Annotated in this window: 39 protein-coding genes, 3 tRNA genes and 2 pseudogenes (2 of these 44 running past the window's edge); 25 read left to right on the top strand and 19 right to left on the bottom strand. The window is 74.3% G+C overall.

Annotated elements, in window-relative coordinates; genetic code table 11:
- The 3 genes and pseudogenes from OG689_RS26625 to OG689_RS26615 all read right to left on the bottom strand — a co-directional run.
- Positions 1–513, bottom strand: partial view of an LD-carboxypeptidase gene (locus OG689_RS26625; RefSeq protein ID WP_266323394.1) — the 5' portion only. Its footprint begins 510 nt before the window's first position; 513 of the gene's 1,023 nt are visible here — the first part of the coding sequence; the start codon lies at positions 511–513; its stop codon lies beyond the left edge, outside the window.
- Between the two features lie 55 nt (positions 514–568).
- Positions 569–1,609, bottom strand: coding sequence for a tryptophan--tRNA ligase (gene trpS, locus OG689_RS26620; RefSeq protein ID WP_266323393.1), 1,041 nt, complete (start codon positions 1,607–1,609; stop codon positions 569–571).
- A gap of 346 nt (positions 1,610–1,955) precedes the next feature.
- A pseudogene (locus OG689_RS26615) lies at positions 1,956–2,189 on the bottom strand (amino acid transporter); the annotation flags it as partial.
- Positions 2,190–2,447: 258 nt separating this feature from the next.
- Here OG689_RS26615 and OG689_RS26610 point away from each other — a divergent pair.
- Together OG689_RS26610 and OG689_RS26605 are read left to right on the top strand one after the other, a co-directional pair.
- Positions 2,448–3,539 carry an iron-siderophore ABC transporter substrate-binding protein gene (locus OG689_RS26610; protein ID WP_266323392.1) on the top strand — a complete coding sequence of 364 codons (1,092 nt, stop codon included), beginning with the start codon at positions 2,448–2,450 and terminating at the stop codon, positions 3,537–3,539.
- A 309-nt stretch (positions 3,540–3,848) separates the two neighbouring features.
- Positions 3,849–4,868 carry a hypothetical protein gene (locus OG689_RS26605; RefSeq protein WP_266323391.1) on the top strand — a complete coding sequence of 340 codons (1,020 nt, stop codon included), beginning with the start codon at positions 3,849–3,851 and terminating at the stop codon, positions 4,866–4,868.
- 123 nt (positions 4,869–4,991) lie between these two features.
- Here the strand turns inward: OG689_RS26605 and OG689_RS26600 are convergent, their stop codons facing one another.
- Positions 4,992–5,594, bottom strand: coding sequence for an NUDIX domain-containing protein (locus OG689_RS26600; RefSeq protein ID WP_266323390.1), 603 nt, complete (start codon positions 5,592–5,594; stop codon positions 4,992–4,994).
- 217 nt (positions 5,595–5,811) lie between these two features.
- On the opposite strand from OG689_RS26600, the gene OG689_RS26595 reads away from it, so the two are divergent.
- Complete coding sequence (locus OG689_RS26595; RefSeq protein WP_266323389.1) at positions 5,812–6,702, top strand: ATP-grasp domain-containing protein; 891 nt, start codon at positions 5,812–5,814, stop codon at positions 6,700–6,702.
- Between the two features lie 150 nt (positions 6,703–6,852).
- Here the strand turns inward: OG689_RS26595 and OG689_RS26590 are convergent, their stop codons facing one another.
- Both OG689_RS26590 and OG689_RS26585 read right to left on the bottom strand, forming a co-directional pair.
- On the bottom strand, positions 6,853–10,752 hold the full coding sequence (locus OG689_RS26590) for an ABC transporter transmembrane domain-containing protein (protein ID WP_266323388.1): 3,900 nt from the start codon (positions 10,750–10,752) through the stop codon (positions 6,853–6,855).
- A gap of 857 nt (positions 10,753–11,609) precedes the next feature.
- Complete coding sequence (locus OG689_RS26585; protein ID WP_266323387.1) at positions 11,610–12,275, bottom strand: TetR/AcrR family transcriptional regulator; 666 nt, start codon at positions 12,273–12,275, stop codon at positions 11,610–11,612.
- 131 nt (positions 12,276–12,406) lie between these two features.
- Between OG689_RS26585 and OG689_RS26580 the strand changes: the two genes are divergently transcribed.
- From OG689_RS26580 to OG689_RS26565, 4 genes are all read left to right on the top strand, one after another.
- Complete coding sequence (locus tag OG689_RS26580; RefSeq protein ID WP_266323386.1) at positions 12,407–14,188, top strand: carboxyl transferase domain-containing protein; 1,782 nt, start codon at positions 12,407–12,409, stop codon at positions 14,186–14,188.
- Positions 14,189–14,296: 108 nt separating this feature from the next.
- Positions 14,297–16,648 (top strand): biotin carboxylase N-terminal domain-containing protein, encoded by a 2,352-nt coding sequence (locus tag OG689_RS26575; protein WP_266323385.1) that lies wholly within the window; start codon positions 14,297–14,299, stop codon positions 16,646–16,648.
- Between the two features lie 26 nt (positions 16,649–16,674).
- Complete coding sequence (locus tag OG689_RS26570; protein WP_266327451.1) at positions 16,675–17,628, top strand: hydroxymethylglutaryl-CoA lyase; 954 nt, start codon at positions 16,675–16,677, stop codon at positions 17,626–17,628.
- A 149-nt stretch (positions 17,629–17,777) separates the two neighbouring features.
- Positions 17,778–18,968, top strand: a complete 1,191-nt coding sequence (locus tag OG689_RS26565) for an acyl-CoA dehydrogenase family protein (RefSeq protein ID WP_266323384.1) — start codon at positions 17,778–17,780, stop codon at positions 18,966–18,968.
- Between the two features lie 159 nt (positions 18,969–19,127).
- Here OG689_RS26565 and OG689_RS26560 read toward each other — a convergent pair whose 3' ends face one another.
- Entirely contained in the window at positions 19,128–19,589 is a 462-nt protein-coding gene (locus OG689_RS26560) for a universal stress protein (RefSeq protein WP_266327449.1), read from the bottom strand.
- A gap of 1,059 nt (positions 19,590–20,648) precedes the next feature.
- Between OG689_RS26560 and OG689_RS26555 the strand changes: the two genes are divergently transcribed.
- Positions 20,649–21,998 (top strand): HAD-IA family hydrolase, encoded by a 1,350-nt coding sequence (locus OG689_RS26555; RefSeq protein ID WP_266323383.1) that lies wholly within the window; start codon positions 20,649–20,651, stop codon positions 21,996–21,998.
- On the opposite strand, the gene OG689_RS26550 is transcribed toward OG689_RS26555, so the two are convergent.
- The gene (locus OG689_RS26550; RefSeq protein WP_266323382.1) at positions 21,974–22,891 is read right to left on the bottom strand and encodes a GNAT family N-acetyltransferase; all 918 of its coding nucleotides are present in this window, start codon (positions 22,889–22,891) and stop codon (positions 21,974–21,976) included. The two genes, OG689_RS26555 and OG689_RS26550, sit on opposite strands and share 25 nt — an antisense overlap.
- Positions 22,892–23,700: 809 nt before the next feature.
- Between OG689_RS26550 and OG689_RS26545 the strand changes: the two are divergent.
- From OG689_RS26545 to OG689_RS26530, 4 genes and pseudogenes are all read left to right on the top strand, one after another.
- Positions 23,701–24,699 (top strand): annotated as a pseudogene (locus OG689_RS26545) (helix-turn-helix domain-containing protein); the annotation flags it as partial.
- A gap of 1,010 nt (positions 24,700–25,709) precedes the next feature.
- Positions 25,710–26,312 (top strand): oligoribonuclease, encoded by a 603-nt coding sequence (gene orn, locus OG689_RS26540; protein WP_266323381.1) that lies wholly within the window; start codon positions 25,710–25,712, stop codon positions 26,310–26,312.
- 121 nt (positions 26,313–26,433) lie between these two features.
- A tRNA-His gene (locus OG689_RS26535) sits at positions 26,434–26,509 on the top strand.
- A 289-nt stretch (positions 26,510–26,798) separates the two neighbouring features.
- Positions 26,799–27,245, top strand: coding sequence for a DUF4442 domain-containing protein (locus tag OG689_RS26530; protein WP_266323380.1), 447 nt, complete (start codon positions 26,799–26,801; stop codon positions 27,243–27,245).
- A 363-nt stretch (positions 27,246–27,608) separates the two neighbouring features.
- Here OG689_RS26530 and OG689_RS26525 read toward each other — a convergent pair whose 3' ends face one another.
- Positions 27,609–28,676 (bottom strand): LacI family DNA-binding transcriptional regulator, encoded by a 1,068-nt coding sequence (locus OG689_RS26525; protein ID WP_079197576.1) that lies wholly within the window; start codon positions 28,674–28,676, stop codon positions 27,609–27,611.
- 502 nt (positions 28,677–29,178) lie between these two features.
- Between OG689_RS26525 and OG689_RS26520 the strand changes: the two genes are divergently transcribed.
- The gene (locus OG689_RS26520) at positions 29,179–30,639 is read left to right on the top strand and encodes a GH1 family beta-glucosidase (RefSeq protein WP_266323379.1); all 1,461 of its coding nucleotides are present in this window, start codon (positions 29,179–29,181) and stop codon (positions 30,637–30,639) included.
- 112 nt (positions 30,640–30,751) lie between these two features.
- Positions 30,752–31,693, top strand: coding sequence for a hypothetical protein (locus tag OG689_RS26515; protein WP_266323378.1), 942 nt, complete (start codon positions 30,752–30,754; stop codon positions 31,691–31,693).
- 76 nt (positions 31,694–31,769) lie between these two features.
- Here OG689_RS26515 and OG689_RS26510 read toward each other — a convergent pair whose 3' ends face one another.
- Together OG689_RS26510 and OG689_RS26505 are read right to left on the bottom strand one after the other, a co-directional pair.
- Positions 31,770–32,705 carry a fused MFS/spermidine synthase gene (locus OG689_RS26510; RefSeq protein WP_266323377.1) on the bottom strand — a complete coding sequence of 312 codons (936 nt, stop codon included), beginning with the start codon at positions 32,703–32,705 and terminating at the stop codon, positions 31,770–31,772.
- A gap of 240 nt (positions 32,706–32,945) precedes the next feature.
- Positions 32,946–33,437, bottom strand: a complete 492-nt coding sequence (locus OG689_RS26505) for a hypothetical protein (protein WP_266323376.1) — start codon at positions 33,435–33,437, stop codon at positions 32,946–32,948.
- Between the two features lie 612 nt (positions 33,438–34,049).
- Here OG689_RS26505 and OG689_RS26500 point away from each other — a divergent pair.
- Complete coding sequence (locus tag OG689_RS26500) at positions 34,050–35,498, top strand: tetratricopeptide repeat protein (RefSeq protein WP_266323375.1); 1,449 nt, start codon at positions 34,050–34,052, stop codon at positions 35,496–35,498.
- Between the two features lie 93 nt (positions 35,499–35,591).
- Here OG689_RS26500 and OG689_RS26495 read toward each other — a convergent pair whose 3' ends face one another.
- Positions 35,592–36,242: a histidine phosphatase family protein gene (locus OG689_RS26495; protein ID WP_266323374.1), complete on the bottom strand. Its 651-nt coding sequence runs from the start codon at positions 36,240–36,242 to the stop codon at positions 35,592–35,594.
- Positions 36,243–36,475: 233 nt separating this feature from the next.
- Between OG689_RS26495 and OG689_RS26490 the strand changes: the two genes are divergently transcribed.
- From OG689_RS26490 to OG689_RS26465, 6 genes are all read left to right on the top strand, one after another.
- Positions 36,476–37,669, top strand: coding sequence for a hypothetical protein (locus tag OG689_RS26490; protein WP_266323373.1), 1,194 nt, complete (start codon positions 36,476–36,478; stop codon positions 37,667–37,669).
- On the top strand, positions 37,666–39,348 hold the full coding sequence (locus tag OG689_RS26485) for a hypothetical protein (RefSeq protein WP_266323372.1): 1,683 nt from the start codon (positions 37,666–37,668) through the stop codon (positions 39,346–39,348). The genes OG689_RS26490 and OG689_RS26485 overlap by 4 nt, the downstream gene beginning before the upstream one ends.
- Before the next feature lie 62 nt (positions 39,349–39,410).
- Positions 39,411–40,724: an AAA family ATPase gene (locus tag OG689_RS26480; protein WP_266327447.1), complete on the top strand. Its 1,314-nt coding sequence runs from the start codon at positions 39,411–39,413 to the stop codon at positions 40,722–40,724.
- Between the two features lie 216 nt (positions 40,725–40,940).
- Positions 40,941–41,351: a hypothetical protein gene (locus OG689_RS26475; RefSeq protein ID WP_266323371.1), complete on the top strand. Its 411-nt coding sequence runs from the start codon at positions 40,941–40,943 to the stop codon at positions 41,349–41,351.
- A gap of 241 nt (positions 41,352–41,592) precedes the next feature.
- On the top strand, positions 41,593–42,243 hold the full coding sequence (locus OG689_RS26470; protein ID WP_266323370.1) for a bifunctional DNA primase/polymerase: 651 nt from the start codon (positions 41,593–41,595) through the stop codon (positions 42,241–42,243).
- 170 nt (positions 42,244–42,413) lie between these two features.
- Positions 42,414–42,487: transfer RNA gene (locus OG689_RS26465), tRNA-Lys, on the top strand.
- 83 nt (positions 42,488–42,570) lie between these two features.
- On the opposite strand, the gene OG689_RS26460 is transcribed toward OG689_RS26465, so the two are convergent.
- The 3 genes from OG689_RS26460 to OG689_RS26450 form a co-directional block, all read right to left on the bottom strand.
- On the bottom strand, positions 42,571–42,960 hold the full coding sequence (locus OG689_RS26460; protein ID WP_266323369.1) for a DUF3291 domain-containing protein: 390 nt from the start codon (positions 42,958–42,960) through the stop codon (positions 42,571–42,573).
- 254 nt (positions 42,961–43,214) lie between these two features.
- Positions 43,215–44,888, bottom strand: coding sequence for a glucose-6-phosphate isomerase (gene pgi, locus OG689_RS26455; protein ID WP_266323368.1), 1,674 nt, complete (start codon positions 44,886–44,888; stop codon positions 43,215–43,217).
- Positions 44,889–45,144: 256 nt separating this feature from the next.
- A complete protein-coding gene (locus tag OG689_RS26450) occupies positions 45,145–46,728 on the bottom strand; it encodes a Na+/H+ antiporter (protein WP_266323367.1) in 1,584 nt (527 codons plus the stop codon).
- A 187-nt stretch (positions 46,729–46,915) separates the two neighbouring features.
- Between OG689_RS26450 and OG689_RS26445 the strand changes: the two genes are divergently transcribed.
- Both OG689_RS26445 and OG689_RS26440 read left to right on the top strand, forming a co-directional pair.
- On the top strand, positions 46,916–47,824 hold the full coding sequence (locus OG689_RS26445) for an NADP-dependent oxidoreductase (RefSeq protein WP_266323366.1): 909 nt from the start codon (positions 46,916–46,918) through the stop codon (positions 47,822–47,824).
- Between the two features lie 69 nt (positions 47,825–47,893).
- Positions 47,894–47,967, top strand: a tRNA-Lys gene (locus OG689_RS26440).
- A gap of 148 nt (positions 47,968–48,115) precedes the next feature.
- On the opposite strand, the gene OG689_RS26435 is transcribed toward OG689_RS26440, so the two are convergent.
- Both OG689_RS26435 and OG689_RS26430 read right to left on the bottom strand, forming a co-directional pair.
- The gene (locus tag OG689_RS26435; protein WP_266323365.1) at positions 48,116–49,033 is read right to left on the bottom strand and encodes an NADP-dependent oxidoreductase; all 918 of its coding nucleotides are present in this window, start codon (positions 49,031–49,033) and stop codon (positions 48,116–48,118) included.
- A 115-nt stretch (positions 49,034–49,148) separates the two neighbouring features.
- Positions 49,149–50,918 (bottom strand): MFS transporter, encoded by a 1,770-nt coding sequence (locus OG689_RS26430; protein WP_266323364.1) that lies wholly within the window; start codon positions 50,916–50,918, stop codon positions 49,149–49,151.
- 196 nt (positions 50,919–51,114) lie between these two features.
- Between OG689_RS26430 and OG689_RS26425 the strand changes: the two genes are divergently transcribed.
- Positions 51,115–51,873, top strand: coding sequence for a TetR/AcrR family transcriptional regulator (locus OG689_RS26425; protein WP_266323363.1), 759 nt, complete (start codon positions 51,115–51,117; stop codon positions 51,871–51,873).
- A gap of 130 nt (positions 51,874–52,003) precedes the next feature.
- Here the strand turns inward: OG689_RS26425 and OG689_RS26420 are convergent, their stop codons facing one another.
- On the bottom strand, positions 52,004–53,692 hold the full coding sequence (locus OG689_RS26420) for a glycosyl hydrolase family 18 protein (RefSeq protein ID WP_266323362.1): 1,689 nt from the start codon (positions 53,690–53,692) through the stop codon (positions 52,004–52,006).
- Positions 53,693–54,067: 375 nt separating this feature from the next.
- Here OG689_RS26420 and OG689_RS26415 point away from each other — a divergent pair, with 375 nt between their 5' ends.
- On the top strand, positions 54,068–57,313 hold the full coding sequence (locus tag OG689_RS26415) for a S41 family peptidase (RefSeq protein WP_266323361.1): 3,246 nt from the start codon (positions 54,068–54,070) through the stop codon (positions 57,311–57,313).
- Positions 57,314–57,508: 195 nt separating this feature from the next.
- Here the strand turns inward: OG689_RS26415 and OG689_RS26410 are convergent, their stop codons facing one another.
- Positions 57,509–57,671, bottom strand: partial view of a hypothetical protein gene (locus OG689_RS26410; protein WP_266323360.1) — the 3' portion only. Its footprint extends 107 nt past the window's final position; 163 of the gene's 270 nt are visible here — the last part of the coding sequence; the start codon falls outside the window, past its right edge — the gene reads right to left on this strand; it ends in the stop codon at positions 57,509–57,511.

The following is a 57,671-nucleotide window of genomic DNA, read 5'->3' as shown; positions in this document are numbered from 1 at the left end:
GGTCTGGGCGGACGCCATCGGCCCGTACAGGGTGGCCACCCCGAGGCGCTGGGCGAAGGCCTCGTGCAGGGAGGTGACGTCGCTGTAGCCGACGAGCGCCTTGGGGGGCGCCGTCCGCAGGGCCTCCCAGTCGAGCAGGTCCACCATGCGGTGCACGCCGTACCCGCCGCGGGCGCAGACGACGGCGGCGATCGCGGGGTCCAGCCAGGCGGCCTGGAGGTCGGCGGCGCGGTCCGCGTCCCGGCCGGCCAGGTGCCCGAGGGCGGGGTGGGTGTCGAGGACGTGGGGTGCGACCTCGACCTCCAGCCCCCAGGAACGCAGGACGGCGCAGCCGGCGGTGAGCCGGGCCGGGTCGACCGGGCTGCTGGGTGCGATCACCGCGACGCGGTCCCCGGGGAGGAGGTGCGGCGGGCGGGTCAGCGCCCGCAGCCGTCCGGTCGAAGGGTGCGACGGGTACTGCGGTGGTGCGGGCCGGGCCGGTCCGGCGGCCTGCTCGGGCGGGTGCTGAGCCATCGCCTGGTCCTCCCCGTTGATGACGTTCGACTGACCAAGGTATGCCCGGCCTGGCTCAGACCGATCCCACCGCCCCCATCGCGGCCCGTACCTCGGCCAGGGTCGCGTCGGCGACGGCGTTGGCGCGTTCGGCGCCGTCGCGCAGGACCTGGCGGATGTGGCCCCGGTCGGCGGCGAGTTCCGCGCGGCGGGACCGGATCGGTCGCAGGTGCTCGTTGACCGCCTCGGTGACGGTGCGTTTGAGGGCGGCCGCGCCGCCGTCGCCGATCTCCCCGGCCAGCTGCTCGGGTGTGCGGTCCTGGCAGAGGGCGCCGAGCTGGAGCAGGGCGGCGACCCCCGGTCGCCCGGCCGGGTCGTGGGTGATCCGGCGCTCGGCGTCCGTCTTCGCCGCGCGGACCAGGCGGGCGGTCTCGTCCTCGCCGGCGGCGAGCGGGATGGCGTTGCCGCGGCTCTTGCTCATCTTGCCGCCGTCGGTGCCGGGCAGCAGTGGCGCGTCGGAGAGCAGGGCCTGCGGGCGGGGGAAGATGCCGGCGCCGTAGCGCTCGTTGAAGCGGCGGGCGACGGTGCGGGCGACCTCCAGGTGCGGCAGTTGGTCCTGGCCGACGGGTACCAGGTCGGCCTTGCAGAAGAGGATGTCGGCGGCCTGGTGCACGGGGTAGGTGAACATCAGCCCGCTGACGGTGGACTGCCGGGAGTGTGCGATCTCGTCCTTGACGGTGGGGTTGCGGCCGAGTTCGGCGACGCTCACCAGGCTGAGGAAGGGCAGCAGCAGCTGGTTGAGGGCCGGCACGGCGCTGTGGGCGAAGATCGTGGCGGATGCGGGGTCGAGGCCGGTGGCGAGGTAGTCGATCACCAGGTTCTCGCTGTGCTCGGCGAGCCGGTCGGCGATGTCGCGGTCGGTGATGACCTGGTAGTCCGCGACGACGACGAAGAGTTCGGCGCCCTGCCGCTGCAGTCGGACGCGGTTGCGCAGGGTGCCGAAGTAGTGGCCCAGGTGCAGGGGGCCGGTCGGGCGGTCGCCGGTGAGGACGCGGCGGCCGGCCGGGTGGTCCGGGTCGGTGAGGGCGGGCGCGGTCGGGGCGGTGGTGGTGCTCATGGGATCTCCTCCGGTGGTCGCCGCCGTCCGGGCGGGCGCTGCACACGGGAGGAAACGCGGCAGGGCCGTCCGGAACGGACGGCCCTGGTCATGTCTGGGGTGGCCGCCCTAGGACGGCCACCAGCTCAGGCATGCGAAGCGCTTCATGAGGTCGAGGATAGGGGACGGCGGGGCACGGCGCGGGTGAACCGGGGCGGTCAGTCCTCCACGACGAGCGTCGGGGGTCCTTCCGCAGCGTCCGGCCGCGGAAGAAATCGGGCTGGTACCCGCTGTACCAGACCATCAGCAGGGCGCCCAGCAGCAGGATGCCGACGCCGATGACGAAGACGGAGCCCATCCCCAGCACCGCGAAGGCGACGAGCAGCATCGGCAGGAAGCCGGCCAGCAACACCGCGGGCATCCGGACGCCGACGGCGGTGACGGTGGGGCCCATGGTCGCGGTGAGGCAGTAGACCGGGGCGACCGTGGAGTCGCCAGGGACGACGCTGCTCAGCAGCCCGACGGAGTTGCCGCGTAGGCCCTTGTCCCCGGCCGCGCCCTGGGCCGGACCCGGTCCGGGGAGGTCGCCGGTGGTGCCGATGACCGGGACGCCTGTCGGGAGGACGGGCGTCGTTGCCCGTCCGCTGCTTCCGTGCTCCGAGAGCTGTTGATCAACCACCTCGGCACCATAGGTACGCGTCCGGGTTCGGCTTGGGAGGATTCGCCCTCTGCGTACGAGGCCGCCGGTCAGCTCCTCCTCACTGTCGGATAGGTTTGCCTCACCTAATCAATCCTCCGGTGGAAGCCGGGCAACGCCCCCTGCCCGGTCGCCGCCGACCGTCGCACCAGGAGCGCTCGCGTGGCCCCCACCCCCGCCGACCGGACCATCTCCCCCACCTCCCGGCGGAGCTTCCTCGCCGCCGGCCTGACCGGCGGCGCCGTCCTCGGTCTCGGCGGACTGCTCGCCGCCTGCGGCAGCTCCAGCACCACGCCGGACGCGGCCGCCCCGGCCGGCGGATCCTCCCCGGACCAGAAGTCCGTCAAGCAGGGCGGCGACGACTACGCCACCGTGATCGAGCAGATGAAGGCCTTCGGCACCGACGCCGCCCCCGGCGTCTACCCACGCACCGTCAAGCACGCGCTCGGCGAGACCGTCGTCCCGGCCAAGCCGGTCCGGGTCGTCGTCCTGGACACCGGCGAACTCGACAACGTGGTCGCGCTCGGCATCCAGCCCGTCGGCGTGGTGTACACCGACGGCTCCAAGGCCATGCCGTCCTACCTCAAGGACAAGGTCGGCAGCCCGGCCAACGTCGGCACCATCAACAGCCTCAACCTGGAGGCCATCGCCGCGCTCAAGCCGGACCTCATTCTCGGCAGCCAGCTGCGCGCCCAGGACCAGTACGCCTCCCTGTCGAAGATCGCACCGACCGTCTTCTCGATCCGCCCCGGCTACCCCTGGAAGGAGAACTTCCTGCTGAACGCCAGCCCCTTCGGCCTCCAGGCGGAGGCCGAGGCGCTGCTCGCCGCCTACCGGGCCGCCGCCACCGCGGTCGGCGCCCGGCTCGGCGACAAGAAGCCCACGGTCAGCCCGCTGCGCTTCATGCCCGGTAAGACCCGGCTCTACGCCGGCCTCTCCTTCATCGGCACCATCCTCGCCGACATCCCGATCCCGCAGCCGAAGATCGAGCAGGTCAAGGAACTCGCGGTGGAGATCAGCCCCGAGCAGATCGACAAGGCCGACGCGGACTGGATCTTCTACGGCGTGTACGGCACGCCCAGTTCCACCAACCAGGACGCCGTCCTCGGCGGCGCGCTGTGGAAGACCCTCGGCGCCGTGAAGTCCGGTCAGGCCAGGCCGGTCCCGGACGAGACCTGGTTCCTGGGCCTGGGTGTGCTGGCCGCCGACGCCGTCCTGGCCGACCTCAAGGGCTACGTCGCGCCCGGCGCCTGAGGCCCCCGGTGGCCTCTCCCGGGAGGGGCCACCCAGGGAGGTACGGAGGACGATGCGGACGGGGCGGCCGGCCGACTCCGCGGGGTTGCGCCCGCCGGTCCTCTTGGAGCTTGATCCCGGGGTGCGGCAGGATCATCCGGACCGCACCTCGGAGGGCCCGCGCCGATGATCCCGCTCGACCAGACCGCAGCCGACCGTCCCCTGCCAGCGCCCGCCGCCCACGGACCGGGCGCCGAATGCTCTGTCGCCGCCGGGGCCACCGACCCGGCAGCCGGGCTCCGGCCCGCGGGAACTGCACCGGCCGACACGGTGCCGCAGCCCAGGCCGGCCGGCGGGGACAGGGACGGACACCCCGGAGGACGTCGGGACGGGCAGGCCACCGGACCCACCGGCGACCCTGGGGACGCCCCGGCCGACCGCGGCAGCGACGCGGCCCCAGGGGCCCCGGGGTCCCGAGATGCCACGGCCGCCAACCTGCGGACCGGGCTCGGCGCCCGGCTCCGGACGGCCTACGAGCAGGGCGCGACCCTCACCGACCTCGCGGCCGCCTGCCGCCGGACCGCGGCCGAGACCCGGACCCTGCTGCTGGCCGCCGGTGCCGACCTCTCCGGACAGGCGCGGCCGGCGGCGGCCGGAGCCACACCCGCGCGGCCCGACCGGCGACCCGTCCAGCGGTCGGGGCAGCGGTCCGAACAGCAGCCCGTCCAGCGGTCGGAGCAGTGGTCGGGTCGGCCCGAGGCAGCGCCCGCCGAGCGAACCGATCGGCCGGAGGCGGCCGGCCGCTCCGCGCGCGGAGCGCGGTCGGCGAACCGCCGGGCGCAGCCCGCCCTGCCGGCCGCGGCCTCCCCCAAGGTGGAACCGGCGCCCGCGAAGCGCCCCTCCCCCGCCCGCCGGCTGAGCCGGCTCCACCCGCGCCCGGCGGGCGACCCCGCCCCCGCGCCGCCGGCGGCGGAGCGCGGCGGGCTCCCGGCCGGCGGGCCGGAGCCGCTCTCCGAAACGCCGCTCGGCATCCTGATCGGCGGCACCCCCAACCTGCCCGAGCCCGAGAACCGTCCGCAGGAGCGCCGGTACGTCCTGGCCGAGGCCCGGATGATCCGGCCCGGTCGCGGCACCTGCCTGGTCGTCTTCCCCTCGTGGCGGCCCGCGATCGCCGTCTCCGTCCCGACCGAACAGCTGCTCGCCGCCACCGGCCTCGGGTACGGCCAACTGCCCTGCGCCGTCCTGTCGGTGTTCATCAACCCGGAGGCCCTGCACGACCGCGAGCTGGGGCTGCACGGCTGGCGTGTCCGAGCCCCCAGGCGGGGCGGCGCCCGGAGCCGGCGCGACTGAGCCGACGGGCGGCCGGGGGTCCGGGGGTCCGGTTGTCCGGGGGTCCGGTTGTCCGGAGGTCCGGGGGTGACGCGGCGGCCCTGAACCGGGCTCACGGTCCGGTCGGTTCAGGCGCCCGCCGGTTCAGGCGCCCGCGTTGTCACGGGAGTTGCCGGACTTCGTGCTCTTCTCGGCATCCGCCCCGCCGGTCCTGTCGGCGACGTGGCCGAGATCGACCGGCTCGACCGCCGGAAGCGGACCCGGCGTTCCGGCCCCGGGCCATCCGCTCGCCCGCACTCCGGTCAGCAGGGCGGGCAGTTGGGGCGGCCAGAGGGCGTCCGCCCGCTCGTCGGCGAGGTCGGCCGCGGTCCACCAGCGCCAGCCGAGAATGCCGTCGGTGGCGTGGACGGCGCTGACGTCGCCGACCGGTCCGCGTCGCGGACCCAAGGTCAGGAAGATGTGCTCGTGCTGGCGGACCGGGATGCCGTGCCAGGTGAAGTCGTGCTCCCAGGTGCAGAGCAGCGGGCCGGGGGCGAGATCCGTCCAGCCGGTCTCCTCCCAGAGCTCGCGGCGGGCGCCCTCCAAGGGGCTCTCGCCGGGCTCGATCCCGCCGCCGGGCGACGTCCAGTGCACGCCGACCTCGCTGTTGTCGGAGCGGAGCAGGAAGACCGAGCCGTCCTGGTCCATGACCACTGTTCGCGCTGCCTGCCGGGGAGTTCGCCTCCGGTCACGCCTCAGGATTCGCATCGGGTCACCCTCGCAGAGGTGCCCGGCGGCGGTCGAGCGGTTTCGGCCCCGGTCGCCGGCCCGGCGGGGTGCGTCCGGAAGGTCCACTCTCTCCGGGCACGGGCCGGTCCGCGCCGGCCGGCGTCCACCGGCCGCGGCACCCCGGTGGTCCGGCGGTCCCGGCGGGACCCGGCGGAAATCACCGCCGGGCCCGGACCCGGTCCGTACGCTGAACCCCATGGCCGTACCCGCGATCCTCTTTCCCGCCGACCCGCTCGCCCCACGGCGGCCGGACCCGCACTTCACCTGGGAGGCCCGGCTGCTCAGGGAGTTGGGCGGCGATCACGCGCTGGTGGACCACGACGCGCTGCTCGCCGGGGACGCCGAGGCGGCCGTCCGCCGGGTGCCGGCCGGGATCGGCCCGCTCTGGTACCGCGGCTGGATGATTCCGGGGGCGGGCTACGCCCGCTTCGCGGCCGCCCTCGATGCCCGCGGCGGCACGCTGCTCACCAGCCCCGCCGGATACACCTCCGCGCATGAACTCCCCGGCTGGTACCGGGTCTTCGAGGGAGCGACGCCGGCCAGTGTGTGGATCCCGGTGCCGTCGCCGGGCCGCGCGCCGCGGGCCGGGGAGCTGGCGGCGGCCGCCGCACGGCTCGGCGGGACGGGTGCGGCGATCGTCAAGGACTACGTCAAGTCCCGCAAGCACGAATGGGCGGAGGCCTGTTACGTCCCGGAGCTGGCCGACCTGGCCGCGCTGGAGCGGGTGGTGAACCGGTTCGTGGAGCTGCAGGACGACTTCCTGGCCGGCGGCGTGGTGCTGCGGCGCTTCGAGGACTTCGCCCGGACGGCGGACGGCCGGGCGGCGGAGGCCCGGGTGTGGTGGCTGGACGGCGAGCCGGTGCTGGTCGGCCCGCATCCGGACAGCCCCCGGCACGCCCCCGATCCGGACCTCACGGACGTCCGCCCGCTGGTCCGGGCCCTCGGCTGCCGCTTCGTCACCACCGACCTGGCCCAGCGGGCGGACGGCAGCGCGTGGCGGGTGGTGGAGGTCGGCGACGGCCAGGTCAGCGACCTGCCGTCGGGCGTGGACGCCGCCGCCCTGCTGTCCTCGCTGATCGCGGCCTGACCGGCGGCCGGTCGCCGGCTCCCCGCCGTGCCCGGGGCGGGGAGCCGCGATCGAGCACACGTGCAGGAGGGGCGCCGGGCCCGGCGCCTCCGGGAGCAGCAGGGCCCGACCCGTCCGGACCGACCCGTCCGGACCGGCTGCCAGCGGCCGTCAGCGGCCGCCGACCGGCTCCGGGGCCGGGTGCCCGTCGGCGACGAACGCCTGCCAGAGCGCCGTGTAGGTGCCGCCCTTGGCGAGCAGTTCCGCGTGGGTGCCGTCCTCGACGATCCGCCCGTGGTCGAGGACGATCACCCGGTCGGCCCGCTCGGCCGTGGTCAGCCGGTGGGCGATGACCAGGGTCGTCCGGCCACCGCTGAGCCGGTCGGCGGCGTGGTTGACGGCCGCCTCGGTGGCGAGGTCGAGAGCTGCAGTGGCCTCGTCGAGCAGCAGCACGTCCGGGTCGACCAGTTCGGCGCGGGCCAGGGCGATCAGCTGGCGCTGCCCGGCCGAGAGGTTCCGGCCGCGGCCGGAGACCTCGTGCTCGTAGCCGCCGCGCAGCCCGGTGATCATGTCGTGCGCGCCGACCGCCCGGGCTGCCGCCACCACCTCGGCGTCGGTCGCCGACGGCCGCCCGTACGCGATGGCCTCGCGCACCGTCCCCGCGAAGAGGTAGGCCTCCTGCGGGACGACACCCAGCCGGTGCCGGTACGCGGCGAGGTCGTACCGGGTGACGTCGACGCCGTCGACCCGGACGGTGCCGCTGGTCGCGTCGTAGAACCGGGCGACCAGCTTGACCAGGGTCGACTTGCCGGCCCCGGTCTCGCCGACCAGCGCCACCGTCTGCCCCGCCGGGATGTGCAGGGTGATGTCGGAGAGCACCTCCGGGTTGCCCGCGCCGCCCCCGTTGTAGGCGAAGCCCACCCCGTCGAAGTCGATCTCACCGCGCAGGTCGGTGACCGGCACGGGGTGCTCGGCGACCGCGGTGTTCGTGGGGGTGCGCAGCAGTTCGCGGATCCGGCCCAGGCCGACCGCCGCCTGCTGGTACCCGTCGAAGACCTGGGAGAGCTGGTTGACCGGCGCGAAGAACAGATCGATGTAGAGCAGGTAGGCGACCAGCGCACCGACCGTCAGGGTGCCGGCCTCGACCCGAGAGGCGCCGGCGATCAGCACCAGTGCGGCCGCCACGCTGGAGAGGAACTGGACGAACGGGAAGTACAGCGAGATGTAGAACTGGGCCCGCACCCGGGCGTCCCGGTAGGCGATGCCCCGGGCGACGAAGCGGGTGGTGTTGGTGTCCTGGCGGCGGAACGCCTGGACGATCCGCATGCCCGCGACGTTCTCCTGCAGATCGGCGTTGACCGTGCTGATCAGGTCGCGGGAGATCTCGTACTGGGCGGTCGACTTCCGGCGGAAGACCAGCGTCGCCACGATCAGGAACGGGAGCACCGCGAAGACCACCAGGGCCAGCCCGGCATCGATGATCAGGAGCGCGGCGAAGATCCCGAAGAAGGTGAGCAGGCTGACCACGGCGGTGACGACGCCGGTCTGCAGGAAGCTGGTCAGCGAGTCGAGATCGGTGGTCATCCGGGTCAGGATGCGGCCCGACAGCTCGCGCTCGTAGTAGTCCAGGCCGAGCCGGTTGAGATGCGCGAAGATCTTGATCCGCAAGGTGTAGAGCACCCGCTCGCCGGTGCGGCCGCTGACCCGGCTCTCACCGGCCTGGACCAGCCAGTCCAGGAGGACCACCAGCAGCGCGGCCAACGAGGCGACCGCGACGCCCGTCATCGCGGCCTTGCTGACACCGTCGTCGATGCCGTGCCGGATCAGGATCGGCAGCACCAGGCCCGCACCCGCGTCCAGTGCCACCAGCAGCAGGGCCAGGGTGAGCGGACGGCGGAAGGGCGCCAGCATCCGGCGGAGGCTGAAGTCCGGGTCGCCGGCCTCGGCCTCGGCGAGCGCGACGGCCGGGGTGTCGGTGGCGGGCGGCAGCTCGGCGACCTTGCTGAGCAGATCGGGGCTCGCCGTCCGGGCGGCCTTGGCGAGAGCCTTCGTGGGCGGCGTCCGGGTGAACGGTGACGTGCCGGGTGCTGTCCCGGTCGCGGACGAGCCGGCCGTGGACGCGTCGGTCGGTGGCTGCTCGGCGAGCGGGGAGCCGACGGGCGGGGCGACGGCGGACGGGGTGGCGGCGCCGTCCGGGGCGATGACCTCGCCGGCGGCGGGCGCCGGGGACCGGCCGGCCTCCGGGTCGGAGATCAGGGCCCGGTACTGGGGACATCGCCGGTCGAGTTCCTGGTGCGTACCGATGTCGACCAGTCGGCCCTGGTCGAGGACGGCGATCCGGTCCGCCAGCTGCAGCGTGGATCGGCGGTGCGCGATCAGCAGCGTCGTCCGGCCGGCCATCACCGAGCGCAGCGCGTCGTGGATCTCCGCCTCGATCTGCGGGTCGACCGCCGAGGTGGCGTCGTCCAGCAGCAGGATGCGCGGGTCGGTCAGGATGGCGCGGGCGAGCGCGATGCGCTGGCGCTGGCCCCCGGAGAGGGTCAGGCCCTGCTCGCCGACCTTGGTCTCGTAACCGGCGGGAAGCTCCCGGACGAACTCGTCCGCCTGGGCGATCCGCGCGGCGGCCTCGACCTGCTCGTCGGTCGCCTCCGGCCGCCCGTACGCGATGTTGGTCCGGACGCTCTCGGAGAACAGGAAGCTCTCCTCCGGCACGATGCCGACGGCCGCCCGCACGGAATCGAGCGTGAGGTCGCGCAGGTCGTGCCCGTACAGGCGCACCGATCCCGCCGACGGGTCGTAGAAGCGCGGGACGAGCTGCGCCACGGTGGACTTGCCGGACCCGGAGGAGCCGACCAGCGCCAGGGTCTCGCCGGGGGCGAGCCGCAGGCTGAGCCGGTGCAGGACCGGGGTCGGGTGCTCCGGGTCGTAGCGGAACTCGACCTGGTCGAACTCCAGGGCGAGCGTCGTGGGCTGCCCCGCCGCTCCGGTCGGGGCGGAGCCACGGGCGTCACGGGCGTGGTCACCGTCCCGGCCTGCCCGCTCGTCCGGGTCGGCGAGGTCGGCCCCGCCGCCGGCGGCCGGAGCGGCCGCACGGGTGAGATCCAGGGTGATCGCGTCGGGCCGCTCCTGGACCAGCGGGCGCTCGTCGATCAGCTGGAGCACCCGTTCGACGCCGGCCCGGGCCTGCTGGCCGACGGTGATGACCATGGTGAGCATCCGGACCGGGCCGGTCATCTGCGCGACATAGGTGGAGAAGGCCACGAAGGTGCCCAGCGAGACCTTGCCCTCCACCGCCAGCCAGCCGCCGAGGGCCAGCACGGCGACCTGCGCGAGCGCCGGAATGGCCTGCATCGCGGGGTTGTAGCGGCTGGTCAGCCGGATCGAGCGGAGCCGGGCCGCGAAGAGGTTGCGCGAGGCGGCCTCCAGCTTGCCGAGTTCCTGGGCCTCCTGCCCGAAGCCCTTCACCACCCGGACCCCGCCGACCGCCTCGTCGACCACGCCCGCGACGGCCGCGGCCTCCTGCTGCGCGGCCCAGGTCGCCGGGAACAGCCGCTTACGGCTGAGCACCGACATCCACCACAGGGCGGGGCCCATCACCAGCGCGATCAGGGTGAGCGGCAGCGAGAGCCAGAGCATCACCGCGAGCGACATCACGAACATGACGACGTAGCCGGTCATCATCGGCAGCATGGAGAGCAGGCCGTTGATCAACTGCAGGTCGGAGGTGGCCCGGCCGACCACCTGGCCGGTGTCCAGACGGTCCTGCCGGTGGCCGTCGAGCCGGCCGAGCGAGCGGAACAGGTCGCTGCGCAGGTCGTGCTGCACGTCGAGGGCGAGCTGGCCGCCGTAGTAGCGACGGATCTGGGTGCAGACGAAGACCAGCGCCGCCGCGCCCAGCAGCGCCGCGGCCCACGGGGCCAGCGAGCGGGTGTGGGCGGTGATCACGTCGTCGATGATCAGCTTGGTGATCAGCGGGACGAGGGCCGTGACGGCCATGCCGACGAGCGAGGCGCCGAAGGACAGCAGCACGCTGCGCCGGAATCGCCAGCAGTAGCCGACGAGTCGCCGCAACCAGCCCGGGCCGGCCTCCTCGGACGTCGCCGACTCCGGTCCGGCACCCTCGGGCCCGCGACTGCCGGGCTCGGTGGAAGCGGGCCCGGTCGGGCCTGAACCTGCGGATGCCGGGTCGGTCGAGGTCGGCGCCGGCAAAGCCGGGGCCGCGGACGTCCGGGCCGCCGAATCGGCGGCGCGGCCGCCTTGCCTGCTGCCGCCCCGGGGTAGCTCCGCCGTAGATCCGTGAGTGTCAGACATATTTAGGGATACTAACCATTCAGTCGCGTGGCCGTCCAAGCAGATTCGGCCGGTCCGGAGTCCCGGCAGGCCGACCAGGCCCGTCGGGCCGACGGACGCACCAACAGTCGCCGGGCGCCGCTGATTCCTTCACCGGGTTTCCCACCAGCCTGAACGATGCGCGCCGGGACGCACACCGGACCGACGGCCCCGACGTGGCCGCCCATGGTCCTAGGACTCCCGCCCGGGCCGACCCCACCCGAGCGGAGAAACGGCCCGACGCAACCCGGCGCCCGCCGGCTGCACGCCGACTGCCCACCGGCGCATCGCACATCCCACCGTACGCAGAGCGGTACCAGGTCATGGGAACGTCGGCGGCAGGCATGGATGCGATCGGCCGGCCGGAAGGCGCGACCGCGAGGACGCCCCTCCCTGCGGTCAGGGCGCGGCGAGCGCCGGCGGGGTGGGGGCACCGGTCGCCCGGCGGCCCAGCGACAGCGGGCCCCGGGGTGCGGCGGGAGCCCTGTGATTGAGGGCCGTACGGGCGACTGCGACCCGCCGGGGCACCGGTCGCCCGGGCGCCTCCTACCGCTCACACCTACCGCCGTTCCGGCGGATCGGCCGGGCTGCCCCGGGCCTCAGGCGCCGGACTTGCCCGCCGATCCGGCGGCGGCCGCGAAGGCCCCCTGGGCGAGGCTGTGCAGCAGTGCCGCCATGCTGTCGCGGGGCAGGCCCGCCCATTCGCCCTGGGCCACGTTCGGACCGAGGCTGTGCGGGGTGGAGTTGAGCAGCCCGAAGACCGCGTGCACGGCCGCCCGGGCCACCGGCTCCTCGGCGGGACCGGCCAGCGCCGGGAAGGCCCGCCGGACGGCATCCACCCAGAGTTCGAGGTAGCCGCGCTGCAGCCGCCGGACCCGGCGGCGGTCCTCCTCCTTGAGGTGCAGCAGTTCACGGTCGTGGAGCGTGATCAGGTCGCGATCGTCGAGCGCAAAGTCGACATGTCCACTGATCAGGGCATCCAGGGCATCCTGGGCCCCCTGGGCATCGCCACCCTCGCCCACGTGGTCCCCCGCCCGGCGGCGGCCCTCCTCCAGCAGCCGCTCACTGATGCCGACCAGCAGGTCCGCGAGCATCGCGTCCTTGCCCGGGAAGTGGCGGTAGAGACCGGGGCCGCTGATCCCGACCGCCTTGCCGATCTCGTCCACGCCCACCCCGAGGAATCCCCGGGCGGCGAACAGCCGTGCCGCTTCCTTGCGGATCTGGTCACGGCGTGGGAGCGCGGAGGTGGCTGGGACGTTCGACATGCTGCCCATCGTAGACAGTCGGGTTATCGAGCGTTAACCTGACTGCTGGAGTTAACGCTCATTAACTTGGGGGCGGCGCGGCTCACCCTGCCCGCCGCCCACCTGGTTCCGGGGGCAAGGGAGCTCTTGGGATGGTCTTCTCAACCGTCGGTGCATCGACCGGCGTATTCGGCAGCCCGAACGTCGGCCCGGCGCCGCGCCCATCCATGGCGCCGTCGGGCGGACCCGGCGGCGCAGGCAGTACGGGCGGTACCGGTGCCTTCGCCGGCACCGGTGGAGCGGGCGCAGCCGCGGCTCCGGCCCCCCGGCTCGCCAGCGCCGCCGACCCCGGCTCGGATGCCTTCCGGTCCAACGCCACCGCCCATCGGGCGCTGGTCGCCGAGCTGCGCGACAAGCTCGCCACCGCGGCGCTCGGCGGCGGGGCCAAGGCCCGCGCCCGCCACACCGCACGCGGCAAGCTGCTCCCCCGTGACCGGGTGGACACCCTGCTCGACCCGGGCTCGCCCTTCCTGGAGCTGGCCCCCCTGGCCGCCGACGGCATGTACGACGGGGCCGCGCCGGCCGCCGGCGTCATCGCGGGCATCGGCCGGGTCGCCGGGCGCGAGGTCGTCGTGGTGGCCAACGACGCCACCGTCAAGGGCGGCACGTACTACCCGATGACGGTGAAGAAGCACCTGCGGGCCCAGGAAGTGGCGCTGGAGAACCGGCTGCCCTGCATCTACCTGGTCGACTCCGGCGGGGCCTTCCTCCCCATGCAGGACGAGGTCTTCCCGGACCGGGACCACTTCGGCCGGATCTTCTACAACCAGGCGCGGCTCTCCGCCGCCGGGATCCCGCAGATCGCGGCCGTGCTCGGCTCGTGCACCGCCGGCGGCGCGTACGTCCCGGCGATGAGCGACCAGGCGGTGATCGTCCGCGAACAGGGCACCATCTTCCTGGGCGGCCCGCCGCTGGTGAAAGCGGCGACCGGCGAAGTGGTCACCGCCGAGGAACTGGGCGGCGGCGACCTGCACTCCCGCACCTCGGGCGTGACGGACCACCTGGCCGAGGACGACGCCCACGCGCTCTCCATCGTGCGGACCATCGTGGCCGGTCTCGGCCCCCGGGCGGCCCGGCCCTGGCCGCTCTCCCCCGCCGAACCGCCCGCGGTTGACCCGGCCGGACTCTACGGAGCCGTGCCGGTGGACCCGCGCACGCCGTACGACGTGCGCGAGGTGATCGCCCGGCTGGTCGACGGGAGCCGCTTCGCCGAGTTCAAGGCCGAGTACGGTGCCACCCTGGTGACCGGCTTCGCCCGGATCCACGGCCACCCGGTCGGCATCGTCGCCAACAACGGCGTGCTGTTCTCGGAGTCCGCCCTGAAGGGCGCCCACTTCATCGAACTGTGCGACCAGCGCGGCATCCCCCTCCTCTTCCTGCAGAACATCACCGGCTTCATGGTCGGCCGGCAGTACGAGGCCGGCGGCATCGCCAAGCACGGCGCCAAGATGGTCAACGCCGTCGCCTGCACCCGGGTACCCAAGCTCACCGTGGTGATCGGCGGCTCCTACGGCGCCGGCAACTACTCGATGTGCGGCCGGGCGTACTCACCCCGCTTCCTCTGGATGTGGCCCGGGGCCAAGATCTCGGTGATGGGCGGCGAGCAGGCCGCCTCGGTGCTGGCCACGGTGCGCCGCGACCAGGTGGAGGCGCAGGGCGGCGAGCCGTGGGCCGCCGAGGCCGAGGAGGAGTTCAAGCGGCCCGTTCGCGAGCAGTACGAGCGGCAGGGCAACGCGTACTACGCCACGGCCCGGCTCTGGGACGACGGGGTCATCGACCCGATGGACACCCGGACCGTGCTCGGCCTCGCACTGACCGCCTGCTCCAACGCGCCGCTGCCCGCCCCCGGACCGTACGGCGTCTTCCGGATGTGAGCCGGACCTGAGCCGGCCGGCGGTCGGCCCGCGCCCACCGGGCCGGCCCGCCCGTCCCGCTCCTCCACCCTCCTCGTACGGCCCCCTCGACCCGGAGGAACCCCTCCCATGTTCGACACAGTTCTGGTCGCCAACCGTGGCGAGATCGCCGTTCGGGTGATCCGCACCCTCAGGCGGCTCGGCGTACGCTCGGTCGCCGTGTTCAGCGATGCGGACGCCGACGCGCCGCACGTCCGCGAGGCCGATGTCGCCGTGCGGCTCGGGCCGCCCGACCGCAGCGACAGCTCGGCCGCCGAAACCTACCTGCGGACGGACCAGATCCTGGCGGCGGCCCGCCGCACCGGTGCCCAGGCCGTCCACCCCGGCTACGGCTTCCTCGCCGAGAACGCCTCCTTCGCCCGTGCCTGCGCCGACGCCGGCCTGGCCTTCATCGGCCCTCCTCCCACGGCCGTCGAGCTGATGGGGGACAAGATCAATGCCAAGGAGGCGGTCCGCACCGCCGGGGTGCCGGTGGTACCCGGCAGCCAGGACACCGCTCCCAGTGACGCCGAACTCACCGCTGCGGCGGACGCGATCGGCTACCCCGTGCTGCTGAAGCCCTCCGCCGGCGGTGGCGGCAAGGGCATGCGGCTGGTCCGGGACCCGGCCGACCTGCCGGCCGAGATCGAGGCCGCCCGCCGGGTGGCCCGCACCGCCTTCGGCGACGACACCCTGCTGCTGGAGCGCTGGATCGACCGGCCGCGACACATCGAGGTGCAGGTGCTGGCCGACGCCCACGGCCGCACCGTCCACCTCGGCGAGCGCGAGTGCAGCCTGCAGCGCCGCCACCAGAAGCTGATCGAAGAGGCACCCTCCGTCCTGCTCAACCCCGAGACGCGCGCCGCGATGGGCGCGGCAGCCGTCCGGGCCGCCGAGGCCTGCGGCTACACCGGGGCCGGCACCGTCGAATTCATCGTTCCCGGCCTCGACCCGACCGCCGACGAGCCGCCCGCCGGCGTCCTGGACTTCTTCTTCATGGAGATGAACACCCGGCTCCAGGTGGAACACCCCGTCACGGAACTGGCGATCGTCGTGGGCCGCGACAGCGCGGACCCGCGGCGGCTGGACCTGGTCGAGTGGCAACTGCGGATCGCCGCCGGCGAGAACCTCCCGTTCGACCAGTCGGACATCTCCTTCCTGGGCCACGCCATCGAGGCCCGAATCTGCGCGGAGGACCCGGAGCGGGACTTCCTGCCGACCGGCGGCCGCATCCTGCTCCTGGAGGAACCTCAGGGCGAGGGCATCCGGGTCGACTCGGGCGTCGCCCCGGGCACCGAGATCGCCAGCGCCTACGACCCCATGCTGGCCAAGGTGATCGCGTACGGACCCGACCGCCCGACCGCCCTGCGCCGGCTGCGCAGCGCGCTCGCGGACACCCGGATCCTCGGCGTGACCACCAACACCGGCTTCCTGCGACGACTTCTCGCACACCCCGATGTCGTCGCGGGCCGCCTCGACACCGGCCTGGTCGAACAGACGGCCCAGCAGAACCCCGTGCTGCTGGCCTCTCCGTACTCCCCGGCCGGTGCCGCGGCCGAACCCGCCGCTACCGACGGCGATCTGGCCCCGGGCGCCGCCTCAGCTGCAGTGCCCCCCTCCGGCACTGCACCCTCGACCGGCACGACCGGCGCCGATGCCGCCGCGGACCTCGGGACGGTCGCCCACCCGGGCGCCACGCCCTCCGTACCGCCGACGCACCTCCTCTACTACGCGGCCGCCCTGGCCCGGCAGTTGGAACTCACCCCGCCGACGTCCCACGACGGCTGGACCGACCCGTTCTCCCTTCCGTCCGGCTGGCGCCTCGGCGGCGAGACCGCCTGGACCACCCACCGGCTCCGGGTCCCCGGCCAGGACCCGGTGTCGGTGAGCGTACGACCTGTCACTGCCAGCAACGTAGCCGAGGCCACTGACAATCCTTCAGGCAGTACGCCTGACCTGCACATTCGTATCGGCGACGGGCCCGTCCAGCAGGTTCGGGCCACACAGTCCGGCCGGCGACTGCACCTCACGGTCGACGGCTTGCGGACGACGTTCGCACACGCCACCGACAATCCGTCGGGCCAGCCCGCCGCCGGACCGGTGACCTGGCTCGGAATCGACGGCGACGCCTGGGCCCTGCACCCGTACGACCCGGTGGGGGACCGGTCCGCCGCCGGCGGCGCCCACCACGGCGCGCTGACCGCCCCGATGCCCGGCACCGTCACGGTGGTCAAGACCTCGGCCGGCGAGCAGGTCCGCCGGGGCCAAGCCCTGCTCGTGCTGGAGGCGATGAAGATGGAACACGTGATCGCCGCACCGCACGACGGCACGGTGAGCGAACTGCGCGCCGTCGCCGGTGCGACGGTGGCGATGGAGGAACTCCTCGTCGTCGTCACCCCGGACGACGCCGCGGCGCCCGCCCCCGTCGGGGTGACCTCGTGACCGCCCCTGCGCGCGAGCCCGACGCACTGGACCTCGGCCTGCCCGCCCCGGTGCCGGACCCGGCCCTGCCCGCCGAGGTCCGCATCCACGAGGTGGGTCCGCGCGACGGACTGCAGAACGAGAACACGCTGGTCCCGGTCGAGGTGAAGGCCGAATTCATCGCCCGGCTGGCCGCGGCCGGCCTGCGGACCGTCGAGGCGACCAGCTTCGTCCACCCGAAATGGGTGCCGCAGCTCGCCGACGCGGAGGAGCTGGTGCCCCGGCTCGCCGACCTGCCGGCCCGTCACCCGGGCCTGCGGCTACCGGTCCTGGTCCCCAACGAGCGCGGTCTCGAACGCGCACTGGTCCACGGCGTCGGCGACATCGCGGTGTTCGCCAGCGCCACCGAGACCTTCGCCCGGCGCAACCTCAACCGGTCCGCCGACGAGGCGATGGCGATGTTCGAGCCGGTGGTCCGACGGGCCACCGAGGCCGGGCTGCGCGTACGCGGCTACCTGTCGATGTGCTTCGGCGACCCGTGGGAGGGGCCGGTCCCGCCCGAGCAGGTGATCGGCTTCGGGGTCCGCCTGCTGGAGATGGGCTGCGAGGAGCTGAGCCTCGGTGACACCATCGGCGTGGCCACCCCGGGCCAGGTCGGCGCCCTGCTGGACGGCTTCGCCCGGGCCGGCGTGCCGGCCGGCCGGCTCGCCGTGCACTTCCACGACACCTACGGCCAGGCGCTGAGCAACACGCTGGCCGCGCTGCGCGCTGGGATCACCACCGTGGACGCCTCGGCGGGCGGCCTCGGCGGCTGCCCCTACGCGAAGAGCGCCACCGGCAACCTCGCCACCGAGGACCTGGTCTGGATGCTCCACGGCCTCGGCATCCGGACCGGCGTCGACCTCCGCGCACTGGTCGAGGCCAGCGCCTGGATGGCCGACCGGCTCGGCCGCCCCAGCCCTTCCCGCGCCGTCCAGGCACTCGCCGGGGGCCGGGCCTGACCCCGGCCCGCCTCCGCCACCCCGGAGCCGGCCCGGTCCCACGACCGGCCGGCTCCCCGCCCGACCCGGTACGCCGGTCACATCATCGGCCGGCGCCGGCCATCCACTCACGCCCGCGGCCACCCCGGCCGGGCCCCAGGAGGATCACCATGCTCGATCACCGGCTGGATTCCGAGTACGAGGAACTGCGCCGCACCGTCGCCGAATTCGCCCAGGACGTGGTCGCCCCCAAGATCGGGGAGTTCTACGAGCAGGGCGAGTTCCCGTACGAGATCGTCAAGGAGATGGGCCGGCTCGGCCTGTTCGGCCTGCCCTTCCCCGAGGAGTACGGCGGCATGGGCGGCGACTACTTCGCCCTCGGCCTCGCCCTGGAGGAGCTCGCCCGGGTCGACTCCTCGGTGGCGATCACCCTGGAGGCGGCCGTGTCGCTGGGCGCGATGCCGATCTACCGGTACGGCACGGAGGAGCAGAAGCGCGAGTGGCTGCCCCGGCTGACCTCCGGCGAACTCCTCGGCGCCTTCGGCCTGACCGAGCCCGAGGGTGGCTCCGACGCCGGTGCCACCCGCACCACGGCCCGCTACGACGAGGCCACCGACGAGTGGGTGATCAACGGCACCAAGTGCTTCATCACCAACTCCGGTACCGAGATCACCGGCCTGGTCACGGTCACCGCGCTCACCGAACCGATCGCTCGTTCGAGTGAAGACGGCGGAAAGCTCTCGCCTCAGCGGGAGATCTCCTCCATCATCGTGCCCACCGGAACACCGGGCTTCCAGGTTTCGAAGAAGTACTCCAAGGTCGGATGGAACGCGTCCGACACCCGTGAACTGTCCTTCACCGACTGCCGCGTCCCCGCGGCCAACCTGCTGGGCGAGCGCGGCCGCGGCTACGCCCAGTTCCTGCGGATCCTCGACGAGGGCCGCATCGCCATCGCCGCCCTGGCCACCGGCCTGGCCCAGGGATGCGTCGACCAGTCGCTCACCTACGCCGCCACCCGCCGGGCCTTCGGCCGCCCGATCGGTGCCAACCAGGTCATCCAGTTCAAGCTCGCCGACATGGAGATGCGCGCCCACACCTCCCGCCTGGCCTGGCGGGACGCCGCCTCCCGGCTGCTGCACTCCGAACCGTTCAAGAAGGAGGCAGCCATCGCGAAGCTGTACTCCTCGGAGGCCGCTGTCGACAACGCCCGGGAAGCCACCCAGATCCACGGCGGCTACGGCTTCATGAACGAATTCCCGGTCGCGCGCTTCTGGCGTGACTGCAAGATCCTCGAAATCGGCGAAGGCACCTCGGAGGTCCAGCGCATGCTCATCGCCCGCGAGCTCGGCATGACTCCCTGACGCAGCCCCACCGTCCGCCCCGCCGAGGCGCCCTGGCACCGGGCCCGCCCCTTCCGGGCCGCCTCGGCGGCGTCAACTCCGACCGTCCGAGCACTAAGACGCTGACAGGTCGGTGGCCGACCCCCTCAGGTCGGCCACCGACCGAACACTGAAGACGCGTCAAGGAATGACAATGACCGGCCGGTTGGCCCGGCGCGCCAGCCTGCCCGACACCGAACCGAAGATCTTCCCCAACAGGCCGTGCGTGCTGCCGACGACGATCGCGTCGGCCGCGTACTCCCGGCCGACCTCCTCGATCTCGTGACAGATGTCGCCCCCGCGCTCCACCAGGATCCACGGCACACCGGAAAGAAAGTCCGCGCACGCCAGTTCCAGGCCGATGACCTCCGTCCGGTGGTCCGGCAGGTCGACGAAGACAGGAGGTTCACACCCGGCCCAGACGGTGGCCGGCAGCCGGTTCGCCACATGGACGATCACCAGACCGCACTGCGAGCGGCGGGCCATCCCGACCGCGTAGGCGAGCGCGCGCTCGCTCGACAGCGACCCGTCGAAGCCCACCACCACACCATGCTGGAAAACGGGGTCGCAGGGGCGTACGGCCTCGTCCTGGGACAGCGGCAGGCCGGCGCTGCCGGCCGTGTCCGGGACGCCCGAACGGTCGGCGTCCGGTCCGATACGTTCGGTCACTGCTCGCTCCGCACGGTCCCGGTTGTCCTCGCGCCGCTGGCGGGGCCTCGGCCAACCGCGGCGCACGACATCCCGTGGCCGGGCGGGGGGAAGCAGTCCGCCCTCCGGGCCACCGGGGCCGCCAGCGGCGCTGGAGCCGCCGACCGGGCGCGCGGCATCGTCCGCTTCGGTGGGTGGGGAAGTGTCAAAACCAGCCATGGCTCAAAGCTCTTCGCATGAGATGGGCCGACAAGGGAGGACAACGCTGCCCAGGCAGCAGGCCCGCCCACGGCACGACATCGGACTGTGCCGAGCACCACCGTATGTGACCTGTTCCTTTCAGAGTACGACGGCTGAGGAGTCCGGCCCAGCGGCAGAGCTCCTGAACGACCACGTTCCCGCTAATGGAGGGGGCGCACCAGCACCACCCAGCGCCCCTTTGCGCAGGCGTTCGCACCCTCGTACGGAAAGAGGTTCCCTGGAGCTTGACTGAGGAGTCCCGGCTACGCAACAGGCCGGGCACACACCGTGACCGGACTGTCATAGAGCGGTAGCTTCCACCCGACCCACCGATCCGCGGTCGACGCACCCGGTGCGCTCCGCCCCCTCACGTCCGCATCCACCATCCGTTCCTTCCGATGTGCCCGAACGGTCCCCACGGGGGCCGATCAGCAGCGGCCGGCACCCCTTGCCTTCACCGAACGGCCTTCACCGAACGGCCTTCGCCGGACGCCCGACAGCAGACATCCGGTCTCCGGCATCCGGCATCCGGCATCCGCCACCCGCGGCCATGACAGCGGAACGACACCCGGCGCACCGCTCCCGCCGGACAGTGCACTCCCCGCCCCTCACCTCCTGGCACCGGGCCCGCAACGGCACCCACCCCGGGCCAGGCGATCCGCGCCGCCCACGTTCAGCCCGACCCAAGGGCAAATGTTCCTGTTTCAGCCAATTCACACCAGTTCGCGACGGCAGTTGGCAATTGCCACGTGCATACCCAGCTGCACTGGCAGCATGCAGAACATGCCGCTGCTCCTGTTCGACCTCGACAACACCCTGCTGCCGCGGGACGCGGCCTTCAGGGCCTGGGCCCACGACTTCCTGACCGAACTGGGGCTGCCCCCCGCCGAGCTCGACTGGCTCGCGACCATCGACGGCGGCGGGTACGTGCCGCGGAGCACCGTACTGTCAGCGGCCCGGCGTCGCTACGGGCTGGACCACTCCCTCGACTACCTGCTCGCCCACTACCGACGCGGCATCAACTCCCACATCCACTGCCCCACCCGGCACGTGGATGCCCTCCGCGCGGCTCGCGCCGCCGGCTGGACGCTGGGGATCGTCAGCAACGGCGGCACCCGCCCGCAGTTGGAGAAGATCCGGAACACCGGGCTCGGCCCGCTGGTGGACGGCTGGGTCATCTCCGAGGAGGCCCAGTGCCTCAAACCGGATCCGCTGATCTTCGAAATCGCCGCTCACCGCTGCGGCGTGGCACCCACCGGCGACTGGGCCTCGGACACCTGGATGGTCGGCGACCACGCCCCCGCCGACATCGCGGGCGCCGAGCTGGCCGGCCTGCGCAGTGTGTGGCTGCACCACGGCCGGCCCTGGTCGGAGCCCGGGTACCGTCCGACGCTCAGCGCACGAGGCCTCCCCGAGGCCGTCGGGCTGATCCTGAGTGCCGCCGACGCGCCGAGTGCCCGGGCCGGCGGTCGACCGGTCGGGCGACCCGGCGCCGGACCGAGGACGTCTGCGGCGGCCCGGACGGCCGTGGACCCAGCGCTCACTCCGCTCGCCAAGGAATTGGAGGCACCCAACGCGCCGAGCGCCCCCGGGCCTGCCACTGTCCGAAACCGGCCGGCTGCAGCGACCGGTGTCGCGGCCGGGACCAGCCGTACCCCGCGCAGCGAAGCGGCGGCCGGAGCACGGCCGAGGCCGCGTACCCGCTTTGCCGTACCCATCGCCCATCCGACCACGTCCAGCGGCACGACCCCGGCCGCAGTCGTCGCGGCCCTGCCCGTCCTCGGCCCGCCGATGCCGGTCGTCCTGACCGGATCCAGCACCGTCGGGCCCTCATCCGGCGGCGCAGCGCCCGTTCCGGCCGCCTCCGGCAACTCGATCGGCGCAGCGAGTCCGGTCGGTGCAGTCGGTGCGGTCGGTTCGGTCGGCCCGGGTGGCCCGGGTGGCCCGGATGGCTCCACCGACTCAGTCGGCTCGGCCACTTCAGCGCCTACTCCCGTCGGCTCCCCTACCGTCTCTCCCGTGCCTCGGCCGCCCAGGTCCGCCCGGGCGGCGGGCAGGCATGCCGACGTCGGTCCGCGTCTCTTCGAGCCCTCGGTGGGCTACGCCTCGGGCGCCGCCGGGTAGCCCCACCACCGGGTGACACCGTGCTCCACGAAGCCGAGCTTCCGGTAGAGGGGCTCGGCGAGCAGGGTGGCCACCAGCGTCGCCGGCCTGTCCGGGTGCGCGGCCAGCGCCGTCATCAGCAGCGCGCGGGCCACCCCCTGGGAGCGGTGGGCGGGAAGGGTGGCCACCCAGTACACCCCGACCGTCTCACCGTTGTCGTACGTCAGGCAGGCACCGGCGTCCTGGCCCTCCACCCGGGCCCGCCAGGCCCGGATGCCCGGCTCGCCGAGCAGGCCTTCCGGCAGCATCCGGCCCCTGGTCAACGGCTGGTGCTCCGGGACGGGGAAGGCCTCGACCACGGTCCGTTCCACCGCCGCCAGCCCCTCGCCGTCGCGCGCCTCATCGACCGTCAGTTCGCTCCCGTAACGCCGCCGTCCACCCCAGCCGGATGCGGAACCGGCTTCCGTCCCACCAAGCCCGCTCGCACCTTGAACATCACTGACACCACGGACACCACGAGTACCACCGCAATCATCAGCACGGTCAGGAGCAACCGCGCCACGGACACCGGCGACTCCACTCGGGACGGAGGCCGGCTCGCGGGTCATCACCGCCATGCCGAGGCCGTGCACGCAGCCGAAGCGGGAGAGATCCAACCGCCCGTACGGGTCCTCCAGGCAGAGCCGGGTCGTGTCCCAAGTCCGCAGCAGCTGTTCCAACTCCTCCTCCAGTCCGACCGGTTCTTCGTAGGGCCGGGTGACCACGACGCGGTGGGCGTCGGTGGTGGTCCGGCCACACCGGACGGCGGTGAAGCCGGGTCGGTCGAGGTGCTGCCAGGCGTGCACGCGGGCCTGGGCGAGCCAGAATTCGGCTGCGTTGTCGTTGGCCTGTTCGAGGCGGCTGTACGTCTCCACCGCTGGACCATAACCGGACGGGCGCGACGGGCGCCCCGACCCCTTCGGCACTGTGCCGAGGGGGTCGGACGGGCGCACACTTCTACTGTGCGCGCCCCTCGTGTGCACCGCCTATTTTCGGTCAATCTTGTGCCGATCGACCCCTCTTGGGCAAAGTCGCAGCCCACGGCGGCCGGCCGGGCCCGGCAGGGGCCGCCACCCCCGAAAAGGTCGTGCGACAACAAGCCACCGCTGCAACCGCCCCCTTCCCAGAAGGCTCGACGGGTGCCACGCTTCGTGATCGAATGCTTCACGCCAAATTGCCATGTCGACATAGCGTCGGATGGTGAACTTGTCACAACAGCAACGGTCCACCCAGTAGATTCGATCTTGGCGAGCAGTACCGCACCACCACACCACACCACCGAGGGGGCTTGAGCGCCTTGAGCAGGGTGAGCAGGAGCGACGCGGGTCCTGACAACGGCCAGGCCGTGGCCGGTCTCACGGACCAGGTGTCGAGAGAATCCGACACCTCGACCGGCGCCTCCGCCACCCTGGACGCCGCCGGACGCGCCGTCACCCGGGCTCCGCTCGGCCGTTCCTCGTTCGGCGCGTCCCAGGCCCTGCCGGGCCAGCTCGGCTTCGGTGGGCAGGCCCTGACGGCGGGCCAGTCGGCGACGGGTCCCACGGGCCCGTCCTTCCCGGCCCTCTCCCACGCCACCGTATCCGTCCCGGGGGCGACCTCGGCAGCCGGCTCCGCCGTCCTCGGCGGAGCGTCCGGCGTGACGCCCCTCGGCCCGTCGGCCACCGGGCCCGCGACGGCCGGGCCACTGACCTCCGCACCGCCGCGGAAGCTCTCCGGGCGACGGCGCCGCGAGACCGTGGCCGTGCTGATCTTCGGCGGCGCCCCGATCTTCGAGAGTTCGATCCCGCTCTCCGTCTTCGGCGTCGACCGCCAGGACGCCGGCGTGCCCCGCTACCGCCTGCTGGTCTGCGCCGGGGAGGACGGCCCGCTGGCCACCACCGGCGGACTGACCCTTACCGCCCCGTACGGCCTGGAGGCGCTCGCCCGCGCGGGCACCATCGTCGTGCCCGCCTGGCGCTCCATCTCGCAGCCCCCGCCGGTGGAGGCCATCGCGGCCCTGCGCAAGGCGCACCACGAGGGAGCGCGGATCATCGGCCTGTGCACCGGCGCGTTCGTCCTCGCCGCCGCCGGGCTGCTCGACGGGCGCCCCGCCACCACCCACTGGATGTACGCGCCGACGCTGGCCAAGCGCTACCCCCGGGTCCACGTCGACCCGCGGGAACTCTTCGTCGACGACGGCGACGTGCTCACGTCGGCCGGTACCGCGGCCGGGATCGACCTCTGTCTGCACGTGGTCCGCAGCGACCACGGCGCCGAGGCGGCCAACGCGCTGGCCCGCCGCCTGGTGGTGCCGAGCCGCCGCAGCGGGGGCGGACAGGCCCAGTACATCGATCAGTCTTTACCTGAAGAGATCGGCAACGACCCGCTGGCCGAGGTCGTGACCTGGGCACTGGAGAACCTCAACCAGCAGTTCGACGTCGAGGTGCTGGCCGCCCGCGCCTACATGAGCCGCCGGACCTTCGACCGCCGGTTCCGCACGCTCACCGGTAGCGCCCCGCTGCAGTGGCTGATCACCCAGCGGGTGCTGCAGGCCCAACGCCTGCTGGAGACCTCGGAACTGTCGGTGGACGATGTCGCGCGCCGCTGCGGGTTCCGTTCGCCGGTCGCTCTGCGCGGGCATTTCCGCCGTCAGCTGGGTGTCTCGCCGGCCGCGTACCGGACGAGCTACCGGGCCCGTCGGCCCGGTCCGCAGGGGACCGGGCAGGCCTCGGGCGCGTCCGAGCGCTTCGCCGGCGGGTCCGGCGGCCCGCAGCCGGGGCAGGTCGGCCCGTACGGCCAGGCCCATACGGTGCCAGGAACGGGCACTGCCGGGCCCGGCCATGCCGCCGGGGCGGGTACGCCGGGGCATTCCGGGCACGGCACGGTACTCCCGTCCGGGCAGCCCGCCCAGGGCGGCGTCCCGCACCAGGGCCAGCACGCCCGTCAGCCCTACCAGAGCCACGCCGGCCAGCCCCACGGCGGCCCGGCCCACTCCGGCCAGTCGGCGGCGGGGCGCAGCAGCGGCCGGGCGCTCGTCCCGGCCCAGGCGGGCCCCGGCTCGCCGCGGCCCCCGCGCACCGTGGAGCACGCCCCGGCCGAGGACGGCCAGCCGCAGCCGGGCGCGCGCGGCCAGGGGCAGGGCCATCGGACCGGCCGCCTGCCCGCGGAGCGGGTCGCCGGCGAGCGGTCCGCCACGGACCGGTCCCCGGCGGATCGCTCGGGGCCGGACCGGGGCAACCCGGACCGGGCCTCCCGAGGCGCCTCCGACCGATCCCCTGCCGAGCGGTCCCCGGTCGACCGAAATGCCATCGACCGAGCTGCCGCCGACCGGGCCATGACCGGCCGGGGCGGATCCGAGCGGCCTTCGGCGGACCGGGTTCCGGTGGACCGGGTCGTCCCGGAGCGTGGCACCGCCGAGCACACCAGTGCCGACCAGGACGGTCCTGGGCCCACCGGGTCCGGCTACGCCGCCGCGGGGCACGTACCGGACGACGCCCTGGGCCGCACCCCGGCCGGGCACTCGCCGGACGACGGCGTGGCCGAGGGGCCTACCGGCACGGACCACCGGGCCTCGAACGGGGCCTCGAACCACGCCCCGGCGACGGACCGGCTCCCTTCGCCGGGCCGCCCCGCGGACGACGGGGCGGACGGCTCCACATCCCATCAGGGCCTTGCGGTGCCCGCGGCGCGTGATCGCGCCGTAGGGTGAGTGACGTGAATGACCGTTTGGTATGGATCGACTGTGAAATGACGGGGCTGGACCTCGACCGGGACGCACTGGTCGAGGTCGCGGCACTGGTGACCGACTCCGAGCTGAACATCCTCGGCGAGGGGGTGGACGTCATCATCCGCCCGCCCGCCGAGGCGGTGGCGAACATGCCCGAGGTCGTGCGCACCATGCACACCTCCTCCGGCCTGCTCGACGAACTGGAGAACGGTCTGACGCTGGCGGAGGCCGAGGCCCTCGTACTGGCGTACATCCGCGAGCACGTGCCGGAGGCCGGCAAGACCCCGCTCTGCGGGAACTCGGTGGCCACCGACCGGGGCTTCCTTGCCCGCGACATGCCGGCGCTGGAGGGGCACCTCCACTACCGGATCGTGGACGTCTCCTCGATCAAGGAGTTGTCCCGCCGCTGGTTCCCCCGGGCCTACTACAACAGCCCGCAGAAGGGCGGCAACCACCGGGCACTGGCGGACATCCGCGAGAGCATCGCCGAACTGCGGTACTACCGCGAGGCGGTGTTCGTCGAGCAGCCCGGTCCCGACACCGACACCGCGCGCGCCATCGCGGCGAAGTACCAGCTGCCCTCCGACTGACCCGGGCGGTGCAGGGCGGCCGGCCGAGGGGGCGGCTCGGCCCTCCGGAAACCCTGGCGCGAGCACCCTCCCGGATCCTGTAGAGTTCTTCCTGTCGGAGCGGGAACGCCCCGGACAGATGGTGGGTGTAGCTCAGTTGGTAGAGCACCTGGTTGTGGTCCAGGTGGCCGCGGGTTCAAGTCCCGTCACTCACCCCAGAGCCTGAGGGCCTGATCTCTTCTGGAGATCAGGCCCTCAGGCGTTTCTGTCGCTCCGGCACCCAGTGGGTGCCCACTCCCGCCGTCGCCGATCGCGGCGCGGCCACAGGCGCACGGGCTTCTCCGTCGCAGGATCTGCCCTCCGGCCTCCAGATCCCCCGAACTGCCTCCGGATCCTCCCCTGCCTCCCGGACCTCTGCGGGGCTCCTCACGCGCACCGTCGGCGCGGGCCGGAGATTTCGGCAGCCCGCCCCTGCCCCCGAAAGCTACCGACTAGTAACATGGCCGCATGACCACTCCCTCGATCGGCCAGCTGCTCGATTCGACCGTGCCGATGGCGCGCACCCTGAAGCTCGAATACCTGGAGACCACCCCGGAACGCGCCGTCCTGCGGCTGCCCGACCAGCCCGACTACCACAACCACGTCGGCGGCCCGCACGCCGGCGCAATGTTCACCCTCGCCGAATCGGCCAGCGGCTGCATCGTGCTGGGTGCCTTCGCCGACCAGCTCTCGCGCGCCGTGCCGCTGGCCGTGAGCGCCGAGATCTCGTACAAGAAGCTGGCGATGGGCGCGGTCACCGCCACCGCCGTGCTCGGCCGCCCGGCCGCGGACATCGTGGCCGAGCTGGACAAGGGCGAGCGCCCGGAATTTCCGGTCACCATCGAGATCACCCGCGCGGACGGCGCCGTCACCGGCGTCATGACCGTCATCTGGACGCTGCGCCCCAACTCCTGACGGTCGGCCCTGGGTCGGCCCCGTACGGCGCCTTGCGCACCCGCGGACGCCGCCTGCGGAAGCCCCCTCCCCGGAGACCGCCCGCCGGTCGGGCGGCTGCTCGACCGGCGCCTGCGGACGCCCTGGCACAGCCGGGGCGCCGGCAAGCGCACGCCCAGCCGCAGGCCTCACCACCGCACGCCCCGGCAGCCCCACCTGCCGGGGCCGATGGGCCGAAAGCCGATCGGCCGGCCCGTCGCCCACGCCGCCGAACCTCCCCCTGAACGAGGCTCAGCAGCTCCGGCGACGGGCCGGCCCGGCCCCGAAACCCCGACCCCGGCACCCCACCGGTCGACCCGCAGGCCGCGGGCAGCAGGCAGCCGATCAGGCCGAGTCCCGCACCACCAGCTCGGTGGCCAGCACCACCTGGCGGCGGGCCCGGCCGCGTTCGGTGATCTCGTCCAGCAGCACCCGTGCCAGGGTCCGGCCCATCTCCTCGATCGGCTGGCGCACGCTGGTCATCGGCGGGTCGGTGTGCCGGGCCACGATCGAGTCGTCGAAGCCGATCACCGCCACCTGGTCCGGCACCCGCCGCCCGGCGGCCCGGAGTTCCTGCATCGCGCCGGCCGCCATCACGTCGGAGGCGCAGAACACGGCGTCCAGGTCCGGCCGGCGTTCGAGGAGTCCACGCATCGCCAGCCGGCCGCCCTCCTCGGTGAAGTCGGCGAGCATCACCAGTTCCTCGTCGTACGGGCGCCCGGCCTCCTCCAGGGCGGTCCGGTAGCCGCCGAGCCGGGCCCGGGCGACCTCCATGTCGAGCGGGCCGGTGATGGTGGCGACCTGCTCGCAGCCGCGGCGCAGCAGGTGCCGGACCGCCATCCGCGCGCCGCCGGCGTTGTCCGCGTGGACGTAGCTGAGCGGTTCCTGGTCGCCGCGCCGCCCGGCCAGCACAGAGGGGATCTCCAGGCTCTCCAGCAGGGCCGGCAGCGGATCGTCCTGGTGCACGGCGACCAGCAGGACGCCGTCGACCCGGCCGGCCGTCAGATAGGCCGAAAGTCGATCCCGTTCGCGCCGGTTGCGGACCAGGATGAGCAGCAGCTGCATGTCGGTCTCGGACAGTTCGGCCGCGACGCCGCTGATGATGTCGGAGAAGTAGGGCTCGGAGAAGAGCCGGGTCTCGGCCTCGGGGACGATCAGCGCGATGGAGTCGGTCCTCGATGTGACGAGGGTGCGGGCGGCCCGGTTGGGGACGTAGCCGAGTTCCGTGATGGCGGCCTGGACGGCCTCGCGGGCCCGGTCGCTGACCCGGGGCGAGCCGTTGATCACGCGCGAGACGGTGCCGCGGCCGACGCCGGCGAGCGCGGCCACCTCCTCCAGGGTCGGGCGTGCCGAGCCCCGCGCATTCGCCCCGGAGTCGCTCGGCCCGGTGGGGCGCTGTGCGGTCTGGCTCATCGCTCACCTCGTGGAGAGATCATCCTCGGCCGGGCTGTCGCCCGGTTGCCGGTCGGTGCGGTGGACTGCACTGCTGATCGCACTGCTGTTCATCCACCGCTGTTCATTGTGGTGCTGTTCATTGTGGCCGGTTCCGGCGCCCGAAGGGCCATCCGGGCGGCAGTCGCCTTCCGGAGCCCCGGGGTGGAGGGCCACCGGGCCGGGCCGGCGGGCCGGGCCCGGACGGTGCCCCGCGCTCCGTACGGCGGATCCGATCCGGTGTCTTGACACTCGCCCCCGGGACAAAGGAACCTTTCGGCATGCACGATGGGAGCGCTCCCACACTCTAGTGGGCAATCCCGCCAAGGAACAGCACCAAGCGCGCCGACTGCGCAGTCCTTGTCGGCGCGGTGAACGGCATGCCTCCTGGGCATCTGCCGGGCGGCGGTCCAGGTGCCCTCGCCCGAGCGCCCGCAGCACCTTCCGCACTGTCCTCTCGAATCTCTCATGGGAGCGCTCCCGCATGACAGCCGTATCGGAACAGACCACCCAGGACGTCGTCCCGGCGCCCCGGGCCGCCCTGCCGGGCCACACCTTCCCGGCGGGCTTCGCCTGGGGCGCCGCCACCGCCGCGTACCAGATCGAGGGCGCGGCCGCCGAAGGCGGACGGACCCCGTCCATCTGGGACGTCTTCAGCCACACCCCGGGCCGGACCGCCAACGGCGACACCGGCGACATCGCGGTCGACCACTTCCACCGGTTCCGCGAGGACGTCCGGATGATGGCCGACCTCGGGCTCACCTCCTACCGCTTCTCACTCTCCTGGCCCCGGATCCAGCCCACCGGCCGGGGCCCCGCCGTCGAACGCGGCCTGGACTTCTACCGCGCGCTGACCGACGAACTGCTCTCGTACGGCATCACACCGGTCGCCACCCTCTACCACTGGGACCTGCCGCAGCACCTCGAGGACCTCGGCGGCTGGACCGTCCGCGACACCTCCGCCCGGTTCGCCGACTACGCCGCCCTCGCCGCCGAGGCCCTCGGCGACCGCGTCACCACCTGGACGACCCTCAACGAGCCGTGGTGCAGCGCCTTCCTCGGCTACGGCTCCGGCGTGCACGCCCCCGGGCGCACCTCCCCCGCCGAGGCGCTCAAGGCCGCCCACCACCTCAACCTCGGCCACGGCCTGGCCGTCGGCGCGCTGCGCGCCGCGCTCCCGGCGAGGGCGCAGATCGCGATCTCGCTCAACCTCCACCAGGTGCGGCCGCTCAGCGACCACCCGGCCGACGCGGAAGCCGCCCGCCGGATCGACGCCGTCGGCAACCGCATCTTCACCGGCCCCGTGCTGCACGGCGCCTACCCGGCCGACCTGCTCGCCGACACCGCCCGGATCGTCGACTGGGAGGCCCTGGTCCGACCCGGCGACCTGGAGGAGATCTCCCGCCCCATCGACCTGCTGGGCATCAACTACTACACCCCGACGGTGGTCTCCGCCGCCGAGAACGCGAAGCCGGCCGCCGGCAGCGAGATCCACGGCGCCAGCACCCACTCCCCGTGGCCCGGCGCGGACGACGTCGCCTTCCACCTCGCACCCGGCGAGGTCACCGCGATGGGCTGGCCGATCGACGCGACCGGCCTGACCGACCTGCTGCTCGACGTCCACCGGGCGCACCCCGGCCTGCCGATGCTGATCACCGAGAACGGCGCCGCCTTCGACGACGTGCCGGGCCCGGACGGCACCGTGCACGACGCCGACCGGATCGCCTACCTGCACGACCACCTCGTCGCGGTCGCCCGCGCCATCGAGGCGGGCGCCGACGTCCGCGGCTACTACCTGTGGTCGCTGATGGACAACTTCGAGTGGGCCTACGGCTACGCCAAGCGGTTCGGGGCCGTGCACGTCGACTACGCGACGCTGGCCCGCACGCCGAAGGCCAGCGCCACCTGGTACTCCGAGGTGATCCGGCGCGGCGGCCTGGGCTGACCCGCCGCCGGACGTCGCCACCGTCCGCCGGCACCCCACGGTTCGACGATGGCGATGACTGTCCGTGACGGCCTGCGTGACCTGACACCCCACCCGCTCGTTGGGCCCTCACGTGCGAGCCAAACACCCCACCCACCCCCAGGCCCCGGCCACCGCCTGTCGCGACGGCGGCCGCCCCGGACGTGGGTGGCTGCCCCGCCCCCGCGCCGTCGCGGCGGGCGGGGCGCTGCTCGTCCAGCTCTGGGGCGTCGGCCTCGGCGCGGGCTGCGCCCAGGCCACCACCGTCACCCCGGGTCCGGCGCCCGCCGGCGCCCACCGGGCGGCCGGGCCGGACTCCGTACCGCTCCCGGCGCAGCGCCGTCCGCAGCGGGCACCGGACCGGACCGCCGACCAGGACGCCTCCCCGCCGTCCCGTTCCGCACCGGTGCAGGGGGCCGGGGCGGACGCGTTCGCCGACCGGTCCGGTGACGGCCGCTCCGGCGACGACCGGTCCGGTGACCTGGTCGGGCAGCTGACCGGGACCGTGCCCGCGCTGGACGATCCGGCCGCCCCGGTCGGTCGCCTGCTCCAGGAACGGATCCGGGCCGGCGACCTGCCGTTGCCCGGCCAGGGCAAGGCCGTCCCGGACGCCTTCGCGATCGCGGCCGTCCTGCTGCACGCCGCTCCGCCGGAGCCCCGTGAGGAGGACGAACCGCGCGCCTCCCGGGACGCCCCCGCCGAGCCGGCGGAGCCCGACACCGCTCCGGCCGCCGAGTCCGCGGCTCCGGCCGAAGCGCAGGCGCCGGCCGTCCGACCCGGTGCCCCCGCCGCCGTCGAGGTCGAGGCCGCCGCGGACCGGATGCCCCTCGCCGCCCAGCAGCCCGGCGGCGGTCCGCCGCCCGCACAGGCCCTGCCCCGCCCCGGGGTGGGCCCCGGCCCGGACGCCACGGCGGGCAGCCCGGTCGGCGTCGGGACGGCCGGGACCAGCGCCGCCGTCCTGGTGCCGATCACGGCCGGGCTGTTGCTCACCGGCGCGGCGATGTACAAGCACCGCGGCCTGCCCAAGGGGCACTGACCACCGGCGCAGACCGGGCCGGGCACGTCCGCCGCGCACCGGCGGACCCCGGGGTCGGGTTCCTCGGCGGTCCCGGCTAGCGGAACACTCCCGGCGGGGGTTCCGGCGAGGGCCCGCCGGTGGCGTCGGTGGCCGGGGCGGCGCCCGCGGTGAAGTCGGTCAGGCCCCGGCCGTGCTCGACCCGGCCGATCGCCGCGTCGCCGGCGACCTTGCGGGTCAGGTCGGCGACCGGCAGCGGGGTGTGGGCGCCGGCCAGGATCAGGTTGCCGAAGCGCTTGCCACGCAGCACCGCCGGGTCCGCGACCAGGCAGGTCTCCGGGAAGACGGCGCCCAGGGTGGCGACCTGGGCGCGGGCGAAGGACAGGGCCGAGCCGTCGGCGATGTTCGCGGCGTACCAGCCGCCCGGCGCCAGCGCCCGGGCGGCCAGCGTGACGAACTCGACGGTCGCGCAGTGGGCGGGCACCCGGGCGCCGGAGAAGACGTCGGCGATCACCAGGTCCACCGCGGCCTCCGGGGTGCGTTCCAGGACGGCGCGGGCGTCGGCGCCCCGCACCTTCACCTGCCAGCCGCGCTCCAGGGGCAGTTCGGCCCGGACGAGTTCGGTGAGCGCCGTGTCGATCTCGGCGACCTGCTGGCGGGAACGGGGGCGGGTCGCCGCGACGTAACGGGCGAGGGTGAGGGCGCCGCCGCCGAGGTGCAGCACGGTGAGCGGCCGGCCCGCCGGGGCCACCAGGTCGATCAGGTGGCCCAACCGGCGCTGGTACTCGAAGCCCAGGTGGGCCGGGTCGGCGAGGTCGACCATGGACTGCGGCGCGCCGTCGATCAGCAGGGACCAGGCCTGCGCGCGGTCCCGGTCCGGAACGAGTTCGGCGAGCCCGGAGTCGACCGGCCGGGCCAGCGGGCCCTGGGCGTGGGTCCGGCCGCCCTGGTCGGTCGCCGCGCTGGCGTCCGCCGCCCCACGGCCCCGTTCGGAGCTCTTGCCGGCCCTGCTGCTTCGTCCCATGCGGGCCATTATCGCCGCCGGTCCGGGAGCGTCCGCAGGTCAGGCGGCCCGAGGACGGACCGGCCGGAGGGCACGTGGGCGGCGGCGGGACGGGGCGGACCGACCGGCGGCCCGGGACGGCACGGCGGGAGCGGCACCGTGGGACCGGTCCGGTCCGGTCCGGACGGGACGGGGTGGGACGGGGTGGGGTGGGACGAGGTGGAACGGGACGGGACGGAACGGGACCCGGTCCGGCGGGCGCTCGCGGGTTCAGAACGGGCCGAGGCCGCCCGCGGTCAGCGTGCAGGCGGCCTCGCAGAGCGCGGAGCGCAGGACCCAGGGGTCGGTGGGCCGGGCGGCGGCACCGGCCCCGGCCGGCGGCATCACCCAGCGCGGGTCGGTCGCCGGCAGAACCACCGCGCCGGCCGAACACGAGCTGCCCGGCAGGTGCCAGCCGCTCACCGTCCCGGCGGGCACCAGGAAGGAGACGGTCGTCCCGGTGACGCTCTGCAGCACCGCGCCGCAGGCCCGCCGCAGCCGCAGGATGTCCACCGCCTCCAGGCCGTGCCGCATCGAGACGGTGACGGTGTCGTACCCGGCCGCGGCGACCGGCTGCTCGGCCCGCGGCCGGCGGGTGGGCAGCGGGCCGCCGCCCGCCCAGGAGGAGCGGCCGTCGGTGGTCTCGGGCACCAGGGCCGGGGCCACGCCCGGCAGGACTCCTTGGGCGGCCAGGCGGTGGTACTGCGGTACTCCGGTGGCCATCTCGGGCCCTCCTGTCACCTCGTCCAGATCGGAAGCCTCGACGCCCGGCGGGGGTGGGGGCCGCGGCCGGCTCGGGGACGAGCCGGCGGCGGGTCGGGCGTCGGCCCGGCTTCCGCGTATCAGGACAACGCGACGAGGGCGCTCCAGGCCACGGGGCGGCTTACAGCAAGCCATGGCATTTCATGGCAGAACTCGGCAACAGTGCCCGATATGCGATGAATTGACAGCACATCATCCGAGAACCGGCCGTGCTCGAGTGGTGACTCCCGGTACTGTCTTCGCAGCGCCCCGGCAGACCGCCGGGCCCACCGGGGCCCACCGGGGCCCACCCGCAACCCGCGGCAACCCCCGCCCCCGCAGCCCCGTCCGGCCCCGTCGGCCCCGGGCACCGTCAGTACCGGTCACCTCCGACCCGCCGGCCCCCACCGGTGCTCGGTCGCCGGCGCGACCCTCACCGAGCCGCCACCAACCCCCGCCCAGCCCCCGCCCCAGCCCCCGCCCCAGCACTTCCCGACAACCCCCCACCCACCACCGAAGACGGACCACCAGCCGGGCGACCACGCCGGGCACCGACACCGACGAGTACGGCCACGCACGACCACGGAGTGCAGCATGGCAGCCACCACACCGGCCGCGCCGGACCTCCCCTCGCCCAACCGTGCGATGCGCGAGCTGCGCGGCGCGCTCTCCCCCGGTGAGTTCGCCACCGCCGTACGCCGGGCCGCCCGGGAGATCGGCGAGCACGTGTCCTGCGACGCGCGCTACGTCGGACGGGTCGAGGCCGGCGAGATCCGCTGCCCCAACTACGCCTACGAGCGCGTCTTCCGCCACATGTGGCCGGACCGCGGCCTGCAGGATCTCGGCTTCGCGCCGCGCCGCACCGTCCGCCGCCGGGCGAACGGAACGGCCGCGCGCGGCACGAGAGTTGACGACGGCTACGCTGACCTCGCCGACCGGGCGCCGGCACCGGTGGTGCCCTGGTGGCCCGACGATTCGCACCATCTGGACGAGGAGAACGACGACGTGCGTCGCCGTACGTTCCTGAGCGGCGGCCCGACCGCCCTGGCGACCGTGATCGGCCTTGACCGGCCGGATCCGGCCGCGGCCCCCACCTGGCAGCTGCCCCGGCAGGCCGGGCCCGTCCCGCCTCCACCCCGCCGGGTCGGCGCCGCCGAGCTGCAGCAGGTCGAGCAGGCCGTGCGCGACATCCGGCTGCTGGACGACGTGCACGGCGCCGAGACGCTCTTCGAGCGGGCCGGGCAGTCCCTGCGCACCGCGTACGTGCTGCTGAACGACGGCGAGTACAGCACGGCCACCGAGCGCCGGCTGCAGGCCGGGGCCGGCGAGCTGGCCATCTCGGTCGGCTGGCTGGCCCACGACTCCAACCGGCTCGCGGAGGCGCGGTCCTTCTACGCCGAGGCCCTGGCCACCGCCCGGATGGCCGACGACAGCGCGCTGGAGGCCCATGTCTTCTGCAACAGCGCCTTCCTGGCCCGGGACGCCGGCCGGCCCCGCGAGGCCCTGCGGGCGGCCCAGGCCGGGCAGAGCGCCGCCCGGCAGCTGGACTCGGACCGGCTGCTCTCGCTGCTCGCGATGCGCGAGGCCGGCGGCTGGGCGCTGATGCAGGACCGGGCGGCCTGCGAACGCGCCCTCGGCCGCGCGTACACCCTCTTCGACCGGGGCGAGTCGGAGGCCGATCCGGAGTGGATGTCCTTCTACGGGGAGGCGGAGATCGCCGGCCTGGAGGCGCAGTGCTGGTCCGCCCTGGGCGAGTGGGACCGCGCCGGCGAGCGGGCCGGGCGGGCCGTGGCGCTCCAGGAGCCGCATTTCGTCCGCAACCGGGCCCTGTACACCGCGGAACTGGCCCACGACCGGCTGGGCCGGGGCGATCTGGCCGGGGCGGGCGACCACGGGTCCGCCGCGGTGACCCTGCTCGGCGGAGTCCGTTCGGCCCGGATCACCGCGATGCTCGCGGGCACGGCCGCCCGGCTGCGCGGGCACTCCGCGGTGCCCGAGGTCGGCGCGTTCCTCGCGGCGCACGACCGCGCCGACGCCTCCTGACCGGCCCGGCCCGGGCGCGGCGGCCGAACGGGAGGAAGCGGCGGCCCGAACGGGAAGAAGGGGGACCCGCCGGGCGCGGCGGGTCCCGGCGGGTCAGTGCCCGAGGCCTTCGAGGTGGCTGACGTCGTTCCAGACCTCCACGGCGGGCAGTCCGTACTCCCAGGAGAGCACCGAGAGCGCGGCCGTGCCCAGTTTGAAGCGCTGTGCGAACTCGGGGGGCAGGCCGAGCCAGCGAGCCGTGAGGATGCGCAGCAGGTGGCCGTGCGCGAACAGCACGACGTCGCGGTCGGCGCAGTGCATGGTGGTGGTTTCCGGGTGGGGCACGCCGTGGTGGGTGTTGAGCTCCGCGATGAAGGCGTCCACCCGGGCCGCGACGTCGGAGAGCTTCTCGCCGCCGGGCACGCCGTCGCGCCAGATCAGCCAGCCGGGGTGGTCGGTCTCCCGGATGTCGGGGCCGGTCCGGCCCTCGTAGCTGCCGTAGTCCCATTCCAGCAGTTCGGGGCGGTCGACGGCGCGGTCGCCGAAGCCGGCCAGCGTTCCGGTCTCCTTGGCGCGACTCAGCGGGCTGGTGTAGACGAGGGCGTCCGGCAGACCGTTCCACGGGGCCTCGGCCAGCCGTGCGCCGAGGGCGCGGGCCATCGCCCGGCCCTCGTCCGTGAGCGGGATGTCGGTGCGGCCGGTGTGGCGGCCGGTGGCCGACCACGCGGTCTCGCCGTGCCGGACGAGCACGATTCGGGCGGGCATGGGGGAACTCCTCGCAGCGGGTGGTGACAGCGGCCGGTCTCACCATCGAGCACCGGTCTCCATGATCCCCCATCCCGCCCCGGCTCTCTCGGCCTGGCCCGTCGCCCGCCCCGGCCGGGCCCGCGGGGCCCGTGCCGCGGGTGCCGGTCCCTCCCCCGGCACCACCCCGGCGGTACGCCGCGGCCACCGTCCGCACCCGATTGTCGGACCTGGATGCAACACTGGGCCGCACCATGAACGTCTCGCACATCGGGCACCCCGAGCCGCTCGCGCAGCGCCTCGCCGAGCTGCGCGGCCCGGCGCCGCAGCGCAGCCTGAACGCCCGTGCCCTCGCCGCGCTCGCCGCCAACCCCGGGTGCCGCCGCCGCGCCGTGCTCGACGCCGCCGGGGTCGACAAGGGCGCCGTCGCCCAGCAGTTGGGCCGCCCCGCGCCGTTCGGCCAGTCACCGTTCGCGATCGCGCGCGGCACCATCTTCGAGTCCCGGCTGAAGGCGGACGACTACGCGGTGCTGCTGGAGCCGCTGCGGCGCCACCTCGGGCTGCCCACCGACGGCGCGGCTCCGCTCGCCGTGCCGGACCTGCTGCGCCGATCCGGTCCGGCGGTCCGGGCCGAGCGCACGGCGGCCGCGCTCGCCGAGGCGGCCGCCGACACCGCGGCCTGGACGCTGCTGGACCATCCGCTGCTGCGGCTGACGGTGGCCGGCTCCCCGGCCTACCTGGAGCCGGACGCGGTGGTGGTGCACGGCGGGCGGTGCACGGTGGTGGAGATCAAGTCCTTCCCGGTGCTGGACGGCACCGCCGACCCGGCCAAGGTCGGCGCGGCGGCCCGGCAGGCGGCGGTGTACGTGCTGGCGCTGCAGGAGGCCGCGGCCGCGCTGGCCGGGGCCGCGGTGGCGCCGGGCCCGTACGCGGTGCAGTCGCTGCCGGGCAGTCCGGAGCTGAGCGTGCTGCTGGTCTGTCCCCAGGACTTCAGCAACCGGCCGACCGCCGTCGCCGTCGACATCCGCCGCGAGCTTGCCACGACGCGCCGCCAGCTGGCCCGGATGACCGCCGTCGACGAACTCCTGGACACGCTGCCGCCCGGCACCAGCTTCGACCTGGCTCCCGATCAGGCCGGCCTGCCCACCCGGCCGGCGGCCGAGCTGGCCGACGCGGTCGGGAGCGTCCCCGCCGCTTACGGCCCCGAGTGCCTCTCCTCCTGCGAGCTGGGGCTCCACTGCCGGGCGCAGGCCCGCTGCGACGACCGGGTCGAGCAGCTCGGCCGGGGCGTCCGGGGCGAGCTGGGCAGCATCCGCACCGTCGCCGGGGCCCTGGCGGCGGCCGGTCCGGCCGCGCCGGCCGGCGATCCGGAGTCGGCCGAGGCGGCCGCCCGGCTGTCGTACGCGGCGGCGCTGCGCGCCGAGGCGCTGGGCGGGTGCGCCGGATGAGCCTGCTCGGGACGCTCGCCCGGCTGGAGTCGGTCCGCAGCGGGCGGGCGGAGCCGCTGGCCACGGTGCGGCACCGGCACCTCTCGGACCGGCCGATGGTGGTGGTGCCGCTGACCGCCGCCGGCGAGTCGGGCGCGCCGCTGGCGGTGATGCTCGGCACCGACCGGCTGGCGCCGCGGCTGCACATCGTCGCGCAGCCGCTGAACCGCACGCTGCGCTTCGACTTCCTGGCCGGGTTCGCCGCCGACCTGCTGCCGTACCTGGAGTCCTTCGGCGCGGACGTGGAGCAGGTCGAAGGGTCCGAGAAGGATCCGGAGACCGGCGAGAAGAGCCAGGTTTTCCGGGAGCTCTGCGCGGACGCGCCGCAGGTGATCGTGCCCAACAGCGCGGGGGTGCAGCACCTCGCGCTGCTCGGGCGCTCCACCCGGTTCCGCCGCACGGCGGAGGACGCAGACCCGGGGCCGTACCCGGCGCCGGCCCGGGTCCCGCTGCTGGGCCGCTGGCTGACGCACCTCACCGACCGGGCCCAGGTGCCGGGCTCCAGCCTGCTGCTGCCGATGACGGGCCTGCTGGCCCGGCACTGGGCGACCGGCCAGAGCCAGTTGGAGGACCAGCACCTGGCGGCCAGGCTCGCCTGGCACCCGCGGCCGGACGCCCTCCGGGGCGAGATGCCGGGCGACCGTCCGGGCGGGCCGACCGGCGCGGCCGCCGCCGAGCTGGCCGAGACGGCCCGCGACAGCCGCGGCCAACTGCTGCACCCGCCCGCCGGCCCGGCCACCGACCCGCGCTTCGACGAACTGGTCCTCGCCCCGGCGATCGGCCGCTACGACGCCGCGGTCACCGCCCTGCGGGACGCCGGGCCGCAGGAGCACGGGCGGGCCCAGCGGTACGTCGAGCAGGCGGTCGGGGCGCTCACCGACGCGCTGGCGGGCGTCCTGCTGCCCACCTGGCGCGACGTCTGGCACGGGCTGGACCTGCTGCGCACGCTGCCGCCCGCCGCGCACCTGGCGGAGCGCTGGGAGGGCGACCGCTGGTCGTACACCGGTCACCGGGACAGGCTGGCGGCCGGCGAGCCGCCGCAGCCCCGCCAGGACGACGCCGTCACGGCTGCCCGCAAGCTCGCCCAGCGCGAGCGGGAGCAGGTCCGGGTGGAGGTCCAGGAGGCGCTGGACGACCCGCTGGCGATGGCCGAGCGCAGGCTGGCCGGGGAGGCGTTCACCGGCGAGGTGGTGGAGGTGGTGCCGGACCACGACACCTCGGGGCGCACGCCCAAACCGCGGCCGCTGGTGACCGTGCGGACGGCCGACCGCCCGCACGCCGACCTCGGGCGCGAGGCGCACCGCACCCACACCGCCACGCCGCAGAAGGCGGTGATCGCCGCGGTGGACCAACAGGCCGGGACGATCACCCTGCGGCTGATGTCGGGCATGGGGCGCAAGAAGGAGCCGGAGCCGGGCAGCCTCCCCGAGCCGGGCGAGCGGGTGACGTTCACCCTCTTCGAGCTGACGGCCCGCCAGTCCGCGCCGCTGCCCGAGCCGGACGACACCCCGTGGACGCACGGCGGCCCGCCCGGCTCGGGCGATCACGCGCGAGCCGTCGGCGGCGCGGGCGCGCCGCCCGCCGCGCCCCTGCCGTCCGCCGCGCCCCCGGCGTCCGCCGCCTCCGAGGAATGGGAGTGACCAGCCCCGTGACCGCGCCGTCCCCCGAGCACGAGCAGTCCCCGGGCGCCGCCGCCGACGCGGTGGTGGCCCGGATCCTCGACGCGACCGTCCGCCCCGCCATGGGCGCCCCGCGCGGGGTGGTGGTGGACTCCCCGCCGGGCGCGGGCAAGTCCACCCTGGTGGTGCGGGCCGCCCGGGAGCTGGTCGGCGCCGGCGAACGGCTGATGATCGTCGCGCAGACCAACAACCAGGTCGACGACCTGGTCGACCGGCTGGCCACGAAGGCTCCGGACATCACCATCGGCCGCCTGCACGCCTCCGACGGGCGGCCCGCCGCCGAGGCGCTGCGACACGGCAACGTCACCGCCGCCACCAAGGTGGCCGACCTCGCCGAGCAGGACGTGGTGATCTCGACCTCGGCCAAGTGGCAGTGGGTGAAGACCGAGGCGCCGTGGCGGCACGCGATCGTCGACGAGGCCTACCAGATGCGCTCGGACGCGCTGCTGGCCGTGGCCCGGTTGTTCGAGCGCGGCCTCTTCGTGGGGGATCCGGGCCAGCTCGACCCGTTCTCGGTGGTCGGCACCGACCAGTGGGCCGGGCTGTCGTACGACCCGTCGAACAGCGCGGTGGTGACGCTGCTCGCGCACAACCCGCAGATCGAGCCGCACCGGCTGCCGGTCTCCTGGCGGCTGCCGGCCAGTGCCGCTCCCCTGGTGTCGGCCGCCTTCTACCCGTACACGCCGTTCCGTGCGGGTACCGGGCCGGGCGACCGCACCCTGACCGCCGCCGTCCGGTCGGACGGCTCCGCGCTGGACGCGGCCGTCGACGAGGCCGCAGAGCGCGGCTGGGCCCTGCTGGAGCTGCCCGCCCGGCACACCGTCCGGACGGACCCGCAGGCGGTGGCGGTGGTCGCGGCCACCGTGCGCCGACTGCTGGACCGCGGCCTGACGGCGCACTCCGAGCAGGGCTCGACACCGCTGACCGCCGACCGGATCGCGGTCGGTACGGCCCACCGGGACCAGGCCGCCGCCGTCCGGGCCGCGCTGGTCGGGCTGGGGGTGCGGGTCGACCCGACGGCCGGGCCGGCCGTCACGGTCGACACCGCCAACCGGCTGCAGGGGCGCGAGTACGACGTCACGGTGGTGCTGCACCCGCTCTCCGGCCGGCCCGACGCGACCGCCTTCCACCTGGAGACGGGCCGGCTGTGCGTGCTGGCCTCCCGGCACCGACATGCCTGCATCGTGGTCGCCCGGGCGGGGATCGCCGAACTGCTGGACGAGCATCCGGCGACCGAACCCGTGCAACTGGGGGTGACGGTGAAGTTCCCGGACGGCTGGGAGGCGCACCACGCCGTCCTCGCCCACCTGGCCGACCACCGGGTGGCGCTGCGCTGATCCCGGCGCCGCGCCGGCCAGGCAGGTCGGGAGGAGCGATCGGGGCGGTCGGGGCGGTCGAGGCACCACCCCGGCGCGCGGCGCGGGAATAGCGCCTGTGATCGCACCGTTCCGTTACCGGCTGCCGCCTTGCGACAATGGACGACGGCCGGGCCCGGCCGTCGGCCCCGGCGGCCGCCGGCGCCCACCGCCCCACCCTCCCGGAGGTGTCCACCCATGCCCGACTCCCACCCGAGGCCGTCCGACCAGAGCGGCTCCCCCGCGCCGGCCGGCCCGGACCGGCCCGGACCGGCCGAACAGCCCGCCCGGCGGCTGCGCCCGGCCCAGCTGCTGTTCGAGCCGCCGGCCGGCGAGCCGGAGCCGGAGCGATTCTTCGACCTGGAGTCGATCGAGGACCCGGCGGAACTGCTGCGCCGCTCCACCGAGCTGGCCCTGGCGTTCCGGGCCGCCGCCGAGCGGGCCACCGACTTCCAGGCCGTGGCCGCCGCCCAGCTGGCCGACACCCGCCGGTTCGACGCGCTCTCCTTCGTGGAGATAGCGGCCCGCGCGGACTGGACGCCGGACTACGCGGAGAAGATGGTCGAGTACGGGCGCGGCCTGCTGCGTCCGCAGCGCCAGGGCGACTGAGACGTCCGGCCCGCCGGCCCGCCCGGCGGGCCGGCAAAGAGTCGCCGGCCGGAGAGCAGTCGCCGGCCCGGCGCCACGCCGCAGGTCACACCGCCGATCGCACACGCCCGACCGAACGGTGGAGCGGAATTCGATCATCTGTGGCATATGCGCAGGGCAGGGTACGCCGCCCCGGCGCACGCTGTCCGGCAAACTCCGCTTTCCCTCCCCGTCACGCTCGCGACGCCGCAGGCTGCTCCCCGTGGACATCTGGACGTATGAATCGGTGGAGTACGTCACCGTCGCCGGAGAGGCCTGGCTGGCCTCCGCCAGCGAGTACCCGCGCAGCATGCGCGCCCTGTGGCAGTCGCGCCCCTGGGCGCCCTCGGTCCTGCCCTGCGGCCGGGCCTTCGACGTGATCAGCATGCCGTCACTGTTCGGCCGCAAGGTGCTGGACGAACTGTGGACCTCCGGCCCGGGCTGCGGCCCGGTGGCGAGCCACCGCGGCCGGATCCTGCTGTTCGCCCAGCCGGGCGCCGCCCCGCGCCTGAGCAGCCTGCTGGCCTGGGAGGAATGGGCCGGGGACGTGCCGCCGCTGCTCTGCCACGGGCAGGGCGACGCGGTGACCGTGCCGCCCGTGCAGCGGATGGTGAACACCCCCGACTCCCCCGGGCTGGGGGCGGGCCGGTGGATCGTCGCACCGGACACCAGGGAGCCGTGGCTGCCCGGCGCCGCCGTCCTGCTCCGGGCCTGCGTCCGGGTGTCGCAGGGGCCCGGAGCCGGCGGGCCGGCGCCCCGTGCCGGGACGGCGGGCCCGGCCGGGGGCCGGCCACCGGCGCGGCAGCCGCAGCGCGAGCCCCGGCAGGCCGACCGGCGGCCCGGCGCCCACCTGCAGCCGATCCCGTCGGCCTGACCTCCGAGCCCGGCACCCCGTCCCGGCTGATCGGCCCGATGCCCGGCCCGAGGCCCACAACCCGAGGCCCGGCCCGACGCCCGGGGCAGCCCCTGCCTACCGATCGAGTCGGCCGGTTTATCGATTTTGGCGCGGCCCGGGCCCGCTGCTACAGTCTTCCCTGTCAGCAGGCGCCGCTAGCTCAGTTGGTTAGAGCAGCTGACTCTTAATCAGCGGGTCCGGGGTTCGAGTCCCTGGCGGCGCACAGACGGCAGAGGGGCCCTTCGCGAGAGCGAAGGGCCCCTCTGCGTTTCCGGCGTTCCCTCCGGAGGAGTTCCCGCCGGGCCGTCAGGCCTGCTCCGCGAGACGGCGCCTGGCCTCGGCCCAGCTGATCGGCAGCTCCTCGGCCGGCCCCTCCCAGAAGACGAAGGACGAGTCCTTCATGACCGGCCGCAGTGAAGTCATGATCGAGTAGTGCGGTTCGGCCCGGACGTAGGCGTTCAGGGTGCCGCGGTCCTCCCAGGCCGAGAGGGTCCAGAAAGTCCTCCGCAGCGGCTCGGCGACCAGCGAGGCCCCGACGGCGCCGGGGGCCCGGCGCACCTGCCGCCAGGCGGACATCGCCTTCAGGAAGAACCGCGGGACGTCGCGCAGGGTGCGGACCTCCAGGCGGGAGGCCATCACCAGCACCTGCGTACCGGGCCTGGGCGGGTTCGGGGTGACCCAGGGAAGGGTGGGCACGGTCATCACAGCCTTTCACCGGCGAGGGCCGGAACCTGTCTCCATAATAGACACTGATGCTATCCGGTATCCATACTTCTTCGGCGCTGCTCCCCCAGCCGACCCTTTCCGCCCCTGGCGCCCCTGCGGCCCCGGCTCCTTTCAGCCCCGGCCCCTCCCGCCCGTGAACGCGGCTCCGGAGGCCGAAGACCCCCGGCCCCGGGGACGCGAAAGGGCCCCCGCCGAAGCGGGGGCCCTCCTCGCGACCGTCCGGGTCAGCGGCCGCGCAGCGCGCGGTAGCGCGCGACCAGCTCGGCGGTGGAGCTGTCCAGCGAGTCGGTGCCCTCGCCGGTGAGCAGCACCGGCTCGATCCGCTTGGCGAGCACCTTGCCCAGCTCGACGCCCCACTGGTCGAAGGAGTCGATGTTCCAGATCGCGCCCTGGACGAACACCTTGTGCTCGTACAGCGCGACCAGCTGCCCGAGCACCGACGGCGTCAGCGCGCCGGCCAGCACGGTGGTGGTCGGGTGGTTGCCCTTGAAGGTCTTGTGCGGCACCAGTTCGGCCGGCACGCCCTCGGCGGCGACCTCCTCCGGGGTCTTGCCGAAGGCGAGCGCCTGGGTCTGCGCGAAGAAGTTGGCGAGCAGCAGGTCGTGCTGGGCGACCAGGCCGGGCAGCAGGTCGGCGACCGGCTCGGCGAAGCCGATGAAGTCGGCCGGGATGACCTTGGTGCCCTGGTGCAGCAGCTGGTAGTAGGCGTGCTGGCCGTTGGTGCCGGGGGTGCCCCAGACCACCGGGCCGGTCTGCCAGCCGACGGGGTTGCCGTCCCGGTCCACCGACTTGCCGTTGGACTCCATGTCCAGCTGCTGCAGGTAGGCGGTGAACTTCGACAGGTAGTGCGAGTAGGGCAGCACCGCGTGCGCCTGCGCGTCGAAGAACGCGCCGTACCAGACCCCGAGCAGGCCCATCAGCAGCGGGACGTTCTGCTCCGGTGGGGCGGTCCGGAAGTGCTCGTCGACCAGGTGGAAGCCGTCCAGCATCTCGCGGAACTGCTCCGGGCCGATCGCGATCATCAGCGAGAGGCCGATCGCGGAGTCGTAGGAGTAGCGGCCGCCGACCCAGTCCCAGAACTCGAACATGTTGGCCACGTCGATGCCGAAGTCCGCCACGCCCTCGGCGTTGGTGGAGAGCGCGACGAAGTGCTTGGCCACCGCTTCGGTGCCGGCCCGCAGCTCGGTGAGCAGCCAGTCCCGGGCCGAGGTGGCGTTGGTGATGGTCTCGATGGTGGTGAAGGTCTTGGAGGCGACGATGAACAGCGTCTCGGCGGCGTCCAGGTCGCGGACCGCCTCGTGCAGGTCGGCGCCGTCCACGTTGGAGACGAAGCGGACGTCCAGGTCGCGGGCGGTGTAGGAGCGCAGCACCTCGTAGGCCATCGCCGGGCCGAGGTCGGAGCCGCCGATGCCGATGTTGACGACGGTGCGGATCCGCTTGCCGGTGTGGCCGGTCCACTCGCCGGAGCGGACCTTCTCGGCGAAGACGCCCATCTGGTCGAGGACGGCGTGCACGGCGGGCACCACGTTCTCGCCGTTCACCTCGATCACGGCGTCGCGCGGGGCGCGCAGCGCGGTGTGCAGGACGGCGCGGTCCTCGGTGGTGTTGATCTTCTCGCCGCGGAACATCGCGTCGCGCAGGCCGGCCACGTCGGTGGCCTCGGCGAGGGCGCGCAGCAGGACGAGCGTGCGGTCCGTCACCAGGTGCTTGGCGTAGTCGACATGCAGGTCGCCGACCTGCAGGGTGTAGCGGCGGCCCCGCTCGGGGTCGGCGGCGAAGAGTTCGCGCAGGTGCAGCTCGCCGAGCTCCGACCGGTGCTTGCCGAGCGCGGCCCACTCGGGGGTGCGGTCCAGCGGGGTGCGGCCGTTGGCCCCCGGGCGGGCGTCCAGTTCCGACATCGGAATGCTCCTCGATTGATCTGGGTGCAGATACCGGCAGAGCCCAGCGGGAGGGTGGTTGCGCGAGGTCCGGCGGTACGAGTGGTGCGCCGACTCCGTTGACGGGCTGCCCGGGCGACAGCCTATGCAACGTCACGGGGCGCCGCGTACATTGCCTCGTTCCCGGACACCGAGTCGCCGCCGGGCGCCAGAACGTCGCCGGCGCGTCACCGCGAGGTCGCCGCCCCGCCGTCGGGAGGTGGCCGGGTGGCCGGGGTCAGGTGCGTTCGGAGCGCAGGTCCAGCCCGCGCAGCACCCCGTCGACGAGTTCGGGGTCGGCGCCGGGCTCGCTGCGGGCCATGATCATCTCCCGGCGGGAGGCGGCGATCATCTCCTGCTCCACGGTGTGGGCCTCACGCCACTGGGAGGCCCGCTGGCGGGCCTCGGCGGCCTCCTCGGCCGCGTACTTCTCGGGGCAGAGCCGGGCCAGCCGGGAGTGCTGGCGGTCGCGGAGCCGGTCGACGAGTTCGACCGGGAGGTCCTCCAGCTCCTCCAGTTCGACGAGCCGGTCCAGGCCGGCCTTGGCGGCCCGCCACCAGAGTTCGCGGACGGCCTGCTCGTGGGCGTCGTGGTCGGCGTCCAGGTGCAGCAGCCGGACCAGCATCGGCAGTGAGAGCCCCTGGACGAGCAGGGTGAAGAGCACCACGCCGAAGGCGATGAAGACCAGCCGGCCGCGCTGGGGAAAGGCCTCGCCGGAGTGCACGGTGAGCGGGACGGCCAGGGCCAGCGCGACGGTCGCCACGCCCCGCATCCCGGACCACCAGAGCACCACGCTCTCCTGCCAGCTGATCGGGGTGTCCTCGCCGTCGTCGGCGCCGAGCCGTTTGGAGAGCCAGCCGGCCGGGAGCAGCCACAGCAGCCGGACCAGCACGACCACCGCGATCACGGTGGCGGCGTCGCCGAGCATGCTGGTCCAGCCGGTGCCGGCCTCCTTCATGACGGTGGCCAGTTCGAGCCCGATCAGGCCGAAGGCGAAGCCGGTGATCAGGATCTCGACGATCTCCCAGAAGGCGTTGCCGACCAGCCGGTAGGCGACCTCGTCGGCGTCGGCGGCGCGTTCGGCCAGGTAGAGGGCGCAGATCACGACGGCGAGCACGCCGGAGCCGTGGATCTCCTCGGCCAGGGCGTACGCGGCGAAGGGCACCAGCAGGTTGAGGGCGACCTGCTGGGTCGGGTCCTCCAGGATTCCGGCGAGCTTGCTGTTGACCCAGCCGAGGCCGATGCCGACGACCACCGCGACCACCGCGGACAGCACGAAGCGCAGCACCGCGTGTTCGACCGAGAAGTCGCCGCTGACCACCGCCTCGATGGCCAGCGAGTAGATCACGATGGCCGTGACGTCGTTGAACAGGCCCTCGCTCTCCAGCACGGAGACCAGCCGGCGCGGGAGTCCGACGGCGCCGGCCACGGCGACGGCGGCCACCGGGTCCGGCGGGCTGACCAGGGCGCCGACCGCGATGGCGGCGCCCATCGGCAGGGCGGGCAGCAGCCAGTGGACGGTGCCCGCGACCGCGACGGTGGTGACCACCACCAGGGCCACCGCGAGCAGCAGGATCGAGCGGACGTTGGCCCGGAAGTAGCGGACCGAGGAGCGCCGGGCGACCGCGAAGATCAGCGGCGGTAGGACCAGCGGCAGGATCAGCTCGGGGTCGATGGCGATGTCGGGGATCTGCGGCACCAGGGCCATGCCCAGCCCGAGCAGGGTCATCAGGACGGGTTGCGGGACCCCGGTGCGGCGGGCCAGCGGGATGGTGACCACCGAGGCGAGCAGCACCAGGAAGAACAGGGGCAGCTGGCCCACGGGGAGGTGTCCTCTCGGTGTCCGGTCGCCGGGGTCGTGTCGCCCCGGCGGGGTGACCCCAGGTCCCGCGTCAGGATAAATCTGACAATGCGCTCATTCCGTGCCCGACACGCCGTTCGGCCCTTGACCTCAAGGGCGCTTCAACTTCCATGATGGTGCGGAGACCTGACGACAGGAGAAGCACCCCATGAAGGCAGTGACCGTCCCCGAGTTCGGCGGCCCCGAGGTGCTGCGGGTCACCGAGGTGCCGGCCCCGGCGCCCGGACCGGGCGAAGTGCGGGTCCAGGTCTACGCGGCCGGCCTGCAGCCGGCCGACCTCGCCGTCCGCGGCGGCTGGACCCCGCCCGGCGCCCGGCTCGAACTCCCGGTCGTCCTCGGCAACGAGTTCGCCGGCGTGGTCGACCAGCTCGGCGCCGGCAGCTTCGGCTGGGAGGTCGGCGACGAGGTGCTCGGCTTCCGGCTGCTCGGCAGCCACGCCGAGTACGTCACGGTGGACAGCTCCCAGCTGGTCGCCAAGCCGGCGGGGATGCCCTGGGAGCACGCCGGATCGCTCTCCGCCTCCGGCCAGACCGCGCACGTCGCCCTGAGCGGGCTCAAGGTCGGCGCCGGCGACACCGTCCTGGTCCACGGCGCGGCCGGCGGGGTCGGCACCGTCGCCGTCCAGCTCGCCCGTGCCTGGGGGGCCACCGTGATCGGCACCGCGAGTGAGCGCAACCACGACTACCTGCGCGAGCTGGGGGCCGTCCCGGTGACGTACGGCCCGGGACTGGCCGACCGGGTCCGGGCACTCGCCCCGCAGGGGGTGGACGCGGCCCTGGACGCGGCCGGGCACGGCGCCCTGGACGCCTCCGTCGAACTGATCGCCGACCGGGCCCGGATCGGCACCATCACCGACTTCGAGGGCGCCCGGCGCCTGGACGTCCAGTTCCTGCGGGGCCCCCGCTCGGCGGCCCGGCTGACCGAGCTGACCGAGCTCTGGACGGCCGGCGGCCTGCGCCTGGAGATCGCCGAGACCTTCCCGCTGGAGCGCGCCGCCGAGGCCCACCGGCTGGTCGCCAGCGGCCACGTCCGGGGCAAGGTCGTGCTCACTCCCTGACCCGCAGGACCGCCCCGAACCGATTGGCGGATTCGCCCGCTGACCAGGTAATGTTCTCCGCGTCAGCAGGCGCCGCTAGCTCAGTTGGTTAGAGCAGCTGACTCTTAATCAGCGGGTCCGGGGTTCGAGTCCCTGGCGGCGCACAGACAGACCGAGGGCCTCTCGCGACAGCGGGAGGCCCTCGGTCGTTCCCGGAGGCTCCCCCTGGAGGCCGTCCCCCGGATCGGGCCGGCGCCGGTGTAGCCCCGGCGGACACCGGTGTGCCGGACCCGACCGGGCGGGGTACGGGCGTCAGCCGACGGTCAGCACGACCTTGCCGCGCACATGGCCGGTCTCGACCTCCCGGTGCGCCTCGGACGCCCGCTCCAGCGGGACGGCCCCGGCGACGGTGACCCTCAGCAGGCCCTCGCGGTGGAGGCGGACCAGATCGGCCAGCCGCTCGGCGGAGCGCCGGGTGCCGATCCGGCGCACGCCGAGACGCGGGCCGCCCCAGGAGTCGGCGATGGTGACGGCGCGCTCGGTGTTGCCGTCGAGGATCTCGACCGAGGCGTCCAGCGCCTCGCCGCCGACGGCGTCGAAGACCGCGTCCACGCCGTCGGGCGCGGCGGCGCGGACCCGCTCGACCAGACCGGCGCCGTAGGTCACCGGGATCGCGCCGAGCGAGCGGAGGTACTCGTGGTTGCGCTCGCCGGCGGTGCCGATGACGACCGCGCCGCGGGCCCGGGCGATCTGCACGGCGTTGGAGCCGACACCGCCGGCGGCGGCGTGGATCAGCACCACGTCGCCGGCGCCGACCCGCAGCTCGTCCATCGCGCTGTGCGCGGTCTGCCCGGAGGCGGACAGCACGCCGGCCTCCTCCCAGGGCATCCCGGCCGGCTTGTGCACCAGCTGGTCGGCCCGCAGCAGGACGACGGCGGAGTAGCCGGTGCCGTCCAGGAAGCCGATCACCTCGTCGCCGACGGCCACGCCGGTGACGCCGCGGCCGACCTGGTCGACCACGCCGGCCACCTCGTTGCCCAGCCGCACCGGGAAGGTGTCCGGGTTCCACTGGGCGAAGTCGCCCCGGCGCCAGGCGGTGTCGAAGGGCTGGACGCCGGCGGCGCGCACCCGCACCCGCACCTGGCCGGTGCCGGCGTCCGGGTCCGGGATCTCGACCGGTACCAGGACCTCCGGCTTGCCGTACTCGTTAAAGACGATCGCGGTGGACATGTCGTTACCTCTCGTGGAAGGACAACTGGCTCATCGGGGTGGAAGGGTCGACCGCCGGAGCGGGCCCGGCGGAGCCGGATCGGGTGCACCGCGCCCGGCCGGCGGCCTGGAACGGCTAGCGGAGGGCGGCTTCCTCCCGTGGCTGCTCGTCCTCGCCGCCGTCACCGGCGTCGCCGCCGTCGCCGCCGGTCGGCGGCCGGTGCCCGCGGGCGTGCTCGGGGAGCAGGAAGGCGAGGACGAAGCCCAGGGCGAGCAGGCCCACCACGACCCGGACGGTGCGCCGGAGGGTCCGGTCGAAGCCCCGCTCGAAGGAGTCGGTGGCGCCGCTGCGCACGGCCGCGGCCACCCCGTCCGGGTCGCCGGACATGCTCGCCGCGGCCTTGACGTCGCTCTCCAGCCGTACGCAGCCGGCGGGGACCGCGTCGGGGTCGGTGGCGGTGGCGCGATCATGGCCGCAGCCGGCGAGACCGGTGACGATCCTGTCCTGGGCGGCCCCGGTGACCTGGACGGCGGCCAGCCGGGCCCGCAGGTCCGGGGTGTCGGTGGCCCGGTTGACCTGGGGGCCGAGGATGCCGAAGAAGACGGTGCCGATGACGGCCACCCCCAGCGCGCTGCCGAACTGCTGGATCGCGGTGAGCGTGCCGGAGGCCGAGCCGTACTCGTGGGACTCCACACCGGCCAGCACGATGTCGAAGAACGGCGCGAGGAAGAGACCGAGCCCGGCGCCGTAGACCGCCAGGGCCGGGGCGGTGTGCCACGGCGAGACGTCGGTGCCGACGCCGCGGACGGTCAGCAGGATCCCGATCGCGCCGACCGCCATCAGCGCGGTGCCCAGGTGCAGCGACCTGCGGCCGAGCTTGCGGGTCAGCCCGGCGCCCGAGGCGACGAAGCCCGAGACGCTGCCGAGGGCCTGCGGCAGGACGGACAGGCCGGCCTTGAGCGGCGAGAAGCCGAGGCCGAGCTGGAGGAAGAGGGTGAACACCAGGCCGAACCCGGTCAGCGCCGTGTAGACCGCCAGCCCGGTGACCAGGCCGCCGGAGAAGGCCCGCTTGCGGAACAGCGTCGGCACGACCAGCGGGTCGCCGCCGCGGGCCTGGATCCGGTTCTCCACCTTGGCGAAGACCACGAACAGCACCAGGGAGAGCGCCATCAGCAGGAAGCACCAGGCCGGCCAGTCGAGCGAGCGCCCCTGGACCACCGGGTAGATCATCAGCAGCGCGGCCGCGCCGGCCAGCAGGGCTCCTGGGACGTCCAGTCCGGCCGCGCTCGGCGCCTGCCTGCCGGGGATGTACCTGAACCCGGCGACGATGACGAACAGCCCGACCGGGACGTTGATCAGGAAGACCATCCGCCAGCCGGTGCCGAACAGGTCCCCGCTGATCAGCGCACCGGCCACGACCGGGGCCGCCACGGTGGCCAGGCCCATCGCGGGGCCGTACGCGCCGAAGGCGGTGGCCAGCTCCCGGGGCGGGAAGATCGAGCGGATCGTGCCCAGGCCCTGCGGGAGCAGCAGGGCGCCGAACAGGCCCTGGGCGATGCGGGCGGCGATCAGCGTCCCGGGCGAGAGCGAGACCGCGCAGAGCACGGAGCAGACCGTGAAGCCGACGGCGCCGATCAGGAAGACCGGCTTGCGTCCGTAGATGTCGCCGAGCCGCCCGCCGGTGATCAGGCCGGCGGCCAGGGCGAGGGTGTAGCCCGCTCCCAGCCACTGGATCAGGGCGAGGCCGCCACCGATGTCGGCGCGGATGGAGGGGGCCGCGATGTTGGTGATCATCGCGTCGAGCAGATTCATGATCGAGGCGGCCAGGATCGCGGCGAAGGCGAGCCAGCGCCACTTGTACGGGGCCTCGTCGGCCTCCGTCGGTGATTGCTGCCCTGTCGTCATTGGCGGAACCCATCAGGTGTGTGCGGAATGACGTCCGACGAACGGCCGAGCCCCCGACGAACAGTGATCGCTTAATGGAGAACGCCATTCGAGCATCCGAACGCTGTTCGCGTCAAGTACAGCGTTCGCCTGTTGGTACCCTGGCTCTGGGCTGCGCCCCTCCGGGGAGTCGCCACCAGGAAGGAGCCCACGAACCATGGCCGTTTCCCGGTCCCACGACACCCCGGGGATCCCTGCCGCTCCATGGCGCAAGGGGCGTGCGGGCAAGCAGCCCGCGCCCCAGCGGATGCCGCTGTCCGCCGATCTGATCGTGGACGCCGCCCTCCGGATCGCCGGAGCCGAGGGCATCGACGCGCTGACCATGCGCCGGATCGCCCAGGAGTTCGACACCGGGCCGTCGAGCATCTACGCGCATGTGATCAACAAGGACGAGCTGCTCGACCTGATGCTCGACCGGGTGGCCGCCGGCATCCAGGTGCCGAAGGCGGACCCGGAGCACTGGCAGGAGCAGGCCAGGGACGTCGCCCGCGCGATCTACCAGGTCTTCTCCGCCAACGCGGACGTCGCCAGGATCGCCCTCGCCACCATCCCGACCGGCCCGAACATGCTCAGGGTCACCGAGGGCCTGCTGGCCGTCCTGGTGGCCGGCGGGGTGCCGATCCAGCACGCCGCCTGGTCGGTCGACCGGATCCTGCTCTACATCAGCGCCGACGCCTACGAAGGCTCGCAGTTCATGGCCCGTCAGCGCGAGAGCGGCCTGCCGATCCACGAGTTCGGCCCCGCCTTCCGCGAGCAGGTCCGGACGTTCTACGCCTCGCTGCCGAGCGAGTCCTTCCCCTGCACCAGCGCCAACGCCGACATCCTGACCACCGGCGGCGGCGACGAGCGGTTCGAGTTCGGACTGGACCTCATCCTGACCGGCCTGGCGGCCAAGCTCCCCGCCCCCGACGCCTGAGCGGCCCGGGAACGCCGCCGGCCGGCGGGCACGGGACACGTGCCCGCCGGCCGGCGGGTGGAGCTGGTGGTGCAGGCGGTCCAGGTGGAGCGGGCGGCCGGCCGGCGCGGGGCCGGCCGGTGCGGCGGGATCAGCCGAAGTAGCTGTCGAAGTTCTTCGAGAACTCCCGGCCGCCGAACTGGTCCCAGTTGATCGACCAGGTCATCAGGCCGCGCAGGTTCGGCTGGGCGCCGGCCCGCGGCACGTACGTACCGCAGTTGGTCAGCTTGGTGAGGCAGTCCAGCGCCTTGTTCACCTCGGTGGGGCTGACGTAGCCGTTGCCCGCGTTGGTGGTGGCCGGCATGCCGATGGCCAGCTGGGACGGGTTGAGCGCGGGGAACATGTTGGCGGTGTTGCCCGCCACCGGGAACCCCTTGAGCAGCATGTCGGTCATCGCGACGTGGAAGTCGGCGCCGCCCATCGAGTGGTACTGGTTGTCCAGGCCCATGATCGAACCCGAGTTGTAGTCCTGGACGTGCAGCAGGGTGAGGTCGCCGCGCATCGCGTGGATGACCGGCAGGTAGGCACCGGCGCGCGGGTCCTGGCCGCCCCACGGACCCGAGCCGTAGTACTGGTAGCCGAGCTGGACGAAGAAGGTCTCCGGGGCCATGGTCAGCACGAAGCCGGCGCCGTACTTGGCCTTCAGGGTCTTCAGCGCGGAGATCAGGTTGACCACGACCGGGGTGGTCGGGTTCTTGAAGTCGGTGTCACCGGTGGCCAGTGACAGCGAGTGGCCCTCGAAGTCGATGTCGAGCCCGTCCAGGCCCCACTTGTCGATGATCGCGGAGACCGAGGAGACGAAGGTGTCCCGGGCGGCGGTGGTGGTGAGCTGGACCTGGCCGTTCTGGCCGCCGATCGAGATCAGCACCTTCTTGCCCTTGGCGCGCTTGGCGGCGATGGCCGCCTTGAAGTCGGCGTCCGACTCCACCGACGGGCACTCGGCGACCGGGCAGCGGTTGAAGCGGATGTCGCCGGAGGTGACCGAGGTCGGCTCGCCGAACGACAGGTTGACGAAGTCCCACGAGTCGGGGACGTCGGCGACCTTGGTGTAGCCGGCGCCGTTGGCGAAGCTGGCGTGCAGGTAGCCGACCAGCGCGTGGTTGCCGGGCGGCGGCACGGTCGGCGTGCCGGTGCTGGTCGGCGTCGCGGTGGTGGTCGGGGTGGCCGTCACGGTCGGGGTGGCGGTGGCCGTGGGCGAGGCGGTGGCGGTCGGGCTGGCCGAGGCGCTGGCCGACGGGGAGGGGCTCGGGGCGCCCGGCCCGTCCAGCGAGACGTCGTCCGCGTAGTAGGTGCCCTGGCCGTACCAGCCGTGGGTGTACACGGTGGCGCTGGTCTGGGCCGCGCCGGTGGTGAAGCTGACGGTGAGCTTCTGGTACGCACCGCCGGTGCCGGGCGTCCAGGTGCTGGTCCCGCCGTCCACGCCGAGGTAGACGTAACTGCCCTTGACGTACGCGCTGAGCGTGTACGTGGTGCTGGGCGCGACGGTGACGGTCTGCGAGCACTGGGCCGAGGAACTGGCCGAGGCGGCGCCCGCCAGGGCGTAACTGCCGGTGCGGGCCTGGCCGGTGACGACGCTGCCGGTGCCGGCGGCGCAGCTCCAGGGGGCCAGGGCGTTGCTCTCGAAGCCGCCGTTGGTGAGGAACTCGCCGGCCGAGGCTGCGGGCGCGGTGCCGAGCGCCAGGCCGACGGCGCCGGCGGCCGCGACGGCCCAGGCGGTGCCGATGGCGGCGAGACGGCGGGGCCTGCCCCGGTGCTTGGTGGGGGATGCTGTTCTGCGCATGCGGGGGACTCCTGCTGGGGCGCGGGATGTGGGGGTGTCCGAGGGCATGGGGAAGCTGCGGCCAGGTGGGGGTGCGGCCGTTCCGTCAACCAGTTGGACTAGACCACTGAAGTGGATCCGCCGCTTCTGTGTCAATGCCCCCGAGGCGACGGAGAGTTGCCTCCCCGGCCCGGCCGCCGGTGCCCGGACGCTCCCGGACGACCCGTCGGAACCGCCCCGGGCGGCCCTTCCGCCCGCAGCCCCACCCGCTCCCCGGACCGTCCCCCCGGTGGTCCGGGGAGCCGCGTTTCCCGACCGCCCCGATGGCCCCCGCCGGTCCGCCTGCGTCGCGCCGCCCGGGTTGCGACCGGTAGGCCACCACCGAACCATGAAGAGGTGACGGCGCCCGGCTACCTCAGACACCCCCACCTGCGCGGTGGCCTGCTCGCCTTCACCGCCGAGGACGACGTCTGGGTGGCGCCGCTGGCCGACGGCAACCGCACCGGCCGGGCCTGGCGCGTCAGCTGCGACCGCACCCGGGTCAGCCACCCGCGGTTCTCCCCCGACGGCCGCACCCTCGCCTGGACCAGCTGGCTGACCCTCACCCCCGAGGTCTGGACGGCTCCCACGGACGGCGGCGAGGCCGTCCGGCTCTCCTACTGGGGCAGCCAGGACACCCGGGTCCGGGGCTGGCTCCCCGACGGCGAGGTGCTCGCCGTCACCTCGTACCACGAGCCGTTCGCCCACTACACCTGGGCACACGCGCTGCCGCTGGACGGCTCACCGGGGCGCAAGATGCCGTGGGGGCCGGTCGGCGACGCCCAGACCAGCCACGAGCACACCGTCCTGCTCACCGGCTCGGCCCCGCACGAACCCGCCGCCTGGAAGCGCTACCGGGGCGGCGCCACCGGGCGGCTCTGGGTCGACGGGCAGCGGCTGCTGCCGGAGCACGAGGGCCACCTCGCCTCGCCGATGCCGGTGGACGGACCCGACGGGCCCAGGATCGCCTTCCTCTCCGACCACGAGGGCATCGGCAACCTCTACTCCTGCCGCCCGGACGGCTCCGGCCTGCGCCGGCACACCGACCACGCCTCCTACTACGCCCGCGAGGCCGCCACCGACGGCACCCGGATCGTCTACCAGCACGCCGGGGACATCTGGCTGCTCGACGGCCTCGACGCCCCCGCCCCGCGCCGGCTGCGGGTGCCGCTCGGCGGCGCCCGGGCCGGCCGCCGGCCGTACCAGGTCAACGCCGCCTCGCACGTCAAGGACCTCGCCTGCGACGCCACCGGCCGGACCGGCGTGATCACGGTGCGCGGCAGCCAGTACTGGCTGACCCACCGGGACGGGCCGGCCCGGGCGCTGGCCGACACGCCCGGGGTACGGACCAGGCTGCCGGTGGTGCTCGGCCACACCGACGAGGTCTGCTGGATCACCGACGCCGAGGGCGAGGACGCCGTCGAGATCGCCCCGCTGCCCGGCAGCGAGCACCACCACGAGCACCGGTCCGGTCAGCACCCCGGGGTCCGGCGGATCGCCGGCGGCCGGATCGGCCGGGTGCTGGAGCTGACCGCCGCCCCCGACGGCCGGACCCTCGCGGCCGCCACCTCGGACGGGCGGCTGCTGCTGGTGGGCACCGCCGACGGCGAGGTGCGCGAGCTGGCCTCCTCCACCTACGGGCCGGTAGGCAGCGCCGTCTTCTCCCCCGACTCGCTCTGGGTCGCGTGGTCCCAGCCGGTGGCCGGCCGCTCGCTGCGCAAGATCCGGATGACCCGGGCCGACATCCTGGCGCCGATCACCGACATCACCGACGGCCGGTTCGAGGACGAGCAGCCGGTCTTCACCCGGGACGGCCGCTACCTGGTGTTCCTCTCCTGGCGCGGCTTCGACCCGGTGCACGACGTGCACACCGGGGACATGTCCTTCCCGCTCGGCTGCCGCCCCTACCTCGTCCCGCTGGCCGCCGACACGCCCTCCCCGTTCGCGGCCCCCGCCGAGGGCCGGCCGGGCGGGGCGGTGCCGGCGACCGGCGCCGCCCCCGGCGACGGCACCGTCACGGTCGAGCCGCAGGGCATCTCGGAGCGGCTGGTCCAGTTCCCCGTGATCGCCTCCAAGTACTCGGCCACCGACGCCGTGCGCGGCGGGCTGGTCTGGCTGCGCTGGCCGATCTCCGGCGCCCTCGGCCAGACCTTCGCCAATCCCGACGACACCTCCGGCCGCCCCTCCCTGGAGTACTTCGACCTGGCCCGCGGCACCCGCACCACCCTGGTCGACAAGCTGGACGGCTACGCGGTCTCCGGCGACGGCGGCTCGGTCGCCGTGTACTCAGCCGGCACCCTGCGGATCGTCCCGGTGCCGGGCCCGACCGGCGGGCTCAGCGTCGACCTGCGACGGATCACCCACACCGTCCACCCGGCCGAGGAATGGCGCCAGGCGTACCACGAGGCCGCCCGGATCGTCCGCGACCAGTTCTGGGACGAAGGCATGTGCGGCCTGGACTGGACGGCCCTGACCGCGCAGTACGAGCCGCTGCTGGACCGGATCGCCGGCCCCGACGACTTCGCCGACCTGCTGCGCGAGCTGCTCGGCGAACTCGGCACCTCGCACGCCTACGTCACCCCGGCCCGGCGGGGCGAGGGCCCCTCCCCCGTCCAGCAGCCGCTCGGGCTGCTCGGGGCCAACGCCCGGCGCTCCCCGGACGGCCGCTGGCTGGTGGACCGCGTCCTGCCCGGCGAGTCCTCGGACCCGCGGGCCCGCGCTCCGCTCGCGGCCCACGGCGTCCGGGACGGCGACGAGCTGCTGGCCGTCGCCGGGCGCCCGCCGGACCCGCTGCGCGGCCCGGCGCCGCTGCTCGCCGGCACCGGCGGCACCAGCGTCGAGCTCTCCCTGCGCAGCGGGCCGCAGGGGCCGGTCCGCCGGATCGCCGTCACCCCGCTCACCGACGAGCGGCCGATCCGCTACCAGGCCTGGGTGGGCCGGCGCCGCGAGCTGGTCCGGGAGTTCAGCGACGGGCGGTGCGGCTACCTGCACATCCCCGACCTCGGCGGCTCCGGCTGGGCCCAGTTCAACCGGGACGTGCGCCGCGAGCTCGACAAGCCGGCGCTGGTGCTGGACGTGCGCGGCAACGCCGGCGGCAATGTCTCCGAGCTGGTGCTGGAGAAGCTCACCCGGCGCGTCCTCGGCTGGGACTTCAGCCGTGGGCGGCAGCCCGTGCGCTACCCGAGGGACGCGCCGCGCGGCCCGGTGGTCGCCCTCGCCGACGAGGCCACCAGCTCGGACGGCGACGTGATCATCACCGCCATCAAGCTGCTCGGCCTGGGGCCGGTGATCGGCGCCCGCACCTGGGGCGGGGTGGTGGGCATGACCGGGCGTCACCAGCTCGGCGACGGCACCCAGATCTCGGTGCCCAAGAACGCCTCCTGGTTCACCGGCGGCCTCGGCTGGTCGGTGGAGAACCACGGCGCGGAGCCGGACGTGCACGTGCTGCGCACCCCGAACGACTGGGCCCGGGGCCGGCATCCGGAGCTGGCCTGCGCCGTCGGGCTCGCGCTGGAACTGCTGGAGGACAGCCCGGCCGCGGTGCCGCCCCCGGAGGACATCCCGCGCCCGGACCTGCGCCGGCCGCCGCTGCCGCCGCGCTGAACCGGGCAGCTCCCGTGCGTCCGGGCACCCCGTACGTCCGGGCACCCCCGTGCGTCCGGGCGCCGTGCGGCGCGGCGTCAGGACGCACGGGAGGGGCGCGCCCCGGCAGGCGCGCCCCTCCATCCATTCGGGTGGTACTCATTCCGGTGGTCCGTGGGCCGGCTCGACTGCCGGCGGCCCTCCGGGCGGGAGTCGTCAGTCCCAGGGGTCGCCCTCGGCCGTCATGTTCTCCCGGGCCCGCTCCTCCTCCTCCTGGGCGGACATCGCGGACGGCGGCTGCTCCGGCTCGCGCGCCCGCTCCGTCCGGTCGGGGAAGGCGTCGGCCGCCTCGTCGTGGGCGAGGGCCGCGCGCTGCGCG

This window comes from Kitasatospora sp. NBC_00240 (assembly GCF_026342405.1).
Classification (GTDB): domain Bacteria; phylum Actinomycetota; class Actinomycetes; order Streptomycetales; family Streptomycetaceae; genus Kitasatospora.
Note: the sequence above shows the minus strand (reverse complement) of the source record. Positions and strands in the feature narration are given on the sequence as shown.

Excerpts from the sequence above, each read along its gene's own strand:
- trpS (WP_266323393.1), bottom strand. The coding sequence starts at position 1,609 with ATGAGCACCACCACCGCCCCGACCGCGCCCGCCCTCACCGACCCGGAC.
- OG689_RS26600 (WP_266323390.1), bottom strand. The coding sequence starts at position 5,594 with ATGCGAATCCTGAGGCGTGACCGGAGGCGAACTCCCCGGCAGGCAGCG.
- OG689_RS26595 (WP_266323389.1), top strand. The coding sequence starts at position 5,812 with ATGGCCGTACCCGCGATCCTCTTTCCCGCCGACCCGCTCGCCCCACGG.
- OG689_RS26585 (WP_266323387.1), bottom strand. The coding sequence starts at position 12,275 with ATGTCGAACGTCCCAGCCACCTCCGCGCTCCCACGCCGTGACCAGATC.
- OG689_RS26580 (WP_266323386.1), top strand. The coding sequence starts at position 12,407 with ATGGTCTTCTCAACCGTCGGTGCATCGACCGGCGTATTCGGCAGCCCG.
- OG689_RS26575 (WP_266323385.1), top strand. The coding sequence starts at position 14,297 with ATGTTCGACACAGTTCTGGTCGCCAACCGTGGCGAGATCGCCGTTCGG.
- OG689_RS26565 (WP_266323384.1), top strand. The coding sequence starts at position 17,778 with ATGCTCGATCACCGGCTGGATTCCGAGTACGAGGAACTGCGCCGCACC.
- OG689_RS26555 (WP_266323383.1), top strand. The coding sequence starts at position 20,649 with ATGCAGAACATGCCGCTGCTCCTGTTCGACCTCGACAACACCCTGCTG.
- OG689_RS26530 (WP_266323380.1), top strand. The coding sequence starts at position 26,799 with ATGACCACTCCCTCGATCGGCCAGCTGCTCGATTCGACCGTGCCGATG.
- OG689_RS26525 (WP_079197576.1), bottom strand. The coding sequence starts at position 28,676 with ATGAGCCAGACCGCACAGCGCCCCACCGGGCCGAGCGACTCCGGGGCG.
- OG689_RS26520 (WP_266323379.1), top strand. The coding sequence starts at position 29,179 with ATGACAGCCGTATCGGAACAGACCACCCAGGACGTCGTCCCGGCGCCC.
- OG689_RS26510 (WP_266323377.1), bottom strand. The coding sequence starts at position 32,705 with ATGGCCCGCATGGGACGAAGCAGCAGGGCCGGCAAGAGCTCCGAACGG.
- OG689_RS26505 (WP_266323376.1), bottom strand. The coding sequence starts at position 33,437 with ATGGCCACCGGAGTACCGCAGTACCACCGCCTGGCCGCCCAAGGAGTC.
- OG689_RS26500 (WP_266323375.1), top strand. The coding sequence starts at position 34,050 with ATGGCAGCCACCACACCGGCCGCGCCGGACCTCCCCTCGCCCAACCGT.
- OG689_RS26495 (WP_266323374.1), bottom strand. The coding sequence starts at position 36,242 with ATGCCCGCCCGAATCGTGCTCGTCCGGCACGGCGAGACCGCGTGGTCG.
- OG689_RS26490 (WP_266323373.1), top strand. The coding sequence starts at position 36,476 with ATGAACGTCTCGCACATCGGGCACCCCGAGCCGCTCGCGCAGCGCCTC.
- OG689_RS26485 (WP_266323372.1), top strand. The coding sequence starts at position 37,666 with ATGAGCCTGCTCGGGACGCTCGCCCGGCTGGAGTCGGTCCGCAGCGGG.
- OG689_RS26475 (WP_266323371.1), top strand. The coding sequence starts at position 40,941 with ATGCCCGACTCCCACCCGAGGCCGTCCGACCAGAGCGGCTCCCCCGCG.
- pgi (WP_266323368.1), bottom strand. The coding sequence starts at position 44,888 with ATGTCGGAACTGGACGCCCGCCCGGGGGCCAACGGCCGCACCCCGCTG.
- OG689_RS26445 (WP_266323366.1), top strand. The coding sequence starts at position 46,916 with ATGAAGGCAGTGACCGTCCCCGAGTTCGGCGGCCCCGAGGTGCTGCGG.
- OG689_RS26435 (WP_266323365.1), bottom strand. The coding sequence starts at position 49,033 with ATGTCCACCGCGATCGTCTTTAACGAGTACGGCAAGCCGGAGGTCCTG.
- OG689_RS26430 (WP_266323364.1), bottom strand. The coding sequence starts at position 50,918 with ATGACGACAGGGCAGCAATCACCGACGGAGGCCGACGAGGCCCCGTAC.
- OG689_RS26425 (WP_266323363.1), top strand. The coding sequence starts at position 51,115 with ATGGCCGTTTCCCGGTCCCACGACACCCCGGGGATCCCTGCCGCTCCA.
- OG689_RS26420 (WP_266323362.1), bottom strand. The coding sequence starts at position 53,692 with ATGCGCAGAACAGCATCCCCCACCAAGCACCGGGGCAGGCCCCGCCGT.